At 52.7% G+C, this 57671-nt stretch carries 44 protein-coding genes (2 of these 44 cut by a window edge); 29 read left to right on the forward strand and 15 right to left on the reverse strand.

From position 1 onward, the window contains the following. Positions 1 to 1365: the 3' portion of an aminotransferase-like domain-containing protein gene (locus J7I43_RS17970; protein WP_209147236.1), read on the forward strand. Its footprint begins 111 nt before the window's first position; 1365 of the gene's 1476 nt are visible here — the last part of the coding sequence; the start codon falls outside the window, past its left edge; it ends in the stop codon at positions 1363 to 1365. Positions 1366 to 1439: 74 nt separating this feature from the next. Here J7I43_RS17970 and J7I43_RS17975 read toward each other — a convergent pair whose 3' ends face one another. Further along, positions 1440 to 2183 (reverse strand): SDR family oxidoreductase, encoded by a 744-nt coding sequence (locus J7I43_RS17975; RefSeq protein ID WP_209147237.1) that lies wholly within the window; start codon positions 2181 to 2183, stop codon positions 1440 to 1442. 227 nt (positions 2184 to 2410) lie between these two features. Here J7I43_RS17975 and J7I43_RS25050 point away from each other — a divergent pair, with 227 nt between their 5' ends. Both J7I43_RS25050 and J7I43_RS17985 read left to right on the forward strand, forming a co-directional pair. Continuing rightward, positions 2411 to 2596 carry a Rossmann-fold NAD(P)-binding domain-containing protein gene (locus tag J7I43_RS25050; RefSeq protein ID WP_378108793.1) on the forward strand — a complete coding sequence of 62 codons (186 nt, stop codon included), beginning with the start codon at positions 2411 to 2413 and terminating at the stop codon, positions 2594 to 2596. Positions 2597 to 3018: 422 nt separating this feature from the next. After that, entirely contained in the window at positions 3019 to 3600 is a 582-nt protein-coding gene (locus J7I43_RS17985) for a hypothetical protein (RefSeq protein WP_209147239.1), read from the forward strand. Between the two features lie 126 nt (positions 3601 to 3726). Here the strand turns inward: J7I43_RS17985 and J7I43_RS17990 are convergent, their stop codons facing one another. Further along, the gene (locus J7I43_RS17990) at positions 3727 to 4854 is read right to left on the reverse strand and encodes a 3-oxoacyl-ACP synthase III family protein (RefSeq protein ID WP_209147240.1); all 1128 of its coding nucleotides are present in this window, start codon (positions 4852 to 4854) and stop codon (positions 3727 to 3729) included. Between the two features lie 239 nt (positions 4855 to 5093). Here J7I43_RS17990 and J7I43_RS17995 point away from each other — a divergent pair, with 239 nt between their 5' ends. The 10 genes from J7I43_RS17995 to J7I43_RS18040 all read left to right on the forward strand — a co-directional run bounded on the left by J7I43_RS17995 (position 5094) and on the right by J7I43_RS18040 (position 11709). Next, a complete protein-coding gene (locus J7I43_RS17995; protein ID WP_209147241.1) occupies positions 5094 to 5459 on the forward strand; it encodes a DUF2200 domain-containing protein in 366 nt (121 codons plus the stop codon). Between the two features lie 151 nt (positions 5460 to 5610). Further along, on the forward strand, positions 5611 to 6042 hold the full coding sequence (locus J7I43_RS18000; RefSeq protein WP_209147242.1) for an RrF2 family transcriptional regulator: 432 nt from the start codon (positions 5611 to 5613) through the stop codon (positions 6040 to 6042). A 48-nt stretch (positions 6043 to 6090) separates the two neighbouring features. After that, positions 6091 to 8247: a cbb3-type cytochrome c oxidase subunit I gene (locus tag J7I43_RS18005; RefSeq protein WP_209147243.1), complete on the forward strand. Its 2157-nt coding sequence runs from the start codon at positions 6091 to 6093 to the stop codon at positions 8245 to 8247. A gap of 18 nt (positions 8248 to 8265) precedes the next feature. After that, positions 8266 to 9267, forward strand: coding sequence for a cbb3-type cytochrome c oxidase subunit II (locus tag J7I43_RS25090; protein ID WP_209147244.1), 1002 nt, complete (start codon positions 8266 to 8268; stop codon positions 9265 to 9267). Beyond that, positions 9267 to 9527, forward strand: coding sequence for a hypothetical protein (locus J7I43_RS18015; RefSeq protein ID WP_209147245.1), 261 nt, complete (start codon positions 9267 to 9269; stop codon positions 9525 to 9527). The genes J7I43_RS25090 and J7I43_RS18015 overlap by 1 nt, the downstream gene beginning before the upstream one ends. A gap of 1 nt (position 9528) precedes the next feature. After that, complete coding sequence (locus J7I43_RS18020) at positions 9529 to 9936, forward strand: hypothetical protein (protein WP_209147246.1); 408 nt, start codon at positions 9529 to 9531, stop codon at positions 9934 to 9936. 7 nt (positions 9937 to 9943) lie between these two features. Beyond that, entirely contained in the window at positions 9944 to 10339 is a 396-nt protein-coding gene (locus J7I43_RS18025) for a group III truncated hemoglobin (RefSeq protein ID WP_209147247.1), read from the forward strand. 126 nt (positions 10340 to 10465) lie between these two features. Continuing rightward, positions 10466 to 11188: an iron-sulfur cluster repair di-iron protein gene (gene ric / locus J7I43_RS18030; protein ID WP_209147248.1), complete on the forward strand. Its 723-nt coding sequence runs from the start codon at positions 10466 to 10468 to the stop codon at positions 11186 to 11188. An 11-nt stretch (positions 11189 to 11199) separates the two neighbouring features. Beyond that, a complete protein-coding gene (locus tag J7I43_RS18035; protein WP_209147249.1) occupies positions 11200 to 11376 on the forward strand; it encodes a hypothetical protein in 177 nt (58 codons plus the stop codon). 9 nt (positions 11377 to 11385) lie between these two features. After that, complete coding sequence (locus J7I43_RS18040) at positions 11386 to 11709, forward strand: 2Fe-2S iron-sulfur cluster-binding protein (RefSeq protein WP_209147250.1); 324 nt, start codon at positions 11386 to 11388, stop codon at positions 11707 to 11709. Here J7I43_RS18040 and J7I43_RS18045 read toward each other — a convergent pair. Next, positions 11696 to 12481: an AraC family transcriptional regulator gene (locus tag J7I43_RS18045; RefSeq protein ID WP_209147251.1), complete on the reverse strand. Its 786-nt coding sequence runs from the start codon at positions 12479 to 12481 to the stop codon at positions 11696 to 11698. The genes J7I43_RS18040 and J7I43_RS18045 overlap by 14 nt on opposite strands. A 148-nt stretch (positions 12482 to 12629) precedes the next feature. On the opposite strand from J7I43_RS18045, the gene J7I43_RS18050 reads away from it, so the two are divergent. The 5 genes from J7I43_RS18050 to J7I43_RS18070 are packed head-to-tail and all read left to right on the forward strand — an operon-like array spanning position 12630 to position 17336. Then, positions 12630 to 13943, forward strand: coding sequence for a TolC family protein (locus J7I43_RS18050; RefSeq protein ID WP_209147252.1), 1314 nt, complete (start codon positions 12630 to 12632; stop codon positions 13941 to 13943). A 4-nt stretch (positions 13944 to 13947) separates the two neighbouring features. Then, on the forward strand, positions 13948 to 15012 hold the full coding sequence (locus J7I43_RS18055) for an HlyD family secretion protein (RefSeq protein ID WP_209147253.1): 1065 nt from the start codon (positions 13948 to 13950) through the stop codon (positions 15010 to 15012). Continuing rightward, a complete protein-coding gene (locus J7I43_RS18060) occupies positions 15005 to 16594 on the forward strand; it encodes an MFS transporter (RefSeq protein WP_209147254.1) in 1590 nt (529 codons plus the stop codon). Before J7I43_RS18055 ends, J7I43_RS18060 begins: the two co-directional genes overlap by 8 nt. Positions 16595 to 16603: 9 nt before the next feature. Further along, positions 16604 to 16918 (forward strand): hypothetical protein, encoded by a 315-nt coding sequence (locus J7I43_RS18065; RefSeq protein ID WP_209147255.1) that lies wholly within the window; start codon positions 16604 to 16606, stop codon positions 16916 to 16918. A 16-nt stretch (positions 16919 to 16934) separates the two neighbouring features. Beyond that, positions 16935 to 17336, forward strand: a complete 402-nt coding sequence (locus tag J7I43_RS18070; RefSeq protein ID WP_209147256.1) for a hypothetical protein — start codon at positions 16935 to 16937, stop codon at positions 17334 to 17336. 35 nt (positions 17337 to 17371) lie between these two features. Here J7I43_RS18070 and J7I43_RS18075 read toward each other — a convergent pair whose 3' ends face one another. The 4 genes from J7I43_RS18075 to J7I43_RS18090 form a co-directional block, all read right to left on the reverse strand. Then, on the reverse strand, positions 17372 to 18100 hold the full coding sequence (locus tag J7I43_RS18075) for a DUF4197 domain-containing protein (RefSeq protein ID WP_209147257.1): 729 nt from the start codon (positions 18098 to 18100) through the stop codon (positions 17372 to 17374). A 136-nt stretch (positions 18101 to 18236) separates the two neighbouring features. Then, positions 18237 to 23819 (reverse strand): hypothetical protein, encoded by a 5583-nt coding sequence (locus tag J7I43_RS18080; RefSeq protein ID WP_209147258.1) that lies wholly within the window; start codon positions 23817 to 23819, stop codon positions 18237 to 18239. Positions 23820 to 23839: 20 nt separating this feature from the next. After that, positions 23840 to 29548: a phage tail tape measure protein gene (locus J7I43_RS18085; protein WP_209147259.1), complete on the reverse strand. Its 5709-nt coding sequence runs from the start codon at positions 29546 to 29548 to the stop codon at positions 23840 to 23842. 208 nt (positions 29549 to 29756) lie between these two features. Beyond that, positions 29757 to 30677 (reverse strand): hypothetical protein, encoded by a 921-nt coding sequence (locus J7I43_RS18090; protein WP_209147260.1) that lies wholly within the window; start codon positions 30675 to 30677, stop codon positions 29757 to 29759. A 366-nt stretch (positions 30678 to 31043) separates the two neighbouring features. On the opposite strand from J7I43_RS18090, the gene J7I43_RS18095 reads away from it, so the two are divergent. Continuing rightward, positions 31044 to 31949: a hypothetical protein gene (locus J7I43_RS18095; protein ID WP_209147261.1), complete on the forward strand. Its 906-nt coding sequence runs from the start codon at positions 31044 to 31046 to the stop codon at positions 31947 to 31949. 187 nt (positions 31950 to 32136) lie between these two features. Beyond that, complete coding sequence (locus J7I43_RS18100) at positions 32137 to 33678, forward strand: sulfatase family protein (RefSeq protein WP_378108777.1); 1542 nt, start codon at positions 32137 to 32139, stop codon at positions 33676 to 33678. Positions 33679 to 33683: 5 nt separating this feature from the next. Here the strand turns inward: J7I43_RS18100 and J7I43_RS18105 are convergent, their stop codons facing one another. The 3 genes from J7I43_RS18105 to J7I43_RS18115 form a co-directional block, all read right to left on the reverse strand. Beyond that, positions 33684 to 35753, reverse strand: coding sequence for a CehA/McbA family metallohydrolase domain-containing protein (locus J7I43_RS18105; protein WP_209147263.1), 2070 nt, complete (start codon positions 35751 to 35753; stop codon positions 33684 to 33686). A gap of 110 nt (positions 35754 to 35863) precedes the next feature. After that, positions 35864 to 36259 carry a RidA family protein gene (locus J7I43_RS18110; protein WP_209147264.1) on the reverse strand — a complete coding sequence of 132 codons (396 nt, stop codon included), beginning with the start codon at positions 36257 to 36259 and terminating at the stop codon, positions 35864 to 35866. A 38-nt stretch (positions 36260 to 36297) separates the two neighbouring features. Next, positions 36298 to 36510 (reverse strand): FeoB-associated Cys-rich membrane protein, encoded by a 213-nt coding sequence (locus J7I43_RS18115; protein ID WP_209147265.1) that lies wholly within the window; start codon positions 36508 to 36510, stop codon positions 36298 to 36300. A gap of 93 nt (positions 36511 to 36603) precedes the next feature. Here J7I43_RS18115 and J7I43_RS18120 point away from each other — a divergent pair, with 93 nt between their 5' ends. Beyond that, complete coding sequence (locus J7I43_RS18120; protein WP_209147266.1) at positions 36604 to 37830, forward strand: PepSY-associated TM helix domain-containing protein; 1227 nt, start codon at positions 36604 to 36606, stop codon at positions 37828 to 37830. Here the strand turns inward: J7I43_RS18120 and J7I43_RS18125 are convergent. Then, positions 37725 to 40070 (reverse strand): GAF domain-containing protein, encoded by a 2346-nt coding sequence (locus J7I43_RS18125; protein ID WP_209147267.1) that lies wholly within the window; start codon positions 40068 to 40070, stop codon positions 37725 to 37727. The two genes, J7I43_RS18120 and J7I43_RS18125, sit on opposite strands and share 106 nt — an antisense overlap. A 189-nt stretch (positions 40071 to 40259) precedes the next feature. Between J7I43_RS18125 and J7I43_RS18130 the strand changes: the two genes are divergently transcribed. Together J7I43_RS18130 and J7I43_RS18135 are read left to right on the forward strand one after the other, a co-directional pair. Continuing rightward, entirely contained in the window at positions 40260 to 41357 is a 1098-nt protein-coding gene (locus J7I43_RS18130) for a prolyl oligopeptidase family serine peptidase (protein ID WP_209147268.1), read from the forward strand. A 4-nt stretch (positions 41358 to 41361) separates the two neighbouring features. Next, the gene (locus J7I43_RS18135; protein ID WP_209147269.1) at positions 41362 to 42645 is read left to right on the forward strand and encodes an acetylxylan esterase; all 1284 of its coding nucleotides are present in this window, start codon (positions 41362 to 41364) and stop codon (positions 42643 to 42645) included. 88 nt (positions 42646 to 42733) lie between these two features. Here J7I43_RS18135 and J7I43_RS18140 read toward each other — a convergent pair whose 3' ends face one another. Genes J7I43_RS18140 through J7I43_RS18155 form a run of 4 tightly spaced genes read right to left on the reverse strand, consistent with a single transcriptional unit; the run spans position 42734 to position 47280 of the window. Then, on the reverse strand, positions 42734 to 43915 hold the full coding sequence (locus tag J7I43_RS18140) for a M20 metallopeptidase family protein (protein ID WP_209147270.1): 1182 nt from the start codon (positions 43913 to 43915) through the stop codon (positions 42734 to 42736). Positions 43916 to 43922: 7 nt separating this feature from the next. Then, positions 43923 to 44957: a dihydrodipicolinate synthase family protein gene (locus tag J7I43_RS18145; RefSeq protein ID WP_209147271.1), complete on the reverse strand. Its 1035-nt coding sequence runs from the start codon at positions 44955 to 44957 to the stop codon at positions 43923 to 43925. 43 nt (positions 44958 to 45000) lie between these two features. Beyond that, a complete protein-coding gene (locus J7I43_RS18150) occupies positions 45001 to 46017 on the reverse strand; it encodes an NAD-dependent epimerase/dehydratase family protein (RefSeq protein WP_209147272.1) in 1017 nt (338 codons plus the stop codon). Between the two features lie 12 nt (positions 46018 to 46029). Next, positions 46030 to 47280 (reverse strand): Nramp family divalent metal transporter, encoded by a 1251-nt coding sequence (locus tag J7I43_RS18155; protein WP_209147273.1) that lies wholly within the window; start codon positions 47278 to 47280, stop codon positions 46030 to 46032. Between the two features lie 488 nt (positions 47281 to 47768). Here J7I43_RS18155 and J7I43_RS18160 point away from each other — a divergent pair, with 488 nt between their 5' ends. From J7I43_RS18160 to J7I43_RS18185, 6 genes are all read left to right on the forward strand, one after another. Beyond that, complete coding sequence (locus J7I43_RS18160) at positions 47769 to 48797, forward strand: Gfo/Idh/MocA family protein (RefSeq protein WP_209147274.1); 1029 nt, start codon at positions 47769 to 47771, stop codon at positions 48795 to 48797. A 44-nt stretch (positions 48798 to 48841) separates the two neighbouring features. Then, positions 48842 to 51994, forward strand: a complete 3153-nt coding sequence (locus tag J7I43_RS18165; RefSeq protein ID WP_209147275.1) for a SusC/RagA family TonB-linked outer membrane protein — start codon at positions 48842 to 48844, stop codon at positions 51992 to 51994. A gap of 18 nt (positions 51995 to 52012) precedes the next feature. Beyond that, a complete protein-coding gene (locus tag J7I43_RS18170) occupies positions 52013 to 53539 on the forward strand; it encodes a RagB/SusD family nutrient uptake outer membrane protein (protein WP_209147276.1) in 1527 nt (508 codons plus the stop codon). Between the two features lie 25 nt (positions 53540 to 53564). Continuing rightward, the gene (locus J7I43_RS18175) at positions 53565 to 54482 is read left to right on the forward strand and encodes a DUF5017 domain-containing protein (RefSeq protein ID WP_209147277.1); all 918 of its coding nucleotides are present in this window, start codon (positions 53565 to 53567) and stop codon (positions 54480 to 54482) included. A gap of 105 nt (positions 54483 to 54587) precedes the next feature. Next, entirely contained in the window at positions 54588 to 56837 is a 2250-nt protein-coding gene (locus J7I43_RS18180; protein WP_209147278.1) for a hypothetical protein, read from the forward strand. A 142-nt stretch (positions 56838 to 56979) separates the two neighbouring features. Further along, positions 56980 to 57671 carry the 5' portion of a Gfo/Idh/MocA family protein gene (locus tag J7I43_RS18185; RefSeq protein ID WP_209147279.1) on the forward strand. The gene runs 649 nt beyond the window's last position, so the window shows 692 of its 1341 coding nt (coding positions 1–692); its start codon is at positions 56980 to 56982; the stop codon falls past the right edge of the window.

Consider the following 57671-nt stretch of genomic DNA (forward strand, 5'->3'; position numbering starts at 1 on the left):
CAACTTAAGTCAGGCTATCAGTTGCCGGCGAGTAGAGATATGGCGTCCATGCTGAATTTAAATCGAACAACGGTTGTCGCTGCATACGAAGAATTACAGGCTCAAGGTTGGGCTGAAGCTATAAAACGAAAAGGGAATTTTGTTTCCATGCATTTACCCATTACCAGTCCAAAACCATTCCAAGACAATACGTTGGCCATGTCAACAGCCAAAGATCCTAACAGGTTTTACAGGACGATCGCTTCTCCACAATCCGGAACAAGGAAACTAAAGCCTCAACAACTGATGATCAACGATGGCTATCCTGATGCCAGAATTGCTCCGCTGGATTTGATCATTGACCGATACCGGTTTCTATCAAAAAGAGTGAATACCCATAACAAATTGCTCTCTGAAGGCTCACTTGGAAGCAATTCGTTGAGAACCGAGCTTGCCTTGTTTTTGTCAAAGACAAGAGCGTTGGATATAAACGCAGAGCAGGTTCTGGTGACTCATGGTGCACAATTAGCTATCTCCGTAGCAGCAAGTATGATCCTTCGGCCAGGCAGCCCGGTTATTGTTGGTGACATGAACTATGTTTTAGCAGACAGGCTTTTTGAGCAGTTGGGTGCCAAGCTTATTAAGGTCAAGGTAGATCAGGATGGGATCGATGTCGAGGCAATAGAGAACATCTGTAAACAATCAAGGCCGAGCCTTCTATATATCATTCCCCACCACCATCACCCCACAACGGTAACCCTAAGCGCAGAAAGACGGTTTAAGCTCTTAGATATCATTCGACGCTACCAGCTTCCTGTGATTGAAGATGATTACGATTATGATTTCCATTACGAGAACGCTCCGATATTGCCATTAGCCAGCGCAGAACACAGTGGTTATGTTCTCTACATAGGATCTATTTCCAAAACACTGGCGCCTACGATCAGGCTGGGATATCTAGTTGGAGGCGAAGATTTCGTGTGGCAGGCTTCTAAGCTTAAACAAGCGGTGGATATCCGTGGCGACGTGTTATTCGAAGAATCTGTTGCTCATCTGTTCACAACAGGCGAAATGCAGAGACATCTTAGAAGATCTGTGAAAGTCTATAAAAAGAGGCGAGATCAGTTCTGTGAGCTTCTTCAATCTTCTGTGGGAGACGTCGCCAAGTTCATCTCGCCGAAAGGTGGTATGGCTGTTTGGACCTTATTTGATCCCGGATATTCAATACCCGATCTCGCCGAAAGATTGGCGACCAAAGGTATTTATCTGAATGATGGAAGCCTTCACAAGTATAAAGATGACGTCAACGGGATCAGGTTAGGTTTTGCCTCCTTAAATACAAATGAAATGCAAACTTTTGCCCAGGCCCTTAAAAAATCCCGTTGAACAGACCTTTCGTATTTACAAACTATGTGATCGGTGTCATCTTTTGGGCGAGATGTGATTTGGGAAAACGTATGTTATTGGCTTTTTCTCCAGTCACTAAACTTGATCTTACCTGGGAAAAATTCACCTGAAGGCACCAACAAAGATCTCGGAATATCTTCGAACATGTACTTGTCATTGTCGTTAGCTTTTACTACCATATTTGATCGCTTCTCCCTCAGGTAACCTTCCACGAAATCACTCATCGTTCCGCGGTCTGGTCCAGCAATTTCTACTATCTTGTTTTTGGGCTCTTCCAGGCAAAACCTTACTATATAATCTACGACGTCTTCCAATGCAATAGGTTGGTAGTCAACTGTTGAAACCTGGACATTCTTCCCGTCCCCCTGAACGTCGATAATCGTGACTATATGTTCATGAAATTGAGTTGAACGGATAATGGTGTATGGTATGCCAGATTCGATTACGGCATCCTCTTGGTGTTTTTTAGCTCTAAGATACCCGATATGCTGTGCCCGATCTGTACCAACAATTGAAAGGACTAAATGATGCCTGATACCGGCGGCTTTTACCGCCTTAATCAGATTATTGGCTGCCGTCCTGAAAAAGTCCAAAGCTGTTTGTGCTTCAGGTGATTGAGAATTGGAAAGATCAATTACAACGTCAGTTCCGTCTAAAGCATTTGTAAGCCCTTCTCCCGTTAGAATATTGATACCGCTTGAAGGCGCTCCTACAACTATCTCATTGCCGGTATTTTTCAGTTTTTCACATACACCTTTACCTACCAGGCCCGTTCCTCCGATTACTAAGATCTTCATGATTAAAATATTTAAGTAGAAAATTTGTGATAAGAACAGACGCAATTAATAAGCAAAGCGGCTGCCATTTTCAAAATCAAAATAAGACATAAAAATGACGACCTTGGCCATCCACGAATCAGATTTTTGGCAGTCCAGACCTGGGTTCGGTTGGTAGCCCGCCATTTACTCAAGGCTGGGCACTCGGTGATCTTAGCCAATAGGACAGGGGGAGCATCTTTGAAGAGCTGGCCCAATTGCTGGGAGACGGCGCCAGCGCGGGAACAATTAACGAGGCGGCAAAGGCGGAGATTGTTCTACTGTCGCTTCCATGGTCGCAAGCGCCGGCGTTGAAGGATGTCACAGATTGGAACAGCAAGACTGTAATAGATGCAACGAAAGCAGAAAGACGTATCAAAGCCGTGATGAGTTAAAGTTACTAGCCAATTCATCTAAAGTAGCTCATCCATTACTATAATTTACTCAAATTCACCAAGAGCAAATCATTCACATCAACACTAAATGTCCGTGATAATTGTGTAATTCACACCGATAGGGAGAAAGAGTTAAAAAGCGAATAAAAATAGCTTCCCAGCCAAAAATCTGACAGAATTGATTTACAAATAATTGAAAACCAGAACGCTTTTGTTCCTGTTCTGGGCACAAGCTTTAAAAGGTCGGAGATTTTCTCCGGCTTTTTTTCTTTTATAAAAGGATGTGGCCACTGAATGATTTGTAATCCTGTTGGCAGCGAGTGAAGTATCACGCGATTTAAATTTGAAAAAAAATTGTATTTTGACGCCCCTGATCTGGTATGAAATCCCTAACCCCTCATGCCGTAAACACAGATTCCGATATGAAAAGAAGTGATTTTATTTCCCCGTTAGTCCTGCTGTCAGGGCTCTTTTTTGTTATGTGCCTGATATCATGCGGCAAAGATGGCGCCGTAGGGCCGCAAGGTCCTGCTGGTCCTCCAGGCCCGGCGGGCCCGGAAGGACCCAGAGGTGATAATACTTCCGGTACCGTGATCTATTCAGGATGGCTGGATGTGCCGTTTGAGCCGGATACCGTGCATTTAGCAGGCGGCGGTATTGATACGATCGGCTACTTTTCCGTTATCGACGCGCCTAAACTTACCCAAGAGCTGTTGAGTACCGCAGATGTAAAAGTGTACATTAACGCCAACGAAATAAGTGATCCTGTCATTTATCCGTTGCCTTACAATGCTCCATCCGGTCTGTATATACAGTTCTCGGCCTATGCGCAGGAAATTTCGTTATACTCCAATGGGGACCTGAGCACTGTAGTTTCCAACGGCAAGAAATATCAACAATTCCGATACATGATCGTGCCAGGCAATACCCTGGGAAGATCGGCCGCCGCAGTAAACTGGTCCGATTATGCCGCGGTAAAAGTGTATCTGGGGTTAAAAGACTAAAATGAAATGGCCGGACAAAGGCGCGCTAAAAGCCTTGTAAGTTAAACTTGCAAGGCTTTTTTATTATTGCCAAAATACTGTGGGACTGATCTTACAGAACATTGAATATTTGCAGTATTTTTTACGTTATACCCGGTAACAAACTGCGTTAATGTTCATCCCCGCACCAACGGAAGCAAAAAGCACAATATCCCCGGTTGAAAGCTGGTGTTCGGGGATCATATTTTTACTGACAAGATGGTACAGCGTAGGTACCGTGGCAACGGAGCTGTTGCCAAGCCAGTGAATGCTCATGGGCATTATATTTTCGGGAGGCGCCGTATTGTATAAAGCGTATAACCGCTTTACGATTTCTTCATCCATTTTCTCATTCGCCTGATGAATCAGGATTTTGTTGATGTCTTTTATTTGCAGACCGCTTTTTTCAACACAGTCTTTCATAGCCTGCGGTACATGTTTTAATGCGTATTCATAAACTTTTCTGCCCTTCATTTTAATAAACATAGCGTTACTGTCGCTGTATTTGTTGCTGATGCCCATATCAATATAATCCAGTTCATCGACACTATGCGTCAGCGCGCAACAGCCTAATATACCGGAACCATCAGCGCTGGTTTCCCGGTGTTCCATAACGACCGCTCCGGCGCCGTCGGCAAAAATCATGCTGTCCCGGTCGGAAAGGTCGATAACGCGGGATAACGTTTCTGCGCCAATTAACAATACCCTTTTCGACATTCCCGCCTGAAAATATGCATGGGCCTGGATAACAGAATGCACCCAGCCCGGGCAACCCACCAATACATCATAAGCAATACACGCAGGGTTCTGTATGTTCAAAAGGTGCTTTACCCGGCAGGCGACCGAGGGTACGTTTTGTGATTGTATGCTGCCGTGGCTTACGTCCCCAAAATTATGGGAGACAACGATCTGGTCAAGTGTCTCGGGATCAATTTTACTATCCTCCAGCGCTTTCCTTCCGGCCTCCGCCGCCATATCAGAAGTGTTTATGGCTTTAGGGGCGTAGCGCCTTTCACTTATCCCCGTAATTTTTCTGAATTTGTCGATCGTTACGCCTACGCTTTCCGGATGAGGCTTTCCCGTCGTTTCGTAAAAAGTATATTCTGAAAAATGCTCGTTTTTTAGAATATCTTCCGGTATATAAGCCCCTGTGCCGATGATAACTGATGACATATGCTTTTGCTGCTTTTTATATGGTTTACCTTTCGCAAAGCTGATTAAAAGTGCTAGTTGCAAATTTTGAAACGACAGCCGGGAGCAGGTGAAAACACCTTGCCCGCCTGTCGTCCAAACAGCTTGTATCAGCTCGTTAAAGGTAACACATATCCGGTAATGTATGAATGATTAAATGAGTCACAGTAAAACGTTATCGAACTGCCGTACTGTTTAACGCCGGATGTTGTTAAGAATTTGCGCAATCCGTATCTTGCTTACTATAAAATAAAATATACCAGGACGCTAAAATATCATAAGGTATGGACACCTCCGATAAACATAATCAGCGTATCGCAAAAATGACCTTCGCCTCGGTTTATCCCATGTATGTCGAAAAGGTCGAGAAAAAAGGCAGAACCAAAGAAGAATTACACCAGGTGATTGAATGGCTGACCGGCTTCAACAATAAAAAACTGCAGGAACTGATCGACGAAAAGGTAACTTTTGAAACGTTCTTCCAGCGGGCTACATTAAACCCCAATGCGGAACTGATTACCGGCATGATCTGCGGGTATCGCATCGAAGAGATCGATAATCCCCTGACGAAGCGGGCCCGTTACCTGGATAAGCTCGTGGATGAGCTGGCGAAAGGCAGGAAAATGGAGAAAATCCTGCGCGGATCGTAGCTAACGCCCCGATTATGATTTTTGCTTAGTTTCCGGCGAGAGCCGTCTGATATGTCCTCTATATGACTTTCATCAGTTTATCCAAAATAAAGGATAAAAAACTCTTTTTTTAAAAGATAGCCCTTAACTTTGTTGCTGTAAAAAGGAACGAATGTTTTCAAAAACCTGTGAGTACGCCATCCGCGCGATGATTTACATCGCGCAAAAATCGAAGGACGGCAGCAAGGTGGGCATTAAAGAAATTGCGAAGGGGATCGATTCGCCGGAACATTTTATTGCCAAGATCCTGCAGGACCTGGGCAGGAAAAAACTGCTGCAATCCATGAAAGGGCCGAACGGGGGATTTTACCTGGATGCCGCGGGACTGAAACATTCCATCGCCGATATCGTAAAAGTGGTGGATGGCGACCAGCTTTTTACCGGCTGCGGGCTCGGGCTGAAACAATGCTCCGAATCGCATCCCTGCCCCATACACCACGAATTTAAATCAGTAAGAAAAGATATCCAGGCCATGCTCGAAAAAACAAAACTGGGCGAATTCACCGATGCGCTGGAGAAAAGCCTCACTTTCCTGAAACGATAAATTTTTTAAAATCATAATAAAAGATAAAAAGGTATTAATATCTACATCATGGAACCGCACACGTTTCTAAAACGATTTCCCCCGCTTCTTTTCCTGGGCATCCTGCCCGCAATTCCCGCAGCAGCGCAGCAGGCCGCGCCTTCCAACTTTTCTTTCGCCTCCGGCGAAGCCCTTACCTGGATGCTTTTGATATTCATGCTCGCGATGCTTTTCGCGGTGCTGGTATTAAAACAAAAAGTAAGCAACGCACGGAACAGCTATAAAAAGAAAAACGCCGGAGAACAGGCCCGTCAACTGGAAGAACACACCCGTCACCTCAACAGCGAACAGATCGGCAAACTGATCGAGCTGAAAAAACATTGCGGCCGCGCTACCGCGATTTTGCTCCTGCTGTTCACCGCCGCTTTGTCTGTAATGCCCGCCGGGAGCCTGCTGGCGCAGAATGCCGGCGCGCCCGCGAAGTCTTCCCTGTTAAGCGAAACTGGCATCCTGATCACCATCGTACTGCTGGTATTGCCGATACTCGCCGCCATCATCATCCTGATCGCGAAAGTGATGAACACGCTCGACCAGGCGAGGAACCAGCGGAACCTCGAAGAGGCCGGAAAACTCGCCGCCCATCTCCGCGCGCTGCCGGAAGAAATGATCGATACGGAACTGAGAAAACGAAAAGCCGCGCTGGATTATAAGCTCAGTCACCGCGAGCTCTCCGGTACACAAACCGCCGCAGACGAAAAAGGACTGCTTCACCTGAACGGTGAAACCGGCCTGCCGATCGTCGCCCTCAAAAAGAAAGCGCTTCCCCGGCCCAATATCGACCCGGCGCTGTCACGGCTCATTTGCTGGTATCTCGGCTTCGCCGCCTTCTGGCTATTGTTCGGCACAACGGTGGGAGAATACGTCGGAATAAAATTCGTTGCCCCCGATGCGGACCATGTAAGCTGGCTGAGTTTCGGCCGGTTGCGCCCGGTGCACACCAATGCAGTGTTCTGGGGCTGGGCTTCGCTGGGCATGTTGGGCCTGGGGTATTACGTGGTGCCGCGCGTAAGTAATACGAAACTCGCCAATATCCGTTACGGATGGTACGCACTTGGGCTGATCAACGCCGCGGTGGTGCTGGGAACGGTGTGCCTCATGGCCGGCGTCAACAACGGCGGCGGCGAATACCGCGAATACATTTGGCCGGTGATGGTCCTGTTCGCCGCGGGCATCGTGTTTACGCTGGTGAGTTTTTTGCGCACCATCGCACGGCGCGCCACCAAGGAGATCTACATCTCCAACTGGTACATCGTGGCTTCTATCATTTTTGCGATCGTTATTACCGTCGTCGCTTACGTTCCTTACTGGCAGAACGGTTTGGGCGAAACCATCGTGCAGGGTTATTACATGCACCAGGGCGTGGGCATGTGGTTTATGCTTTTTACGCTGGGGATCGTGTATTATTTCCTGCCGCAGCAGCTCAACAAACCGATCTATTCCTACAGCCTCGGCATTCTCGCCTTCTGGACGCAGATCCTGTTCTACACGCTGATCGGCACGCACCACTTCGTGTTCAGTTCCATCCCGTGGTGGCTGCAAACGGTGGCTATCGTGGGCAGCGCGGGCATGGCGATACCCGTTATCGCCGGCACGACCAATTTTTTAATGACTTTCAAAGGCGCATGGTATAAGGTGAAAGACAGCTACACGCTCCCTTTTTTCCTGGTGGGCATCGTCTTTTATTTTACCGGTTCCATGCAGGGCACGGCGGAAGCTTTCCGCAATACCAACCTTATCTGGCACTTTACGGACTTCACGGTGGCGCACTCGCATCTTACGATGTACGGCATCATCTGTTTTTTCCTTTGGGCCGGGATCTATGCGATCGTTCCGCGGCTGACCGGCAAAGAAGCGCCGCAGATCACTATCGGTGCGCATTTCTGGCTCGCGCTGATCGGGCTGATGTTTTACACGGTGCCGCTGATGTATGGCAGCACGCTGAAAGGACTGATGTGGATCGAAGGCAAACCGTTTATCGAAAGCGTGGTGATGATGGCGCCTTACTGGCTGTGGCGTGCTATCGGCGGCAGTCTTATGTGGCTCTCTCATCTCTTCTTTGCCTACAACATGTATAAAATGATGACGAACACGTACGTAGTGGACGTTCGTGAAACCGCCATTCAGAAACTGCACGATTCTACCGTGCCTGCTCAACCGATCGTATAAAACATTAATCGCGAAAACATGGAATTTTTTGACAATCATAAAAAACTGTTCGGCGCCGCCACGGTATTTTTCGTGGGATTGACCATACTGGTGGCCATTATGCCCGCCGTCCGCAACCAGGAAAACAACCAGCCCCTGCCCGACGCAGTGCCGCTGAATGCGCAGGCCGTGAGAGGCAAGGCGGTATTCGTCGCCAATGGTTGCGTGGCCTGTCATACCCAGCAGGTAAGGAATGTAGACATGGATAAAACCTGGGGCAGCCGCCCGAGCCTTGCCGCGGATTATGCAGGCTTCACCCGCACCGACGCATGGCGCAACACCGCCACGCTGATGGGAACGGAACGCACCGGCCCGGACCTGACGGACGTTGGCAACCGCCAGCCCAGCCGCGACTGGAACCTCGTGCACCTGTACAATCCCCGCATCGTTGTGGGCGAATCCATTATGCCCGCCTATACCTGGCTGTTCGACATCAAAAAAGAGCCGGATACCTCTGATGTAGTGGTAAATGTACCGGCAAAATACCTGCACGGTGAAGAAGGAAAAGTGATCGCCACGCAGGATGCCCTCGACCTGATCGTTTACCTGCAATCGCTCAAACAGGCCAAACTGCCCGATGGCACGGAAGCGCCCGCTTTCCTGTATAAAAAAGAAGAAAAGAAAAAAACCGGCGACGGCAAGGCCGCGCCAGACGGCATGGCACTTTACACGGCCAGCTGCCAAAGCTGCCACCAGGCCAACGGGGAAGGGTTGCCCGGCGCGTTCCCCGCCCTGAAAGCAAGCCCGGTTGTAACCGGAGACAATCTCGAACTATACGTGGACATTATCCTGAACGGTTACGACGCACGCCCGGAATATGGCGTAATGCCGCCGGTAGGCGCCAATATGGAATGGACGGAGTACGAAGTGGCGGCGGTGATCAACCACGAGCGCAGCAGCTGGGGCAACAATGCGAAACAGGTAACGCCCGAAGAAATCAGGAAGATCATGGATTTTGTAAAACAAAAAACCGCCCGGTAATGAAAAGACTTTTTCTGACAATATCGCTGCTGCTGCTGGTCGTATGGGCATTCGCCTGCCCGGTCTGCGAGCGCAACCAGCCCAAAGTGCTGAGCGGCATCACGCACGGCGCCGGCCCCGAAAGCCGCTGGGATTACGTGATCGTATGGGCAACGGTGGCCATCGTGTTATGCACCCTCTTTTTTTCAGTGAAATGGCTGGTACGTCCTGGTGAACGGTCTGGCCGGCACATTAAACGATTCATTTTAAACAACGAATAAGATGAGCGACAAAAGCACCATATTCATTTTTATCGACGAAGATACGAGGCCCATCGTCGAAGTGCAATCTCCCGTGAGCTTTGAGCTGGATACCCGGAAACTTCCCGACGGCGAGCATGTATTGAAGATCGTCAGCAAAGATCCGTCCGGCAAGGAGGGCATCCGCAAGATCCCGTTCGTGGTGCGCAACGGCCCGGCCATCGCGATAGAAGGAATGAAGGAAAACGCGGTGGTAGACGGTGTGCTGCCGCTGATGATCAACGCGTACGGCAAAGGCGACCAGAAATCGTTCCTGATCGACGGCAGCGAAACGCCGCAAAGCATTCCCTGGTGGGTGTGGACGCTGATCATCGGTTTTGCCGGCTGGGCCTTGTTTTACCTGGTCCGTTATTTTTCAATCGTACAATAACATCACGATGAACGCAAAAAAGGAGATCGCGGCGATGGAGGATATCCGGTTGCTGGTAGATACATTTTACGGAAAGGTGCGTATAGACCCTTTGCTGGGCGGCATATTCAACGGCGTGATCAAAGACCGCTGGCCGCAGCACCTCGAAAAGATGTACAGTTTCTGGCAAACCGTGCTGCTGGGGGTACATACGTATTACGGCAGTCCCTTTCCGCCCCATGCGCAGCTGCCTGTGGAGCAAAAACATTTCGATGCCTGGCTGAAGCTGTGGCACGAGACCGTCGACGAACATTTCACCGGCAAAAAGGCTGCCGAGGCCAAATGGCGGGGAGACAAGATGGCGGTGATGTTCCTTTCCAAGATCGGATATTACCGCAATAACCCGGCGAAGCCGTTATTATGAAAAAAAACGTACAACAACCTGTTGCGGTCGCCTGCCTGTTTACCTGGCCCGGTTTTGTATGCGCGATCAGTTTTATGCTTTTTATCGCCGGGATATCATTTTTTGAACAATCTTAAACAGAACAAAATGAACATTTCCAAAGAAGATATTATCGGCGCCGTAGTGGCCGCAGATTACCGCGCGGCAAGCGTATTTGAACTGGCAGGCGTCGATTTTTGCTGCAATGGCAACCGCAGCATCGAAACGGCTTGCAACGAAAAAGGAATTGCCACGGAGGACCTCGTGCGCCGTTTGCAGCAAACCCTGGACGCTCCAGCCGCCGTGGGAAACATCGACTATGCCTCCTGGCCGCCGGACCTGCTGGCCGATTTTATCGAGAAAAAACACCACCGGTACGTAACCGCGCAGGTGCCCGTGATACAATCACTCCTCGAAAAGATCGTTCGCGTGCACGGAGACAGGCACCCCGAACTGGCGGAAATAAAAACCGAGTTCGACGCCTGCGCCGGCGAGCTTACCGCGCATATGAAAAAGGAAGAACTGATGCTTTTCCCTTTCATCCGCAAAATGACGGTGGCCAACCAGGCGGGGAACCATGGCATATCCGCCGCTTTCGGTTCCATCAGGAATCCCATAAACGTAATGATACACGAGCACGATACCGAAGGCGAACGTTTCCGCAGGATCAGGCAGCTCAGTAACGGGTACACGGTGCCGGAAGACGCCTGCGGCACTTACCGCGCGGCGTTCGCCACACTGCAGGCATTCGCGGAAGACCTGCACCTGCATATCCATCTTGAAAACAACATCCTGTTCCCGAAATCCGTCGAAATGGAACGGACGCGTTAAAATCACAGGAAATGAAAAGGCGGCTGGCCGATGCGGTAGACCATCATATCCGTTTCGAAGAAAGAATGTTATTCCCTCACATCGAAACGGTAATGCCGGCGGATAAACTCGCCGAAACAGGCGCGCGTTTGCAGCAATCGCACCAGGCCGTCACAAAAGACGATTACCCCGATGAGTTCTGGACATAAAAAAGATATATGCACGAAGTGATTTCCTTCAGGGTCGTACTGGAAGGGGAGGAGCACTTGGTGAAAACGCACCGGCACGAATACCGCTCGCTGATGGCGCTTGTGCGGGACCGGTTGTTTCCTGAAGATTTTGGGGAATGCGGCGGCATCGGCCGGTGCGGCACCTGCCAGGTACGGTTGAACGATGCGCCGGCGGTGGCTGGCATGGACAGGAACGAAGCGGCCACTTTATCGAAGAACGGCGTGGAAGACCCGCTGGTACGGCTGAGCTGCCAGGTTCCGGTAGATGCTGCGCTGCATGGCGCGACGGTTACCTTGCTCAGCTTTTCCTGAGGTCCGTTGGCCGGGAATGCGTAAAAGCGTAAAAAGTATTGCTGAAAGAACCGATGGAATCGTACCCCACGAGAAACGCCACATCGGAAATCGGTTTGTTCGTTTTCACGATCATTTCGATCGCCTTCACCATCCGCAATGTTTTAAAATACTGTAGAAAGGAAATATGCAGGTGCGACTGGAATAACCTGGACATAGAGCGTTCGCTCATATTGAACCGCGTGCTCAGCGCTTTAAGGCTTATCTGCTCCGCGATGTTCTTTTCGAGGTATTTGATGATAGGCTGCATGCGCTCGTCTTCCGTAATGGGCAGGATGATGGGCAGCGCGTTGTTGTTGAGCTGCGGCAACAATTTTTTAAGGGAAACGAGGAACTCGAAGTTGTAATTTTTATGATTGATATGTTTGCCGTCCCACTTTTCCGTGTAATTGATCATTTGTATAAGCAGCTCGCTGGCGGGGTAAATGCCGAGCTGGCTGTAAAATGGATGATCTGCGTCGCCCGTTGCGTAAAAATACAGCGAACGCAATACGGTGGCGGAATGACCGATGCGTAAGATATGCGGCATTCCCTGTGGTATCCAGAAATAATGCCGGGCGGGAACCACGTAGGTTTTGTAATGAATGGTGATGTATGCGATCCCGCCTTCCACATAACTCAGCTGCCCTTTCCGGTGCGTATGCAGGGGAATGAGTTTCTCGGACTTTTCATGCATGACGAAAACAGACCGCGGTTGTTTGTCGATATCCGGTAATGATGCGATTAATCCCATAAGTCCGTCACAAAAACACAAAGTTACCCCGAAAGCTCCCGGATTGCCAAAAAATGTTTTGGCCGGATCGGATAAAAAGATGGCTATTATTATATAACGCGAAATGCTCCCGCATCGTAGTTTTGCGCACCAAATCGAATCACTCAGTATGCGGACATTTTCAGTTCTGCTTTTCCTGTTGTGCGGGCAACAGGTTTCTTTTGCAAATAGAACGGGCGACACATTACATATCTCCTTACAGGAAGCATGGCGGAAGGCGGAAGAAAACAGCCGTCATATAGAGATCAGAAGAAAAACGGTGGAAATAGCCGTTGAAGAGATCAAAGACGCGCGGATGGAACGTTACCCCGAGATCGGCGTGAAAGGCACCGCCGAAAAAGCGTCCAACATTCCCATTTACGACAACGGTTTGTTTTCCAAACCCTCGCAGCACGAAGTGATCCATACGCTGTACCGCGCGGGCGCCGATCTTTACCTGAACATCTATGACGGCAATAAGCTCAATCTCAAAATAGAAGAAGACAAAACCCTGCACCGCATCAGCTTAATTGAAAAAGACCAGGCGGTATCGGACATACGTTATAAAACGGCCGCGCTCTACCTGGAACTGCAAAAATGTTTCATTTTTAAAAGTCTTATTACCGGGGATATCGCGGACCAGGAAAAACAGCTGGAAGAGATCAAATCGTACCACAAAAACGGAACGGTATTAAAAAGCGACGTGTTGCGCGTGGAGCTGGACCTCTCCAGGCGGAAGATGGCGCTGGTGACGATAGAAAACGACATCCTGATCGCCAGCCAGCAACTCAACATCATCATGGGCGAGCCGGACGAAACGGTGGTGGCGCCGGCGGAAATGGACGCGCACGGCGGAGAGAACGTACCGTATGAGCAATACCTCGCGGAAGCGATGCATCATTCCTTTCCTTACCATATATCTGAATGGCGGACAGAGTTGAGCAAACTCCGCGTACGGCAGGTAAAAGCTAATGTGCGGCCCAAATTTGGCGTGTACGGCGATTTTTATTACGCCAATCCGCAGATCTTTCTTTTTCCCTACAACCCGTACTGGTATTCGCTCGGCGTGGCGGGGCTGAAAGCTTCTTTTCCCGTTTCCGCCCTTTACCACAACGTGCATAAAGTAAGAGCGGCCCGGCTGGAACTGGAAAAGGAAGAGGAAATACATAAAGACACCGAAGACAGGGTGCGCCAGCAGGTGAAAGAAGCCTACCTCCGGTACAAAGAAGCGCTGGTGCAGATCGGCGTGGCGGAAGTGAATGTAACGCAGGCGGCGGAGAACGCGCGGATCATTAAAAACACTTATTTCAACCAGGCCTCGCTGATCACCGACCTGCTGGATGCGGACATACAGTTGCTGCGGTCCCGCTTTGAGCTGGCCGCGGCCCGCATCACGGCGCAGAACAAATATTATTTGCTTCAAAACATCACTGGCGTTCTATAATACAATGAAAAAGAAATATTCTGTTACAGACAGGCTGATCACCAAAATAACCGGCTGGATATCGGGCATTATCGTTGCCGGGCTTGCCATTTGGGGCGTTTATACGCTTTGGGGCTATTATACGTTCGAACAAACCAACGACGCGCAGGTGCAGGAATATGTGAACCCTGTTATATCCCGCGCGGGCGGTTTTATTGTCGCCGTAAAGTTCGAAGAGAACCAGCACGTCAAAAAAGGCGATACGCTGCTGCTGATCGATAACCGCGAATACGTGCTGCAGCAGGAACAGACGGAAGCGTCCGTGCGAAAGTCGCAGGCGCAGCTGCTCGTGCTCGAAAGCAATATCCATACGCTTGAAAGAACGGCCAGGGCGTCGAAAGCGCAGATCGACGCGGGTAAGGCGAAGGTCTGGAAACAACAGCTGGATTACGACCGTTACCGGCAGCTGTACAAGGAAGAATCGGCCACGAAACAACAATTGGAAGACATGCAGGCAACGCTGGACGTGAATACCAGCGATTACCAGGCTGCGGTGGACAATTACGCGGCGGCGGTTTCGCGTATTGAAGACATCAGGGCGGAAAAGGCCGTGGTGCTTGCGGAGATCGCGCGGTTAAAAGCTTTGCTGGACCGGCATAAGCTGGACGTGAGCTACACCGTGATCACAGCGTCGTACAACGGCAGGATGGGCCGGCGGACGGTGGAAGTAGGGCAGATGATCGATGCGGGCGAGCCGCTGGCCTTTATCGTGAACAACGAAACCGACAAATGGGTGGTGGCCAATTACAAGGAAACACAGGTGGAACATATGCGGATCGGCGATTCGGCCATAGTGGTGGCAGACGCATTCCCCGGCAGGAAGTTCCGCGGAACGGTCATTTCCCTGTCTCCCGCAACCGGCTCCAGTTTTTCCCTGCTGCCGCCGGACAACTCCACCGGCAACTACGTCAAGATCGTGCAGCGCGTGCCCGTCCGCATCCGCATCGACGGCGAAAGAAAAAACATCGATGTGCTGAAGGTAGGCATGAACGTGAATGTTTTCATTCCAAAACAACAGCATCGTGACTAGCGGCATCCCGATATTCAAACGGTGGGCGCCGGAATGGATGGTGAAAGTCATTCTTTTCCTGCTGATATTGCCCAGCATCGTGCTGTTTTTCCTGCCGCTGGCGAACGTGAACGCCGCGGCGGGATATTACGGGAGCGAGCCCGCCGATGTACAATTCGCCGTGGCGCTGTTTTACGCGGGTTATGTCGGGTTTTACAGCCTGGAACGGCGTTTTTTTACTTACCTGGCCGCCAAAGAATATTTTATCCTGTTCACTTTCCTGCAAATAGCGGCCACGCTGTTATGTTACAAGACCCGCGAAGTGTATATCCTTTTCCCGGTACGGTTCGTGCAGGGGATGTTGTTCTCCAGCACCGTGAACCTTTCGCTGGCGCTGATGTTCAACCGGCTGCGCAGTGAACGCGCAAGAGAGATCAGCTTTTCCGTTTTTTTTGGGCTGCTGCTTTGCGCGATGCCCTTCAATAATTTTGTAACGGCAGACCTCATCGATTCCTACAACTTCAACATCGTTTACAAAGGAGCGCTTTTTTCGTACCTGCCCTGCCTGGTGCTGTTGCTGCTGGCGATGAACAACGTTCGGCTGAACGTGCGTTTCCCGCTGTACAAGCTGGACTGGCAGAGCTTTGCCATTTACAGCATCGTGCTTTGCCTGGTGGGGTATGTGATGATATACGGGCAGGAATATTACTGGCTGGAAGACCCGCGCATCCGGTACAGCGTGCTGGCCGTTGTGGGGCTCACCGTTGTGGGCGTATTGCGGCAGAAAGCGATGAAACATCCTTACATCGACATGGGGATATTCCGGTTCCGGAATTTTAAGATCGGGCTGCTGGTATTGTTCGTCATGTATATCTGCCGCTTCGCTTCGGGCATCACCAACAATTTTTTCGCCGGGGTTTTGCGGTTCGACCCCATGCATGTTTCCTACATCAACCTGCTGAACCTTGCGGGGCTCGTTACCGGCGTGATCGTCGCCTGTTGTATGGTGCTGCAGAAAAAACGGATACGGTACACCTGGCTGCCGGGGTTCCTGCTGCTGCTGGTTTTTCACGTGGTCATGTTTTTTCTTTTTGACGTGCAGGCCGATGAATTTAATTACTTCATCCCGCTGTTTATCCAGGGGCTGGGCGTTGGAATGATCATGGTACCGACCATCATTTACGCCATTTCTTCGGTGCCCGTATCGTTGGGCCCTTCCGCTTCTGCGATCTGCCTGGCCGTGCGTTACCTGGGTTTTTGCGTCAGTATCGGCATCATCAATTATTTTGAGCTTTTCGGGAAAAGCAGTCATTACAATGCTTTCCAGGACCATCTGACGAAAATCGACCCGATGGTGCGGCTGAATCTTCAAAAGCAGTCGGAGCACCTGCTGGCAAGGGGCATCATGCCCGGGCAAACGGTAAAAGCTTCTCATAAACTATTGATAGGTGGTGTTAACGGGCAAGGGCAGCTTCGCTTCGCCATGGATTATTATGAACTGATGTCGTGGTTGATCCTGGCTACGCTGCTGCTTATTGCCCTTTTTCCGTACCTGAACAGGACGGTCGTTTATTTAAGGTCACGGAGGCTTTCGCCGGTTTAATGATTATCAATGGAAAGCGTAAAACTGCTGGACGATGTTATTGAAGACCTGCTGGAACGCGGGTACTCCCTGGGTTTCGGGGCGTTGGCGAAAGGCCATGTGTTGCTGGCGAAAGATTTTGCGATAGATGAAATAGTCCGGTGCTGGGAGTACGACCATGCCGCCGGGATGATCTATGTTTTCGCCATTTCTTCCGTGAAATACGGGGTGAAAGGAATTGTGGTCAATGCCATCCGCGAAGAAACGGCCTTCACGTACCGGCAGGTATTCAGTAGAATAAAATGCGCGCTGCTCCGGCTTTTTCGGGTTACGGTAAAACGATAAAAATCTGGTTTTGAACATGAAAAAATGGTGGATCATATGCCTGGCGCTCTTATGCGCCGGCTGCAAAAAAGAGGATATAGCCTTTACATTAAAATCGGTCCGGTTAAATGAATACCGGAAAACGAACCTTCCGGCCCAAAAACTTTACCTGAAGGTTTGTGAAGAAGACACGGCCGTTGTGCTGGCGCGTACAGAAAAGTATCCCAGCGATCTCACGCTGCCGGCGGTTTTTGCCATACGTCCTTTAATACCGCTGAACCTTTACAAAAAGGGATACCGTTTCCAGCTCTGGGGAGATGTTTCGGGTTATCTCGCCGGTTGCCGGGTGGATATGGATGAATTCAAGATTATTTTTCCGATCGACATGGAAGTGAGCAACGACAGCTTGAGCATATCCATTTCCGGCAGCTGGAAATAAAACGTCCGGCGGGGTTTGCCGCCGGACTAGTTTTTTTATTGCCTGTTCTGTGCAAGCGAGCTTCCGAAGACGGTCTTCAGCAATTCGGTCACCCGCGCGGCCGGGTCTTTCCGTATTTTCTGCTCTTCCAGCCCAACTTCATGAAATATCCCGCTGATGGCGCGTTCCGTCACATAGGCCGTGAGGTCGGTGTTTACGGGCGTTTTGGAGAACCGGTTGTATACCGTGAATACGTCCGCCCAGTATTTGGTGGCGTCCACCTTTTTCAGCGCGTTGTTGATTACCGGGCTGAAGGCGGTAGTGAGCGCCGAGGTGGTTTTGCCTTTGAAATAATTGGTAGCCGCGAAATCGCCTCCCCGTAAAATGCCAATGGCGTCGGTAATGCTCATTTGCCTGATGGCGTTGATAAAAATGGGCGCGGCCGATTTGGCGGCTTCTTCAGCGCCGCGGTTCATGGCGAGAATGGCCTTATCCACTACGCCGCCGAGGCCTACGCTGCGAAGCGTGGATTCCACTTTCTGCGCTTCAGGCGGCATCAGTATCTTGAGCATGGCATTGGCAAAAAAGCCGTTGGGCGCGGAGAGCCGGCTGGCGGTATTTTGTGTGCCGATGGTGAGCGCTTCCTTCAGTCCCGAAGCGATCTGGAAACTGCTGGGCTGGCCCGTGGCAGTGGTGTTGGGCAAACTGTTGATGATCTGCTGCGTGGTTTCACAGCCTGAAAAGAGCATCACAAAAAGAGCGCCGGCAAGGTAGGTGTGTTTCATTACAGGGTGCATTTGGGTACAAATATATCAACTTAGAACAATAGACGTGCCATGGGCGACCCTGCCGGCTTTGCAGGCTTGTTTCAGGCTGCACGGCCCGGAAAATCAAGGCGTTTCCGGCTGCGCCTGATTTTTATCAAATCTTTTCAAACTTCAGTTTCATCATAACCGAAAACACTTCTTTCTCCGGTGCATTTTTGCTGAACCAGGAAACGTGTATCAGCGGTTCGTGCGAATGGATCGTGTCCGGGATGATCTTAAAGTTCGCGACGAACTGGCCGTACGGCACTTTGCCTATACCGGCCCTGGCGAGTTTGTCTGTGGCGGTTTTAGTATATTCCAATATATCGTCCCGGTGCCTGTCCGGATGGTATATCTGCATGGAGCCGGGGCGTATCCTTTCTTCGATGTAGGCGCTGCAGAAACGCTGGTTATCCCGTATGTTGTCCGGGTGGAAAAGCGTTTTGTGACTTTCCAGGTGCCGGTTCACCATATCTCCGAACAGGATCTCCGTTTTTTCGCGCAGGTGTTGCCTGTAGGTGGTCAATGACATGTCGGGCACCAGGTATTTCAGGCCGGGCGCCCATGAAGGCGACTTTTTAAGATCGGTGAGGTAGTTGTACGATAATGTTTGCTGGCCATAATCAACCCAGTTGGAATACGCGGAATTCAGCTCGAAGGCGGGATTGATATCAAACCCGCCGTCGCCGCCAACATCGCGCATGTTCCTTCTTACGCGCAGCCTGCAGCGGTAACAGGTCCAGGGGTCTGCCAGCACCTTTACGCGCACCAGGTATTTCACGGGACCGTTGCCGCTGCTTTTTTCCCTGAATATTTCCGCGGTAAGCACCTTCTCGCGCATCGGCGCGCCAGGCGCGATCTTCAGTTTAAATGACAGCGGCTGGCCGTCGTTGGAATCCTGGTACAGGCTGATGTCTGCCACCGGCGTTGCTGTGATTGCACCGGGCACAAGAATGCCCTCCAGCAGTTCCGCGATCAATCCTTTCGACCCTCCGCCGGGCAATAAATGGGCGAGCGGTATGGGCACCGGTACCGCACCATTTTTTCTCACATAATAATCGTATTGGGCAAACAGCAGATTCTGGGTGACGTTCCGGGTGGTCGCCGAATGCTGCGCCGTTGATGCCGGCAGGTTTTCCTCAAGGTATATTTCCAGCAGATCGTTGTTGATCCCTCCTTCTTCATCCGATTCGAGGATGAAATCGTAGGTGTTCATGAAAATATCCCAGCGGGGCCAGTGTTTTATTTTGATCTGGTCCAGGTCTTTATTTTTTGCAAGAAATTTGCTTTCGAGGGTGATGGTGCCGTCCTGACCTGCGGCTCCGGCCGCATCGCCTTTTGTTGTGAACCGCAGCACGATCTCTTTGGAAGGATCTAGTACCAGTTCCTGCCATTCCAGGTCGGTATCCGCATTTTTTCTTAACATAACCGATTCGGGTATATATGGCACCGGCGTGGCGGGCGGCCGGCGCGAAGGAAGCAGGTAGAACTTTTGGTTACCGGCCGTTACCCAGTCGGGACAGTAGTGCGCCACGGCAATCCGTGCGGGTTTACCTGCAGGCTGCTGTTCATTGAAACGGTTGATGTTTTCCAGCAGGTCTTCCGCGGTACGCGCTTGTGCGGCGGGGAAGGGGGAAGATGCGGCGTTTCCCTTTTCGGCGATCTGGAACTCATTGTCGTACAAAGCATCTTCCAACGGTTCGATAAAAAAATAATCTTTGCCGGCAGCAGAAGTATTTTGGAGAATGGATTTAAAACTGATCCGCGCGGTATCGCCGCCTTTCAGATTGTCGGGGAGTGCGGATTGTCTTTCCGTCGGACGGATGTCGCGGGTGAGCTGCAGGCCGTAAAGGTCTTGCAGAACGCCGTCTTTCGGAAGAGGAGCGGGGGGCGCTTCCAGATGTTTTGTACTGACCCCGGAAAACAAACCGAGCCCAAACCCCTTGGCAGTGATGTATTTCATCGGGTCTTGCCTCATTGTGGAAATAAAGGCCTTCAATACTTCCGGCGCGATCCTTTCGCTGATCTCCTGGGCCAGCTGGTAATGGCCGCCGGTCGGGGCAGAGCGGCGGTTGTCCACATAGGTAAGCAGTTCCGCCAGTTTTTGGGCCACCGGCGGTAATATTTTGTCCCTGGCGGCCAACCGGGCATTGAACAATTCCTCTTTGGTGCTGCCCGGTTCAATGTTGACCAGGAAATTCGCGGGATCTTCCTTCTGCCGTTCCGGGTACGCCAGCCAGCTAAGCACACGCAACAGGTACTCCGCAAAACTGATCGTTGTTTTGAGGTCCAGGAGGTCCGGGTGTACCTGCAGCGGTCTGAACGAATAAGGTACATAATAAAGCAGCATATCCGTTTTGTTGGGCGCGTCCACTTCCGGTTTCCATACAAAAGGAGTGGTTTCGCCCAATATTTCCTTCATATTGGCGGGTTCCCCGGTAAGGGCCAGCTTCCGGCTCTTTTTCTGGTCGTACCACTCCGAACAGATATAAGAAAAGGAACGGTAAAGGTTATTTTGTCCGCTGGCATCGTCAAGGTACTGGCGAAGGGCTACCTTTGCGCGGGATGGACGGGAGAACGCCAGATCGGCCGCTAAGTCGTCTTCGTCTTTCAGCGGGAATGGCTTTAAGTCTGCGTCCGCAGGCTGCCCCGCGGTGAATTGCTGAAATACGGTGTGTTCTTTTTCCCGGGTAATGTCCAATCCCAGCCGCACGAGGTTGCAGTCGTTCACCATCTTTACCACCTCCGCCGGCAGGTCGAGGCTGGTGCTCCGGGTAGTTCCCGAATCGATATAATCCTTTACCGCCTGGCAGAATTCGCTGAAAGAAGGTTTGTCGAAGGGGGATAATAATTCGGTGAGATCTTTGGGGAAAGGAATGCTCTCCACAAGCTGCATATTGCCGACAATGGCGGGCCAGGCATCGGATTTCTCCGGGTGCGCCGCCTCTTCTGCGGCTACCTGGCGGATGGTATTGTTGAAGTTCCATATTTCCAGCACCAGCGACACCTTATTTTGCATCGCATCGAAAAACGATTCGTACAGGTCTTTATAGATCGTTATCAGCGCTTCTTTTTCGGTATCCTTGTCACGCAATAGTTTTACCAGGTATTTTTTATCTAAGTTCAGCTGTATTTTACTCCCGTTTTCCGTTAATGAATAGGTGAGCAGCGGCAGTACCTGCGTAACGTTGTCCGCGGTCACCTGGCTGGTTTTCAGGCTGGCCAGGTTCCGGATAGGGTTGCTGAAGGGAAACGCGATACCGTCCATTTCCAGCGCCATCCTGAATGCATACTGGTTTTCTATCTTAACGCGGGCAGTCATAGGCGCGCTATTGAGACGGTACAGCCTGTACCGGTTCTCCTGGTTTTCCATGGCATTTTCTGCATTGTTTATTTCTTCCGAAAAACGATGCGTGGTGCGATAATAGAAAAGTTGCGGCATGCCCGTGGAAGGCATTTCGTATACCGGCAACAGCGCGTCAGAAGTATTCATTTTCAGTTCGTGGCCGTTGGCAACCGATATGCGGAATTTACTGAAGTTGCTGTAATCGACCAGCGCCGGTTCAATATCACCCATACCGGAATCTGCAAAACCGTTTTTGTCCAGCGTCAGCAGCATGGAACGCGAAAAACCGTTCACCGAAGTATTGAACCTGAAATTGTAATGCTGGTCCAATGCAATGAATACGGACTTGCCGGCGTCTTTATGCAGCAATACGTTAAATCCTTTTTCCCAAACCTGCTGGATATTTTGAACGGGGAAGATCAGCAGGTCTGCGTCCACCGTGTCTTTCACGGTCTGCGCATTGCTGTCCGCAAAAAGTGCTTGCAGGCCTTCCGAATAGATCTCCAGCATTTCATCGTCATCCACTTTTTTGTCCGTCCACGCATTTGTAATAAGGATTGGTGATTCCGGTATTGTATTTTTGATGACCAGGAGCAGGAAATCGTTCTTTTTGAAAATATCTCCCGGTTCGTACAACAGCTCGCGAAGCAGCTTTAACTCGTCGACTATCGGTTTGTTGGAGGGATCGGTATTGTTTTTGGGCACGGGTGCTTTTCGCGAAAGTTTGAACGCCTGCTTCCCGTTTTCCGGTAGCGGCACTTTTTTTACCTGGATGCCGAACATCAGGGCCGGCGTGAATTGTTCAGGCGGAACGCTTCCTTCGAAATCGATATGTTTTACATCTGGTGTGCCTTCTTTTTTGAAAAGATCTTCTTTCCGCAGCAACTGCCGTTGGGGGTTCAGGGTGATGAAAAGAGGATCGGCGGAGCCGTCTTCGCGGTAACTTACACGTGCGGCCGGCAACAGGCTGTCCAGCAGGGCTTCAGGTATCTTGATCGCGGTGGCGTAGGCGTCTGCCGCGGGTTTTATGGGGTAGAGGTTATGTTTCAGCAGGACATTCACGGGAGAATAGCGTGTTTTTTCCTGCGCGACCGTTAAAGGCTGCGGATCTGAAGGTCGCGGGATCCTATATTGCTCGGGAAGCGACAGTATGCGTTTGAACTTTGTATGATCATTGTTGGCAATATTGTGCAGGTAGGCAGAGATTGCATTAAAATACTCCTGACGCTGATCCGGAGAAAGCTGTGCCAGCAGGTCCACGCTACCGGCCTTGATCTGCAGGCTGGGGAAAAAGCCGGGTTCTTTCATGGCGGCAAGCGGAATGGCGCATACCTGCCCGCATAACGAAACGGCGTTCGTTTCCAACCAGTCCGTTGGCAGAAAAGCCTTATCCAGCTGCATACCGGCAGGCGAATCGATGTCTTTGATCTGCATGATGGAAATTCCGGGAGGCCTGTTTATGCGTGATCTTTCGCCGGCGCCGTAAAAGAGCCCCAAACGCTCGCGGAGTTTTTCCGGCTGGCCTTTTTCCGTGGATATCCGCTGGCAAAGGATTTTGCGGTAATGATTCTCGTCGCCCAGTAAGACAGTGGCATCGGTAGCATTCTTTCCAAGCAGTGCCAGCGCACTGCTGGTGAATTTGGAAGATGGGGGCAAAAAAGGCGATTGTTCGTTTTCAAGACCGTTAGCCTTCAGCAGGGCGCAGAATCGCGCGATGTACGAATCGCTGATACCCAGCGGTACTGGTTTTTCAGGGGGGATGGCATTTTGCTGCGCAAGTATTTTCTCCCTGAACTTTTCTTTGAAATCTGCGGCGCCGCCCGCCCATGCGCAATCCCATATCTTTTTTTCCAGCGGGTCGGTAATGTCGCCCGTTTTTTTCTTCAACACCTCGCTTAGCAACGCGATCAGCCAGTCGTTTAATTCCCGGAACTGGCTGAACGAAACGTATTTAAAAAAGTCGACGGCGATTTTGTGGTTGGCTGGTTCCAGCAGCAGGAAACTATTGCTTCTTTCCAGCCAGCTGATCATTTCTGTTTTATCCTGGAACTCGAATCCCAGCTTGTTGTCGAACGAGGTACCGTTGTATGCGAAGCTGATAGCTGTATTCAGTGGCGGGGGCACGGGCACCAGCCGGCCGAAGGCTGCGGAGTTTGCCCCGAGATATTCCCAGACGTGACCGGTCCCCTGTGTGGCCGGATCGATGTAATTAGCCAGTGGAGGGCATTCCGGGAAATCGGTTATGAGATAGGTGTTGACGATGATAAAAAAATCCTTGTTGTCGATCGCCGTTTTGTCGTAATACGCGGCCGGACAAAAATTATCCAGTATATAAAAAAGTTTGTTGCCCATAAGGAACGTATGTGTTTATGTTAGTTAAGCGCTATTCTTCCGGAAACGTCATAAGAAAAGCTTCCGGAGACACTCACGGTTATCTTGATAAATCCCATTTTTACCCTGCAGGAAGCGGAATAGGAAACGCTGAGCGTTGCGGTGAACGTCAGCGAACTGTTACCCTGCGGCATGTATATCAGGTGACCGGCCAGTGCGGCTACCACTTCCGCCTTGATCTCGGCGGTAAGCACCCAGTAGTTGATGCCGCCCTTTGCATAGGCATAGATTCCGATCACGCCGATCACTTCTATTTTTTGCAGCGAGCCTTTGAACAGGGTGATTTCGCTGCCGCCTTTTTCAAACTGGAAGGTGACGGAGCCCATCAATATAACGGTGACGGATATACCGGCTTCTGCCCACGCGAAAGGGGAACGCGCTCCCACCTTATACCCGTAAGAGAGTGCCACGCCAGCCCCGATAGTGATGGTTTGTTCGCCACGCACCGCAACATCCGTACGTTTTTCGAAATAAAAACCGAAACGGGTTTCGTAGATGCCCGCGGCGTAACTGAAAGTACGGTGCCAGAGATAGGTGTTGCCAGACTTCCAGGGGAAACCGAAATCTATCAGCGCATCCCGGTTCAAATTGCCTTCCAGGGCTACGAGGCCGGATTGCATGGGGCCCATCAGGTCCAGCCTGGGCAGGCTGAATTCCGTTCTGAAACGGTCCATTTGTTTGACGGGCCCGGGTATATATGCCAGTGAAAGCGCGTCTACTCCAAACAGTTCTTTAAACCAGGCCTGTTTGGACGCGATCATGATGCCGTAATAATATTGATCGTGGAGGATAAGCGTACAGCGGTCCAGGATGCCGGCGATCGCGAAAGACACGCCAAACAGCCAGCCGGAATTGGGCGTGAAAAAAATGTCTTTGAACGACTGGCCGTGTTTGCTTTGCTGGATGCCTTTGAATATCCTCTCCATCATATCCTTCATGGGTTTATCGTCGCCTTTTGCGGGGGAAAGAAGGTGGTTGAGAATATCCGTGCTGAAGCCGATATTATTGGCCAGCAATACCCAGTGCAGCCGCAATACGCCGATCCTGGCGCCGCCTGGTTTGCTGTAGGCCGCTATCATGCCTGTTCTGGGAGAAGCGTTCTGGTCTGCGGTGTTGCCTTCCGGATCGTTGTGAAGAAATGCCAGGCCGAATTCCGCATTTTTACCCAGCGGCGACCAGTCCAGGATTTTGAGGTCGATCTGGCGGGCGCCCATAAAAGTGACCGGCATATTGCCGGGGCCGATAGTGCCTTTTTGAATCAGCAGGTCTTTGATGTACAGCGAAATAAAACGGAACAGGTCGATGGAAATCTCTTTCGCATTGAGCCCCGCGATGCCAAAAAAAGGTTTCGCAGGATCGGGCTTGCTGTTTTTTACGCCAACGGCGAGCACTCCTTCCAGTTTGAGGTCTTTTACGTTCACGCCGCCCAGCGCCGGCAGTTTGCTGAATTGTACGTCCACTTTCAGGTAGGTCAGCGAATTGCCCTGTGGAGGCTCTGCACCGCTCATCCATATGATGTTGCTGCTGAAATTCTGTGCAAGCGCTCCTTCGTATCTTTTGATATATCCCATTCCGCGCGGCCGGAGCTCCATTCCCCAGAAATTGACCGGCCGGGGTTTGTCCAGCAAAAAATCGATCGCGCCGATGTCGAAGTTCACCCCCCGGGGTTTGCCGGCCGGGTTCTCCGTACCGTTGGCGGAAGAGGGGAGGATGATGTAAAAGTTCCGCAGCGAAAGGTATTTCACATATTTCACCGGCCCGAATTCCCTGAACCGCAGTGTTGCATCGATCTCCAGTACCGACCTGCCGGCCTGCCGCGACGCTTTGATGCCGCGCAGCTGCAGGCTGTCGAGGAAGCCGGGCAGGTCTTTGAACTCGCGTTGTGGCTCAAAAGTCACCGCAAATTCGAAATCGCGCGGCGTATTGTCCCCGGGCGCCTGCGCAGGCACTGTGCCGCGTATCATGATCCGGTCGTTCTTTGCGCAGGGATATTTTTTGCTGAATACGTTCAGAAAGTCCAGCTGCAAGATGGCGTCGCCATATTCCAGGCGCGTGTTTTTGATAAGAGCATCGAACTTTACCAGCGTGAGGTGTGCATCCGGCTTTGTTTCTTCCCTGCCGCCCAGCTCCATCTCCATCTTCTGCGCTTCTTCCTTTACCCGCGCATAGATGTTGAAAGGGATCTCCGGCGGTTTGCCCGGCTCCGGGTAACTGGTACCGCCGATGGCTGCATATTGCATCTGCAGGCTGGATTTCCCCAGCAGGTCGCCCAGCAGCTTGTCGCGCCGGATATCGGCAAAAGGTTTGTAAATGAATATGCCGCGCCATTTGGATTCCTTCATATCGGGATGCAGGTCGTCGATCAGTTGCTGAAGGGGGCTTTTTTCTTCTTTGTCTGACAAACGCTCGTCGTTAAAAGGACCGTTGCGCAGGCCGGGTTTTTTGTTTGTATTGTTGATCTCCTGCAAAATCGTACGCATGTCCATATCATTGCCGAGTTTCAGGATATAGACGGACGACTCGCTGAAAGACTGGTCCCACTGTTTGTCGCCTCCCATTTTGCACAATACCAGTTTTTGAAGATGCAGCTTCTTCAGCAGCGTTTCCATCTTCTTTTTAAATTCCTGGCTGGTGTTAAAAGAAAGGTGTTTGCTGTAAACGATATATTGCGGGGGATCAACGCGCAGGTCCGCCAGGGACAGCTGCACCTGGTATTTTTCGAGCAGGTATCGCACCAGCACGCGCAGCATGGCTTTCCGTTTTGCATCGTCGTTCAGGTCTGTAATAAACCGGGTAATGCTGAAACGGATATCATCCACGGCCGTTTTCAGCCGGGCGATGATATCTTTCCAGTAATGGTATTCGTCTATCACGTATTGCAGCGTGAGCGCAACGAACAGTATCTTTTCCCAATGCCGGTCTACCAGCTTCTCGAACTCCTGCTGCGGGATGTTTTCGAGATTTCTCAGGTCATCGCCGTATTCTTTCTGGATAACGCGCGAAGCTTCATCGTAAATTTCCTTGAAACCCGGATCGGTCTTCAACGCCTTGAGATCTGCCGGTTTTGTAATGGCGGCGATCTTTTTGATGGTGACAAGATATTGTTCTACCCGGGCTTTGATCTGTTCCGCTTCGAGAATGAAGCTGTAAAATGCCCAAATGTCTTCCTGGTATTCCTCGAAATTTTCATTCAGCCAGGCTTCTATCGTGGCCCAAGGTCCTGCTGCAATATCTTCCCAGGCTTTCAGGAGGGCTTTCCTGATCTTTTGTTTCAGGCGCTGTTCCAGGCAGCGGATCACTTTTTCGGCAGTGGCTTTGGTGGTGGAATTGCCTCTTTTGAGGTCTTTGAGGATATTCGCGAACGTCTTGACGCCGAAGTGAGGCCCATACACTGCTTTCATTTCATCGAGCGCCATCTCCGCGCAACCGGTCTCGGCCGGGTCTACTTTCTCCCATAATTCCTTCAGATCGTCGAGGTAGGGGTCTGCGCCCTGCATTACTTCGCTGAGCAGTTCGTCGATTTCTTCTTCCACTGTCTCCCGGAAAGCATCCAGTTCCGTCTGCGTGATCTGCAGGTATGAAAAAACATTGGTCACTTCTTCCCTGATGCACGTATGAGCGGTGCCCGTAGCGTACGCGATCTCCAGCAGCTTGTTTAATATACTTCTGTCGAATTGTTTATATACAACGTCGAACAGCGCATAAAGTACCTTGTCGGCCTCCGTAGTAAGTGCGCTCCAGCCTTTGTTCCATTCGGTTTTCAGTGTGGCTGCCGTAAGATCTTCCACCTTTTGCTGCACCTGTTTCAGGCGTTTGCCCAAGCCCGGGATGGCGTTGAGATTCCCATTGACCAATGTTTTGATGCGATGGAGGCATGCTGCTATGGCGGCATTGGAAGGCGCGAGTATTTCCAGCTTCAATCTGTAGTAAATATCGTCGCGAAAATGTACCCGAAGCTCGCTCATCTCCTGTTCGTCCTGGAGATTCTCCAGGTATATCCTGATCCGTTGGATGGCGGTTGCCGCTTTTTTTAATGCGGGGTCTGCCGTTCCTTCCATCAGGAAAAGATAGTCGTTCCAAAGGTGATGCAGCCGGTCGAAGATATTTTGTGCCGTGATGGCGGCCATTTTTGTTTTTTTCGCGGGCGGTAGCAATGCCCTTTTTAATCCCCTGTATTCCCCGTGCGCGAAGGTCACGGTGTTGGGCCTGATCTGGACATCGCCGGGCAGCACGTCTGCCAGGTGTTCCGCTTTAGCCATGGGGGAGAGGAAGACGGTGTCGGCCGTCAGCGGCGCCGCGCCGTTGTAGGTGCGCGCAAACCCCTGGATATGTTCCTGGTTTTCCGGCACGGACGTGAACGTTTTAAACCGGTCGTTCAGGCGGGCGATTTTCTGCTGTACGTCAGACAGGATCTGGGTGACGTTTTTGCCGGAAGGGTCGCTGATATTGGACGCGCCGAGCAAAAGGTCTGTGGCCGGAAGCTCGAAGGGGTCTGTGGTCTGTGTCTTGAATTTCCGGCTGTCTATATTAAACACCTGGCTGCCTGCAACGGCGCCGGCCGGCGTGAAACTTTCCCTTTCTTCGTATTGGGTGTGAAAGGTCCATTCCTGGGGCTTGAGCGCTATAGTGAGGATGTGATAGATGGATTCATTGCCGAGTGTAACCGGTTGCGTTTTCAGGGAAATATTCGGGGGATTGGCGCCCGTTCTTTCAAACCAGGCGCCTTTAGCGCTGCTGTACACAACTGCGGGCGGATCGTCGTTCACCTTCACTTCTCCTGAAGACATAAGCCAGAAAGGAGATTCAAGGGCTTCTTTGTTTTCGCTGTTCCCGAATTTTACGCCGTACAATTGTCGTTCCTTTCTTTCCCAGTCGATGGTTTTAAATGAAAGCTCATGCAGCGTGCCGTTTGGAATTTCGTCTATTGAAAGCCCGCGTATGGTCTTTTCATAAGATTGCGGCGATGTATCGTTCTGTAAAACATCGTGACCTGAACGGAAACTAATGCCGAAATCGCCGCTGCCAGGTTTGAGAGCAAGCGGGTAGCTGTTCCCGTCGGAAAGATTCGGTATCAGCAACATTGGCTCCCAGGTGGAAAAGGGTTTTCCGACCCATTTCGCCCTACTGCCTGCATCCGGCAATTTTTCCAGGCAAAGCACGCCATTCACCAGCGCCATTTGATATTTAAGCTGTATTTCCTGTTTCCTTTGGATGATCTCTTCGCGAACGCTGATCATGTCGGGGAAAAATGGCAGGTATTTAAATTGCGGCTCCAACAGCAAACGTATTCCGCCGCCGGGTGTTAGTTTGATCCTGTTAAAAGCAAGATCCTGGGAAAAACCGATGCTTTCGTCATCCGGAGGCGGAAGGATCAGCATTCCGTCATTGATCAAGCAGGATTGGTCGGAACGCACGAACAGGTCAATGTTATTTTCCGAAAGGTCGATACAGAAGGCCTCCACCATCACCCGGCTGGCCGTTCCGCCCTGCAGCAACATGTTTTCGTATTGTGAAAAATTGCCTCGCCAAACGCTGTCATAAGCTTTTTTATTCAGCGGGTCGCTGAGCGGGATGAAAAATCGCAATTCGCTGCCTGTCCCTAATTTCACCGCGACAGACGTCGGAGTTACATCGAATATCTTTACCGAGAGGTTGCCTGATAACGTGCCCGCGCCGGTGGAAATATTCATTGAAATCTTTACACCGCTTTTTATACTAACAGCAATGCCATTATGAGTGGCCTCTGAAAACGAAATATCCTTCGTAAATTCAATATTTAGCTTCCCGCCCGACATCACCAGGGAACCGACATGCTGACCATTCCATTCAATTGGGACGCTAGCGGCTTCGGAAAGATCATACTTCCGGCCAAAAACGATGAATTCCATATGAAATTATTTACTCGTGAGGCTTTTTATAGACGAGGCGCTTAACCGCGTTAGGAAAAATACTCGTAAGATCTTCTTCTGAAATACTTTTATTGCGGCCGGAACCCGACAGCATATTTTGAGGGTATTGCTGATAACGTACGGTGCGGCCCGCCTCTTCGCCATTGTAATTAATGGAGTAGCGTCCGTGATGTTTTTTGAAGACGATAAACCTGAGTTGTTTTTCTTCCTCGTAAACGGGTATGCCGGAATTGACCCAGTCATAGACGGACCAGGTGGAAAGTTCCCGGGTGGCCTGGTGTTTGTCGTAAGAAACATCGTCTACAATAACGGTATAAGAAACATAGGAGAAATACCGGTCGCTTAGGTTGGTTTTGTAGAATGATTTCGTCGCTACATGTCCGCTTAAACTGCCCTGGAAAAAGTCTTTAATGCTTTCAGTTGTTTCTATCGAACGGGGTACTATTAAATCCTGCTGCTCACCTTCCTGGAACGCCAGGCATTCGCGAAATGCAGGGATAGAATCAAACAATTCCCGGAGGTCTTTATATTCGACCTTAACTTTAGCAGGCGAAGTTTTTTTTGCATCTTGTACCAGTACCAGGTGCCTCATAAGGTAATTCCAGAGATGCACCAGGGATTTGTCCTCCGGGATGCCCTCCGGGAATTTTTTTTTGATATTGGTAGCCAGGTAGGCAAGCAAAAAATCCCTCTCATAACTTTTCAAAGTGCCATAACGTAGTCCCACGTACCTGATGGGGATCTCGAAGGTATAGTGCAGCGGCATCAGGTAAGACACGCCTGTAGTGGTGGGGAGCGTGGCGGTATAACAATCCAGGCGGAGAATAGTGCCGGGGTTTATATTTTTTATATATTCAGAGGCTGCTCCATCCGAGGATCTTGCAAATTCGTACCATGCGGCCCAATTCATATCATCATTAATAACATACCCATCCCTGTGAATTGGCCGCGCGCAGGAACAGCAAAGTATAAGGACCAGGAAACAACCTGACAGTCGTAAAGGGATATACATAAAGAACAATTGAGAAAAGAAAACATTCGTCCGGCTGCAACGGGACACGATAGGTAACTCGGAGTATAGGAATTCATCACCGGGGACAATACGTCAAACGGGGTCACGGGGTCTCGACAGAGCGGTGATAAAGCGATGTATATTAAAGATATAAAGTAAAATCCAATTTTACAAATAAATTCGTTTATCGTTATCTTTAGATACCCATTAGCCGGAGCACACCTGATACCTGTACGTCTTATTCATTCCTAAAACCAAAATAATATGCTTCGCCCCACTGTAACGAACGATGACAATTATCTGTCCAAGATCATCAAGTACATTCCCGCAGAAGTAATCGCCGTCTACACCGCCGCCGCCGGCATATTAAAACCGGTAGGCGGAGAGGCCATAAATCTTTCGGCATATAAAGTAACGGTGATCATTATCCTGGTGCTGACGCCCATCTGGACCTATTTTGCGGTGATAGACAAACCAACGTCTTTGCCTGAAGAGCCCAAACCCGTCAAACGCGCGGTATTTCACGCTATTATCGCGACCATTTCTTTTATCGTATGGCTATTCGCTATCGGCGATATGCTTTTTATAGCGTGGTGGTGTGAGATAAAACAAATAAAATGCCTGTACGATGCAAAAGTGGCTTCCCTTGTGCTGATACTTTATACAGGTCTTATCGTTCCCTTGCTGGAGCGTATCGTGCTGGGCAAACCCGTTCCTCCCAAACCATACAAACGATCGCTGATAGACCCTACCGCGCAAAAGATCATCGATACGTGCGGAGATAAATTTGAGGATCACAAATCGGACTGCAGCGGCTTCGCCACAGCCGTCGCAAAAGAATTCGGGATCATCTTTGCCGGCAATGCGGATAGCATCGTGACGCAGATCCAGGGCGCAGGGTGGACGAAACTGGACAATGGCGTGGCCGCCAAAGGCAAGGCAGACGCCGGTTGGTTCGTTGTGGCGGGATTAAAATCTTCCGATCATACCCCGCCCCGCAACAACGGCCACGTAGCGATTGTGGTCAGCGGCGGGCTTGCCCACGGGAAATATCCCACCGGCAGCTGGGGCACATTGGGAGGCGAAGGGAGTTTGAACAAGACATTAAATTATGCCTGGAATACGAACGACAGGGATAATGTGCTCTATTATTGCAGACAGGTGCCGTAGTTTGGATATAATAGAAGGGCTGCCTCATCGACCGTGAGGCAGCCTTTTTTATTGCTCCTTTTTGTGCCAATGTTTCGGTCAAAAATCAGTTCTGCAGATTTATTCCGCCTCACCTCTTGCAGACGGCCTTCCGAAAGCGTATCTTCAACGGTCGGCACGAACGCCGCAAAAGCCCTTAAACAAACGAATGACCGTGAACATACCTCTCATCAGCAAGCCCGCGCTTGCGCTGCTCTTTTTGATAACTGCCGCCACGGCAACGGCGCAACAGCGCCCCAATATCGTCATTATCGTGTCAGACGATCATAGTTTTCAATCTATCGGCGCATATGGCGGCCCATACGGCGCTTCGCCGAACATCGACCGCATTGCCCGCGAAGGCGTGGTGTTCAACAAAGCGTACGTCACCAATTCGATCTGCGGCCCCAGCCGCGCCGTGATCCTGACGGGCAAATACAGCCATAAGAACGGCTTCAAAGACAACGAACATTCTTATTTCGACAGCAGCCAGTACACGTTTGTAAAAGATCTTCAGAAAGGAGGCTACCAAACCGCCTGGATCGGCAAATGGCACCTGGAAAGCACGCCCACCGGCTTTGATTTCTGGAAGATCTTGCCCGGCCAGGGCCAGTATTTCAACCCCGATTTCCTCGTCATGAACGGCCGCCGCGAAAAAATAGAAGGATATGCCACCAACATTATTGAAGACGAAGCGGAAAACTGGCTGGACCGCCGCGACACTACGCGCCCTTTTTGCCTCGTCATCGGGCATAAAGCCCCGCACCGCACCTGGCACCCCGATACAACCGATCTTGGGCGGTTCGATCATGTGAATTTCCCGGTGCCGGACAATTATTTCGATAACTACGAAGGCCGCAAAGCGGCGCAGGTGCAGGAAATGAGCGTGGCGAAAGACATGCTCCCCGGGTACGACCTGAAAATGCTTTCCTACAGCAAAAACGGCAAGGAACCGGCGGTAGAACGCATGAACCCCGCCCAGCGCGCGAAGTTCGACGCCTATTACAAGCCCATCGAAGCCGATCTCCGCGCGCGCAACCTGCAGGGAAAAGAACTGGCGGAATGGAAATACCAGCGGTACATGCGCGATTACATGAGCACCACCGCCTCGCTGGACCGGAACATCGGCAGAGCGCTCGATTACCTGGACCAGCATGGCCTTTCCCGAAATACCATTGTAGTGTACATCAGCGACCAAGGTTTTTACATGGGCGAACATGGCTGGTTCGACAAACGGTTTATGTACGAAGAATCTTTCCGCACGCCGATGGTGATGCGTTATCCGGGCGTGATCAAACCGGGCACGGTGAATAAAGATCTTGTGATGAACCTCGACGTTGCGCCCACCATGCTGGATGCGGCGGGACTTCCGGTGCCGGCCGAAGTGCAGGGCCGGTCTATTCTTCCGCTCTTCCGCAAGCCCGCCGCAAAGGGCCGCGACGCGCTTTATTATCACTATTATGAAAATGGCGAGCATGCCGTTTCCCCGCACTTCGGCATCAAAACCGACCGCTACAAGCTCATCAGGTTCTACAAACGCGTGGAAGGCTGGGAATTGTACGACCTGCAAAACGATCCGAAGGAAATGCGCAACCTCTACGGTAAAAAAGGATACGAAAAACTGGCCGCCGGCCTCAAAAAGCAACTGAACGCACTGATCGCTCAGTATGAAGATACCGACGCGGTGGAAGTGCTGAAAAAGGAATTATAACTGGACTACCGGAGATAAAAAGTTTGGCTGAACGCACCGTTCGCCGCTACGTCCCAGGCTTCTACACGCACCCATTTCCGGCCGGCCAGCTTGCTGTCGATGTTGAAAGTTTTTTCGCCGAACGCCTTCGTGTCGCGCAGGTCGATCTTTTCACGGTAAACTTTTTCGCCGTCGCCGGAAATGATCTCTATAAAATTCATCGGGAACGTCCAGCGAAGGCTAAGCACGATATTGGCGATACCTCCCGCCGGCAGTTGCAGGCTGTCACCGGAAATATGCCCGTTGATCTTCAGCGACGGCATCAGCACTTCGCCCGTGGTGCCGAAAAAACGGCCGTGCTGCATGGCGTCGAGAATGGGAAGCCAGCTGTCTTTGTATGCGGGCAGTCTGTCGAGCATGAGATAATTCACGTTCATGTGCGCATACATCTCGTTCTGCGGCGTGATGGTGAACAGGTCGGCCTCGCAGATCACCGTTTTTTTAACGCCCCAGTTGTTCATATCGTCCATCAGGTCCAGCACCCGTAAGCCCAGGCGCGGCTGTGAAAGGTCCGCCGGCATGGCTTTCCAGGCGGCGCCCATAAATCGGTCCGATAAAAAGAATTGTTCGTGGTTGTAAATGTCCGGCGTATTCACGGAGCCTTTTGTGCGGGGATGCGCCGTCCATGCAAGGCCTTTTTCATCTTCCAGCAGGCGCAGCATTTCTTCTTTGTTGCCGATGTGATATACTTTTCCATAACCCGGCTTTTCTTCCACGTAAGGCGTTCCCTGTTTGCGGGACATCACCCAGTACACCGGCTTCGGAAAAATATCCAGCCAGTGCCCGCCGAAAAATTCATTCGGTTCTTCCCCCGGCAGCAATAAAAATTCCCCGTCCGATTGTTTTTCACACAGATCAAAAAGCGCTTTCAGCTGCGGCAGCCGCTTCTCGTCCGGCCCGCGCGGATCGGCGGTATAATGGAATTCCGCAAGGTGAACGATGTCCACGCCCATATCCTTAAACACTTTCACGAATTCGGGATGCTCGGGCACCGGTTTCCCCGCCATCATCACTTTCATCACGAATTCGTTGTGGAAGTGGCTGGACATGGTTTTGAAGCCCGGAAGCTCCGCGTATTGGTCGTTGTTGGTGAATTTTTTAACGGCAGACAATGCGGCCGCGTCGTTCTCCGCGCTCAGCAGGCAAAAGAAATTCAACCGCTGTTTTGTACCGGGAGGGGCATTGAACCAGGGCACAAAACGCCGGTCGCCCTGCAGCTCCTGCCTGATACCAACGCCGTAGCCGTCTACCATATGCCGGTAACCGCTGCCATGCCAGGTAAATTCCAGGTTAAACGCTTCGTCGAGCGGGTAAAAATATTGATGCGGCGGCGGAAACACCGCCATTGCGCCCTGTTCGCCAGAAACCACGATGCTGCGGTATTTCACGGCTTCGGGGCGCGCAGGCGAACTCGCGTTTATTTTCGTTTGTACGAGGCTGTCGCCCGTATTGATCCAGGAAACCTGTTTCCAGTCGGGATTTTTGCTGGTCATGCCCGCGTCGAACACGATCGCTTTGGCATCTTTTTCGGTGGTAAGCACCGCCGCGATATTGAATAAAGGACTGCCGTTATAAAAAGTGATTTCAAGCGAGCCGGTGAAAGTTTCGGCAGACATCGGCCCGACGCTTACGATCGTGCGGCTGCCTTCCGTTCTTACGGACGCGGATGTTTTTTTAAGCGATACGGGGTAAGATTGATAAGGCCTGTTCGGTACCTTGTCAAAAAAAATGTTCCACCTGTTTTGGGAAAGCAGGTCTCTTTTGCCGACGGTCAGCACAAAAGCGGGGTCTGTCTGCGAAGTGATCTGCTGATTTCCAAGCGAAACCGTTTTAAAGAGCGGTCGGCTGGATGCCAGGTCTAAAACGATTTTGCCTTGGGAGGAAGGACCTGCCGGCCAGGCGATTTCGAGCAACTGGCCGCGCTGAATGGCGGTCGCACCATTGGAAGGTTTGAATTTTTTCAGGTCAACTTTTACCTGGGCCATGGCAAAAGTGGCCACCAATAAGGAAATCACGGATAATACGGAGAACTTCATGACGCGGTTTTGTGGATTTGCTCCCCAAGATAATTTTTTGAATTGAGGAATCAAAGTTATTCACACGATCCGCAGTCTCCGTCAAAACGTTGAGTTATTTTTAAGATTGTTTACATATACGCGATGGCATCGATCTCCACCAGGTAGTCTGGATGACCGAGGGCCGCCACTACCAGGACCGTAACGACCGGGGGCGGCGCCGTTTTGCTCATGAAAGGCTGTGCCGCTTCGAAACCGGCACGCAGGTCGTTGCCCTGCACCGCGCAGATCGTGAGTTTTATCACGTTGTCGAACGTAGTGCCGGCAGCGGCCAGCACGGTGGCGATGTTTTTCATCACCTGTTCCGTTTGCGCCTTAAAGTCGTTCCCGCCAACGGTTTCGCCTTTTTCATTCACGGCGTTCTGACCGCCGATGTAAATCGTTTTTCCGGGGCCTTCGGTAACGATCGCCTGGGAGAAAGCGGGCGACCTGAGCATCCCTTCGGGATTGAGAGGTTTGACTGTCATGATACAGCAGTTTTCAGGTTTGTTTTTTCGTGCAAACTTTACAGTTCGTCGTCCCTTTCCTTTGTAATGGTTTTGTTCACTTCCACAGGATCGTCAGGCCCCGGCGGGAACAATTCCTTCCGGTCGCGGCGGTTTCGCCGGATAAAAAATACGACCAGCGCGATGGCGGCCAGTACGATCAGCATTAATAACATGATATCGGGGATGCCCATGGTGAACGGTTTAGGAATACCTCCCAAAACCGGTGCCATTTCACGGCCGTTTTTCCCTTTTATGCAAAAGATTTTCCCGAATTGATAAACCCGGGGAGAAATTGATCCCTAGTTTCGCGTCAGTTTTCAACTATGAACTGGAAAAAGATATTCGGATGGCTTCATCTCTGGCTCGGCCTCATCGCCGGGCTGATCGTTTTTATCGTGGCGGTTACCGGGGCAATTTACGCCGTTCAGCCCGAGATATCCAATATTACAGAGCCTTACCGCTTCGTAACGGTTGAAAACAAACCCTTTCAGCCCGTGACGGTCCTCCAGGCCGCCGCGGAAAAACGTATGGGCGGAATGAAAGCGTTCCGTATTCTTTACGGCGAAAGGGAAAAAGGCGAGGTGCCCATTGTACAGTTCTTCCGCCGCGAGCCTTACTTCTATCACAACGTTTACGTCAATCCCTACACCGGCGAGGTAATCAAAGTGCTCGACCGGCAGAAGGAGTTCTTCAAATTTATCCTCGACGGGCACATGAACCTCTGGTTGCCCCAGAAGATCGGTCACCACGTCGTCGGTTACGGTACGCTGGTGTTCCTGGTGATCATTATTTCAGGCATCGTGTTGTGGTGGCCCCGCAACGTCGCCCGCCTGAAAAGCAGCTTCAAGGTGAAATGGGGCGCCTCGCCCAAACGGCTTAATTACGACCTGCATAACGTGTTCGGTTTTTACGCCAGCTGGGTGATCATTTTCGCAGTGCTCACGGGATTGGTATGGAGCTTCAAATGGGTGAGCGATGCGGAGTTCTGGCTGTTCAGCGGCGGAAAGGCGCGGCCTGTTGCCGTGTTAAAATCGGACCGGGCCGCCGTGAAAGACAGCAGCGTGATCAACCGTTCCTTTGAAAAGGTAATGGCCATGTACCCCGGCGCGGAAGGCTACAGCGTTACGATCCCGGCGAACGATTCTGCCGTGGTCGCCTGTCGCGCATACCCCAGCGGCAGCCAGTATTACAACGGCAACTATCATTATTTCGACCAGCATACGGGCGCCGAAATAGCCGTGAATTACATGGGCAAATATGAAAACGCGTCGATCGCTGAAAAGGCCTCGCGCATGACCTACGACATTCATGTGGGCAGCATTTTCGGCATTCCCGGCAGGCTGCTCATGCTCCTGGCCGCGTTGATCACCGCTTCGTTGCCGGTAACCGGTTTCCTCATCTGGTGGGGTAAAAAGAAGAAAAAGAAGAAAGGCGCGAGCCCCGGTTATTCATACCGCACACTCACTCTCAAAGCCCGCAGCCCGCTCAGTCCCTGCAGGTCTTCCAGCTCCAGCTCTTCCATTCCCGGGTCGATGGCGCCGCTTTCCTGAAGGTACTGGATGTACGGCAGATAATCTTCCACATCTCTTTTATTGAAATAGATCAGCGCGATTTTCCCGGGCTGGGTAAGCCTTTCGCCGGTATTGCGCACATGTACCTTGTCGATGCGTTTTTTGATCATCTGGTAACGGATGTTGTACGCGCCTTCCACGTCGAATTTTCTTTCATCCGTCCGGAAACTGATATCGATGGGATGGTTGTGCACGAAGATGAGCTGCGTGGTTTCCAGTTCCACGGGCAGCTCCGGCAGCAGCGAACGCGTAAGCCGGGCGATAGCGGCCATGGACGACAATTGCCAGAGGCGCAGGTGTTCCAGGTGGAAATGGTCGAAGGGCTGCGCCGGAGAAATGGACTGCCCGATGTAAATGTCGTATTCGATGCCGTCTGTTCTGAATTTTTCGAAATAGCAGGGGTACGACTGCTGCAATTTTTCTTTTTCCTGTTCGAAATACGCGTTGATGGCCGTGTTGAGCTTTTGCATGGAAACCTCCAGCGCGTAACGGTTCTGTTGTGCCGGCCCGTCAGGCTGCCGCACGACGTGCAGGAAAGCGGCGATGCTGTCTCGCGCGGCAGGCGTTTGCACCGAAATATGCTGCAGGTAGGAAATGATCTCTTCGTTCAGGAAATAATTGAGATTGGCTTCCTCCGTGGCGGGAAGCAGCCCTTCTTCGATCGTTTTTTGCCACTTGCGGTTGTGGAAGATCATTTCATCGAGTATCACGGACTGGTGATGCTGCCCTAAAGCTGCCAGCGTGCCGGAAAGCAGCAGCAGGTGCGCGCGCAGGTCGGCCAGCGCGGCCTTGTTCCTTTCCATCGTGGAATTACGGATGTCGATGGCGCCGTACAGTGGGTACACCTGCTCGAAACGGATGGGCTCGGTTTCCACGGACAGGTTTTTCTTTTTGTAATGCAGGATATGCCATGCGGCTTCGTTGAACTTCCATTGCACTGCCGGTTGTATGAAAGTGAATTTTTCTTTGATGATGTTTTCCAGCTCAAGATTAAACTCGTCGATATAGATCTGCATCAGCTGCGCGATCGGCGCGATGGCAGGCTCCAGCAGGGCCAGCGTTTTTTCATCGAAGCGGTCGTTGCCCCAGGTATGCATGCCCAGCACGCCCACGGCCTTTCCCTGGTAAAATACCGGCGTTAGTGCCAGCGAACGCACGCCCAGCTTGCGGAACATTTGTACGAACGATATTTTTTCCAGCGCTGTGTCCTCCAGGTCCGTGGAAAAAAATGCATCCGGCCGCGCGGAATAGGCCGCCACGTTTTTGGCGAACTCGTCCGGCGTAAAGTTGTTTTCACCCCAAACGGAAAACAGGATGCCGGTGCCGCTTTTTTCATAACCGAATACGCCGCGGTTGTTCACCCGTACAAAAGGGAAAAGGTCGAACTCGATCTTTTCGTTCTGCACCAGCGTTTTCAGCGACAATACCACATCGTCGTACCCTTTCCTGCTTTCGCCGGGAAGGGCCGTCAGTCTTATGTTCCGGATGTTCTCCACCGCCTGCGTGGCCGTAACGTCCGTGGCCGTCACCACCGAAATGCCCCTGAACCGGAAACGTTGCAGCGGCAGGATGTGCTCCAGCGCGGCAAAACCATCAGGCCCTGAAAGCAGCGCGTGCAGCTGGTTGGTGTCCAGCTCGGGAAGTTCGCCTTTTACGCTCACTTCCAGGAAATCGGCGTTCAACGCGGTATGATAATAACGGTACAACCCGGAGGATTCCTGCTGCCAGGCGTGTGTTTGACCCACTTTCACCGGCGCATGGAAATTGTACAGCCTTTGCAGGATAAGAGCGTACACGAGCTTCAGCCGCTCCACCTGGTATTCCTGCGGCGTTTTGGAGATGGTGAACTCTTCCGGCCCCCTGAAATTGCTGGTCAGCATATGGTAAATGGGCGCGGTGCCGTAAAAAAGGATCGGTTGAAGCGGGAACGCGAGGCCCCATGCCACTTCGTTTTCAGACGAAAGGGTAGGGGAAAGCACGGCGTAGAGATATTCCAGCAGGTCTTCGTAACGGTGAATGTCTTCCAGCGCGATATCGTCCTCCACGCCCGGTTTTTCCCGGAAACGTTCCAGCACGGTGTTGTAAAAATTCTTTTTCAGGCCTTGTTCTTCGGCCGCCCGTTTTTCGATGTGCGCCATAAACGGCCGGAACGAAATAGCAGCGTCTACCGCCAGTGTAAACGCCCTGTTGCCGGAAATATCGAGAATGGTTTTTTCCATGGAAAGGAAGCCAGGTTAAATGTTGCATGAAAATAAGCAATTCCTGTTAATGAGGGGCGGGATTGACCGCGTACGCGACATTCCGGGGCATACCGCCGCATTTACGGCCGTAATTTTTTGCACGGAAGCTTTGACGGCCGGGTTTGTTTTATTATTTTTTACGCCGGAAACTCACAACCGCATCCCTGCATGAAATTATTCCACGCATTATTGCTGCTTGCCATTCCCGTTAAAAGCCAGGTGCTGCAGGCAGACAGCTTCTTTACCGTTCCGGCCGCTTACAAAGGGCAATACGGCAATTACCGCAACCCGCTGAAGTTTTACGATGGAAGGCCGGTGAAAACGGCCGCGGACTGGCAGCGCCGCCGCAAAGAAATACTGCAGACCTGGCACGATAAAATGGGCCGCTGGCCGGCTGTGGACACGACGCAAAAATTACAATACATCGATTCCGCCAGACGCGAAAATTTTACGCAATATCGGGTACGTTACCGTTGGACGCCGTCCGAATGGACGGAAGGATACCTGCTGGTGCCGGACGTTCCGGGTAAAAAGCCTGCCGTGATCGCCGTGTATTACAATCCCGAAACGGCCGCAGGCCTCGACGATAAAAAAGACCGCGATTTCGCGCTGCAACTGGCCCGCAGGGGTTTCGTAACGCTGTCGATCGGTACTACGCAGGCCACCAAAGACCAGACCTTTTCGTTGTATTACCCCGGTATTCAGCACGCCTCCGTGCAGCCGCTGTCTATGCTCGCATACGCCGCGGCCAACAGTATTGAGGCCCTGGCGAAAGAACCCTTTGTGGACGCATCGCGCATCGGCATCATAGGGCATTCCTTCGGCGGCAAATGGGCTATGTTCGCATCGTGCCTGTACGAAAAATTCGCCTGCGCCGTGTGGTCCGATCCCGGTATCGTGTTCAACGAATCGCGGGCCGGCGTGAATTACTGGGAGCCCTGGTACCTTGGCTACACCCCGAAACCTTGGCGGAAAAGAAGTTTGATCTCTGCTGAAAACCCCGCCCGCGGCCTGTACCCGCAGCTGGTAAAAGAAGGGTTCGACCTGCACGAGCTGCATGCATTGATGGCGCCGCGCCCATTCCTCGTTTCCGGCGGAGCGGAAGACACGCCCGCGCAATGGGTAGCGCTGAACCATACCATTGCCGTGAACAGGCTGCTGGGTTACACAAACCGCGTAGCCATGACGAACCGCGCGGAACATTCGCCGAATGCGCATTCCAACGAACAAGCCTTTCAATTCCTTATTTATTGTCTGAAAAAATAACAGCATGCACAAATTTTCAAAGATCATTCTTGGTTTATTGTTCCTGGCAGCCGCCGCTGTGGCGCAGCCGGTGGAAACGGCGGTGAAGGTGGTAGTGGCGCCCGATCATGCGGACTGGCTGTACCATACCGGCGAAAAAGCAAAGTTCACCATCACCGTTTTGCGGAACGGCAACCCGGTAAAAAATGTAAAGGTGGATTATGAAGTGGGCGCGGAGAAGATGAAGCCCGTCATCAAACAAACCGCCACGCTTGCTAATGGCAGCCTTACGTTAGAAGGCGGAACGCTGCGCGAACCGGGTTTCCTGCGCTGCACGGTAATTGCCGAAGTGGACGGGAAAACTTACAAACGCCTCGCCACCGCGGGTTACGACCCGGAAAAGATCAAGCCGACGGTAGACAATCCCGCGGATTTCGACAGCTTCTGGGAAAAAGGCAAAACGGAGCTTTCCAAAATTCCTCTCGACGCAAAAATGACGCTGCTGCCCGAGCGCTGCACCGAAAACGTGAACGTGTACCACGTAAACCTCCAGGGTTACGGTCAGTCGCGGCTGTACGGCATCCTGTGCCTGCCGAAAAAAGAAGGTAAATATCCAGCCGTGCTGCGTGTGCCCGGCGCCGGTATCAGGCCTTACATGGGAGATATGGCAAAAGCCGAAGCCGGTGTGATCACTTTCGAGATCGGTATCCACGGCATCCCGGTGAACCTCGATCCCGCTGTGTACACCAGTCTTTCCAGCGGCGCGCTCAGCGGCTACCAGATGTTCAACATGGACGATAAAGACCGTTTCTATTATAAACGCGTTTATCTCAATTGCGTGCGCGCGAACGATTTCATCGCCAGCCTTCCCGCGTACGACGGTCAAAACCTCGGCGTGCAGGGCGGCAGCCAGGGCGGCGCGCTTTCTATCGTTACCGCCGCGCTGGACCCCCGTGTAAAATATCTCGCCGCTATGTACCCCGCGCTCAGCGACGTGACCGGCTACCTGCACAACCGCGCCGGGGGATGGCCGCATGTGTTTTACCGCCGCAACGAAGACCGCAAGGACTTTATCGCTACGGCAGGTTATTACGATGTGGTGAATTTCGCGCGCCGCGTTAAAGCAGCCGGCCGCTACACCTGGGGCTTCAACGACGAAACCTGCCCGCCTACGTCCATGTACGCCTCGTATAACGTGATCACAGCGCCGAAGGACCTGTCGCTGTACCTCGAAACCGGCCACTGGGCTTATCCTGACCAGCACGAAGAACAAAATGGCTGGTTGATTGGTAAGTTGAAAGGGAAGTAATCTTTAATTGTTTTGGTCAATAGAAAAGGGGCAATAATCCGTTTATTGCCCCTTTTCAGGCTTATACAGCCGTTTATTTGGAAAGAAGTCAGAGGTTGTTGAGCGCCAGCCAGGCCATTAAACCGGAGCCGATCTCAAGGCTTTTTTCGTCGAGGTCGAACGTGGCGGTGTGCAGGCCGGAGGTGATGCCGCGTTTTTCATTGCGCACGCCGAGCCGGTAAAAACACGCATCCGCGATCTGCGAATAAGACGCAAAGTCTTCCGCGGCCATCCAGATGGGCAGATCCACCACGTTTTCCTTCCCCACAAATTCTTCCGCGAGCGCCCGCGTGCGCGCCGTCAGTTTTTCTTCATTGATCAGCACCGGGTACCCCACGGTGATGTTCACTTCGCATTTCCCGCCCATGCTTTCCACGATGCTGCCCGCCATGTCTTTGATCCTGCGGTGCGCTTCAAAACGCCAGGTTTCGTCCATGGTGCGGAAAGTGCCGTCTATCGTCACTTTATCGGGTATCACGTTGTGCGCGCCATTGGCGATCACGCGGCCGAAAGACAATACGGAAGGCACGGTGGGATTGGCGTTGCGGCTTACGATCTGCTGCAGCGCAACGATCATGTGGCTGGTGATCAGCACCGGGTCGATGGTGGTGTGCGGCATGGCGCCGTGGCCGCCTTTGCCTTCCACGGTGATGTAGATCTCGTCTGCGCTGGCCATGTACCTGCCCGGGCGAAGCCCGATCTTGCCGGTTTCCAGCTCGGGCATTACATGCTGGCCGAAAACGCTTTGCGGCGTGGGGTTTTGCAGCACGCCTTCACGGATCATCATGCTGGCGCCGCCCGGCGTGCATTCTTCTCCCGGCTGGAAAATAAACTTGACGGTGCCGGAAAATTCCTGCTCCAGCGATTTAAGAATCGCTGCCGTGCCCAGCAACGAAGCGGTATGGCCGTCGTGCCCGCAGGCGTGCATCACACCGGGCGCGGCGGACCTGTATGGCACGTCGTTCAGTTCCTGGATGGGTAGCGCGTCCATATCGGCGCGCAAGGCCACCACTTTGTCCGACGGGCTTTTTTTACCCTGCAGCAGGGCCACCAGGCCGGTGTTGGCCATTGTTTCGTATGAAATGCCGATCGCGTCCAGTCTTGATGCAACGTAGGCCGCCGTCTTGTTTTCCTTAAACGAAAGCTCGGGGTGAGCGTGCAGGTGCCGCCTGGTTTGCACGGTGTTTTCGTACAAGCGGCGGGCTTCTTCCCTGATCCTTTCTTTTAACATATCCGAATCAAATTTTATCCTTCTCGAGGAACGCCTTTACGAACGCATCGTCCGTCAGTTGCGGATATGCGGCCGTTACGCGGTCGATCTCTTCCAGCTGGCCCGGGGAAAGGGTTTCTTCCGGGTCCAGGCACCAGGTGCCTTCCAGGAGGCCCTGCCTGCGGAGCACTTCGTGTATCCCGGCAATGGAGCCGGCGAAGGCATGGGAAGGATCAAAGAGCGCGGCGTTCATGTCTGTAACGGCAATGCCCGTACGCAGCGCGTCCTGCGGGCTCATATGGCGCAGGTCTTCGAACAGCGCGGCTACGCTGCTGGTCCAGACGGACCAGTGGCCGAGCAGCCCGCCGGCGAACCTTTTTTCTACCGTTTCGCCGTTGATGCTGAAACGGTAGGTGGTCAGCAGGTCGGGCACGATGTTGTCGTCGTTGCCCGTGTAAAGCGCTATTTGCTCCCTTCGGGGAGAACTGCATACGGCACGCACCACGTCGAGGGTCTGGTAGCGGTTGAACGGGGCCGTTTTGATAGCTTTTACGTTCGGGATGTTCGCCAGCCTTTCCCAGAAATGGTAACTCAATATACGGCCTCCTACGGAAGGTTGAAGATAAAATCCGAAAACGGGTATTTCCTGTGCAACGGCGGTAAGGTGATCGATCAGCTGGTCTTCGCTCAAATGCTGCAAACCGCCGAGGCTTACCAACCCGAGATGGTAACCAAGACCAACGGCCAGGCGGGCTTCTTTCAGCGCCTGTTCCGTTGGCCCGCAAACGCCGGCCACTTTGATGAACGGGCGGTTCAGCTTTGATTTATCGATTTCTTCGGCGGCCAGCCGCAGTACGGTTTCGTAAAGGTTGACGGAAGGATGGCGGATGGCGAATTGCGTGGTATGCACGCCCACGGCCACGCCGCCCGCGCCCGCCGCGATGTAGTAACGGGTAAGCCTGCGCTGCCGCGCTTCGTCGAGCCGGCGCCCGGCGGTGAGCGCGAGGGGATGGGCCGGGATCACCGTGCCGGCGTAAAGCAGTTGTTCTATGGAAGAATGCATGGTTTGGGAGTGATTTTTTGAACGTCAGGTTAAAATGGTGCGGCTAGAATTTTCCCGCCCTTTCCTGGAAGTGCGTGGGTTTCTGAATGGTGGCGCCGCCTTGTTGGTACCATTCGGCGGTAAGACCGATCATTTGCAGCAGGCCTACTTTCGGGTAGCCGAACAAACGGAAACTTTCCGCCGCATTGCTCAGCAGTGCGGTGGGCTGTTCTTCGTTGATGAACTGCGGCGTTTTGTTCATGATTTTGCCGAACTGCTCCGCGATCCATCGTACGGGAGCGGTTTCCGGCCCGGTGATGTTCAGGAATTTCGCGGGCGCGCTGCAATGATGAAAGCTACGCAAAGCCATTTCGTTCGCATCGCCCTGCCAGATCACGTTTACGTGGCCCATGCGCAGGTCGATCGGTTTTTCCCCCGCAACGTTCTTCGCGATCTCCAACAATACGCCGTAACGCAGGTCGTTCGCGTAATTGAGCCGGTAAACAAGAATGGGCGTGCCGTATTTGTTGGAAAAATGTTCGAATACGCGTTCGCGGCCGAGGCATGACTGTCCGTACTCGCCGACAGGCGCGGGCGGCGTGTTTTCGTCTGCCCCGCCCGAAAACACCGGGGTGAAAGGATAGACGTTGCCGGTGCTGTACACCACGATCTTCGAGTTTTTATATTTCTCCGCCACACGGCCCGGCAGGTAAGCGTTCATGGCCCAGGTAAAAGCTTCTTTGCCCGTGGTGCCGAATTTGGTGCCTGCGAGATACAGCACGTTCGGCGCATCGGGCAGCGCGGCGAGGTCGTTTTCGTTCATCAGGTCGGCGGCAATGGTTTCCACGCCGTAAGAGGCGAGCTCTTCCTTCAATCCCGGTTCTGTAAGCCGCGATACCCCAATTACTTTGCGCGGGACGCCGGAAAGGTCAACCGCCTGCCGCGCCAGCCTGGCCAGGCTCGGACCGATCTTGCCGCCGACGCCCAGAATCAGGATGTCTCCCTCCAGTTTCGCAATATCGGCCACAAGGGCAGGAGAGGGCTGTAATAATCTGTCTACGGTGGTCTGAACATTTTTCATGGAACGAATTTGTCAGGAGAAGAATAAAGTTTTTACGTTGCTGGCCGCCAGCAGGAGCATAACGATCAGGCCGGCGGCGCCGGCGATACGGAAGAAAAGGGAATTTTTATAATGGCCCATGATCTCGCCGTTGTTGGCGATGAGGTAGAGCGCGATGCCGATGAACGGCACTACGAAGATCGTGACGGCCTGTGCCAGCACGATCACCTGCAGCGGGAGTTTACCGAAGATGATGGCGACAACGGCGCCCACTGCCATAATGATGCCGATAAAAAAACGCACCATGGAAGATTGCAGCCGCCCGCCGTAACCGAGTGCGTCGCCCAGCAACGTGCCGCCCAGCGAAGCATTGCCGATCAGCGAGGAAAACGATGCGCCGAAAAGACCGGAAAGGAAAAGGGCGGAGGCGAGGTTGCCGAAGATGGGCTCCAGTGCGCGGGCCATGTCCGTAGCGGTGTTCACGGCAATGCCTTTAGGGTGCAGTACGGCGGCGGAGCACACCATCACGATCGCGCTCAGCAGGCCGAGGATGATCATGCCGGGATAGGTTTCGCGGCCGGTCTGTTTCGCATCGGGGCTGACGCGTTTTCTTTCCTGTACGAGGTAGGTTTGATAAATAGCGCCCACGATGGAAAAACAGGAAGCCATAAAGGCGATAATAAGCTGTTCCGAACCCGCGGGCACTGTTGGCGCAAGGCCTTCCGCCATGCCGGAAACGGAAGGTTTTGACAGCAGGAACGTTGTTATAAAAGCGATCAGCATCAGCACGATCAAACCGATCATCACCTTTTGCAGCATATTATAGAACGCCCTGAAAAAAAGCATGCCAATGGCAAGCACGTTAAATACCACGATCCAGATCGCCGGGCTGGTGTGTGTGGCTTCCCCAACGGCGATACCGGTGCCAATGGAATTGCCCGCCTGGAAAGACGCGCAAACAAAAAACACGCCCACACCGATGGCGATGCGCACAGCGCTGCCCCATTTGCGGCCGATGGTGGTAAGCAGCGATTCGCTGGTGGCGATGCCCACCCTGGCGGCCATGGTGGCAAATACGATCATAAAAAAAATGGCGACCGCCACAACCCAGAGCAGGTCATAACCATAACGGGCGCCCATCATGGAGGTAATCGTGATCTTGCTGGGGCCGAATACCAGCGCGGCGGTGATCATTCCCGGCCCGATGGCCTGCAGCCAGTTCCTGTACCGCGAAGGCGCGGTAACAGCGGGCTGCGGTTCCTGCATAACGGTGGTGTGGTTCATGTACGCGATAAATTTTGGTTTCCTGAAGAACGAAAAAACGGGTGAGTGCCGGGAAGAAAGGTTTACCGGCAAAGCGGAAAAAACTACGCGGAAATCATGATTTTCCGGGTACGTACACGAAAGTACATGGCGGCAGCCATAAATGCAAATATTTTATGCAGAAAATAGGAGGGGTTTTTACATACCAGGATGACCGCCCGTTCCTTGATTGTAAATTCTGCCTCTTATGCCCGGTTTCCCCGTATTTAGTGAGAATTATGCACCAGTCCGAAGAAAATGCTTTGCATTTTCAGGAAATATTTTCTAATTTCCGGGTGCGTACCCGAAAACCGGGTAAATACATCAAGCAGGCTGCCGGGCAGCCTTAAATTTGACAAGAGAACGGGTACGTACACGGAAACGCTTTTTTAATGCCCGGGTTTCAGCCATTTGACCTATATTATATTAGTCAACCGAATCATTCAGCTTAATCAATCAGACTGTTCCTCATGACGCAATTGTATGACCGCCGCAGGTTCCTCCAGACTTTTTCCACCGCCGCAGCCGGCGCCGGGCTTGCCGCCGCATTGCCTTTTAATGCTTTCGCATCTTCCGCCGAACCGGTCCGCATCGGTATTATCGGCTGCGACACTTCGCACGCCGTGGCCTTTGCCAAAAGCTTTAACAGTCCCACGCCCGTAGCCGGCCTGGAAGGTTTTAAAGTAACGGCGGCTTTCGCGGAAGCCAGCCCCGACATCGAGAACAACCTCAAACGTTTGCCCGGTTTCGTGGAAGAGCTGAAAAAGCTGGGCGTTGAAATGACCGATTCCATCGACGCCCTTGTAGCCAGGGTAGACGTGGTGATGGTAGAATCCAACGACGGCCGCCCGCACCTCCGGCAGGCGCTGCCCGCGCTGAAAGCCGGTAAAAAGGTGTTCATCGACAAACCCCTGGCGGCCTCACTGGCCGAAGGCATGGAGATCTTCGACGCCGCTCGCAAATACAACGCGCCGGTTTTCTCCGCTTCTTCGCTCCGTTACATGGAATCCGCCCAGGCTGTCGTGAACGGTTCCGTTGGAAAAGTGCTCGGCGCAGACACCTTCAGTCCCTGCCATCTCGAAAAAACGCACCCGGACATTTTCTGGTACGGCATCCACGGCGTGGAAACGCTGTTCACCGTTATGGGCGCTGGCTGCAGATCCGTTACCCGTACGCATACGGATAATACCGATGTGATCGTGGGTACATGGGCAGACGGGCGCGTGGGCACGTTCCGTGGTACGCGTTACGGGAAGTCCGATTACGGCGGCAGCGTGTTCGGCGAAAAAGGCGTGGCAACGCTCGGGCCTTTTAAAGGTTATGTGCCGCTGGTAATGCAGATCGCGGAATTTTTCAGAACGGGCAAGCCGCCCGTACAGGAAGCGGAAACCCTGGAAATACTGGCTTTTATGGAAGCCGCGGATGAGAGCAAAAAGAAGAACGGCGCGCCGGTAACGCTGGAAGCGATGATGAGCAGGGCCAGGAAACGCCGCAGATAATCTACTCTTAACACACTACTCTTCTTACCATAAAATTTCTGATCATGAAATCGGAACGATATACCTATGCATGGCGGGGTGCAGGATACCTCATGCTAATGCTGTTCCTGTTGCCGGTATTTTCTTTCGCGCAAAACCCTTCGCCGGTTAAAGGCCGGGTAACGGCGGCAGGCTCCGGGCTTGCATTGCCGGGCGTGAGCGTAAAGATAGACGGCTCCGGCCGCGGCGCCACCACCGATACCAGCGGGCGTTTCAGCATCGCCGCAAAACCCGGCGAAACGCTGGTGTTCAGCTACATCGGTTTTGAAAGACTAAGCTTTGTATTAAAAGACCAGTCCAACCTCAACATCCTACTCAAAGAATCGTCGCGCGGGATAGATGAAGTGGTGGTGATCGGCTACGGCGCCGTGGCGAAAAAGGACCTTACCGGTTCGGTAGGCAGCGTGAACATGGAAGACCTTTCCAAAGCGCCGGTGCTTAGTTTCGATGAGGCGCTGGCCGGCAGGCTGGCGGGCGTGCAGGTGTCTTCCGGCGAAGGCCAGCCCGGTTCGCAGATGAACATCGTGATACGCGGCGCCAACTCGCTCACGCAAAGCAACGCGCCGCTCTACGTGATCGACGGCTTCCCGATGGAAGACCCCGAAAGCGCATCGATCAATCCCGACGATATCGCGTCTATCGACGTATTAAAAGATGCTTCCGCCACCGCCATCTACGGCGCGCGTGGCGCCAACGGCGTGATCGTGATCACCACCAAAAAAGGAAAGCCCGGCAAACCGGTGGTGACCTACAGCGGCAGCTACGGTATCCAGAAAGTGCTGAAAACGATCCCCATGATGAACCCCTACGAGTTCGTGAAATACCAGTACGACCGTAACCCGGATGTGGCCACCGAATCGTATTTGCAGAATGGCAAAACGCTGGAATCGTATAAAAACGAACCGGGCTACAACTGGCAGGATTATATTTTCCGCACCGCGCCCATCACCAACCACAACCTTTCGCTGAGAGGCGGCAACGCACAGACGCAGTATTCGCTCTCCGGCTCCGTTTCCAACCAGGAAGGCATCATTATCCAGTCCGGTTTCAAACGTTACCAGGGCAGGATCAGCATAGACCAGGTGGTGACCCCCAAAGTGAAAACCGGTGTTACCATCAACTACAGCAACACCACGCAAACCGGCGCGTCTCCCTCAGCCAATAATAACCAGAGCACGAACTACCTGCTGTTCAGCGTGTGGGGCTACCGCCCGGTAAGCGGCGCGGGCATCGATCTTAGCGAAGACCTCTTCGACCCCGACATCAACGATGCGGCAGACCACCGCATCAACCCCGTAATCAGCACGCAGAACGAACTGCGGCTGCGCGGTATCAAAAACTTCACCGCCAACGCGTACGTCGATTATAATATCACCAAAGACCTGCTGCTGAAAATTACAGGCGGCGTAAACAGTCAGACCGGCCGCAGCGACGCCTTCTTCAACAGCATGACGCACAAGGGCACCCCGCTGTTCCCCACCAACGTGCAGGGCATTAACGGCTCGGTGAGCTACGACGAGCTGAGCACCTGGGTAAACGAAAATACACTGAGCTACCGCAAGACCTTTAATAAAGTCCATAAGCTGGACGTAGTGGCGGGCATGACCATGCAGGCCGGCAAACGTTCCCGCTACGGGTTCGCCGCGCAGCAGGTACCCAACGAAGAACTGGAACTGAGCGGCCTCGATGAAGGCATTCCTTACCAGGCTTACGCTTCCGACGGAAATTATACGCTCGCGTCGTTCCTCGGCCGCGTGAATTATGGTTTCCGTTCGAAATACCTGTTCACGGCCAGTTTGCGGGCAGACGGCTCGTCCAAGTTCGCACCGGAGAACCAATGGAGCTATTTCCCGTCCGCGGCTTTCGCGTGGCGCATGAGCGGGGAGAATTTTATGAAAGGCCTCCGCACCGTGTCCGACGCGAAACTGCGCATCAGTTACGGCGTAACCGGCAACAACCGCGTGGGGGATTTCGATTATATGCCATCGCTGCAATTGCCCATCGGGGCCTCTTATTCGTTCAACAACGCCACGCCTTCCAAAGGCGTGATACCCGGCACCATCGGCAACCGCGACCTGAAATGGGAAAGCACCGAACAGATCGATATCGGTTACGACCTCGGGCTGTTTAACAACCGCATCGAATTTAGCGCGGACGTTTATCGCAAAACCACCCGCGACCTGTTGCTGCAGGCCAACGTGCCTTATACCACCGGTTTCGAGACCGTTTTCAAGAACATTGGCAGCGTGCGCAACCAGGGCCTGGAACTTACGCTGAGCACGGTGAACATCGACCGGAAAAATTTCACCTGGAGCAGCAATTTCAACATCAGCTTCAACCAGACCAAAGTGCTGGCCCTCGCCGAAGGCGAAGAGGCCCTGCTGACGCCCATGACCTGGGATTCCGGTTACAAAGGCGCGCTGTACATTGCAAGACTGCGGCAGTCTACCTCGCTGTTTTACGGGTATATCTGGGACGGGCTGTACAAATATGAAGACTTTATCGAAACGGCGCCTGGTCAATATGTGCTGCGCAAAGACGTGCCGGCCAATACCGACACGAGGGATATGATCAAGCCGGGGCATAACAAATTCAGGGACATCAACGGCGACGGCGTGGCCAACACCAGCGACATGACGGTGATCGGCCGCGGCCTGCCCATCCACACCGGCGGTTTCTCCAACAACTTCTCCTACAAAGGGCTTAGCCTGAACGTGTTTTTCCAGTGGTCTTATGGCAACGACATCATGAACGCCAACCGCCTGATGTTCGAAGAAAACGTGGGCAACCGCAACAACCTGAACCAGTACAAATCGTACGTGAACAGGTGGAGCCCCGAAAACCCGGACAGCGACATCCCCGTGAGCCGCGGCCAGACCATGTACGGGCTGTATTCTTCCCGCGTGATAGAAGACGGCAGTTACCTGCGCCTGAAAACGCTCAGCCTGCAATATTCACTTCCGAAACGCTGGTTGAAACCCGCGAAGATCAGCAGCATCGGCCTGTCTGTAGCCGCGCAGAACCTCTGGACCTGGACCAGCTACTCCGGCATGGACCCCGAAGTATCCGTGCGCCACAGCGCGCTTTCTTCCGGGTTCGATTATTCGGCTTACCCGCGTGCGCGCACGCTCACCTTCGGTGTAAAAGCATCCTTCTAACCTGAAAACACAATGGTTATGCAACGCATTTGTTTCTTCATAACGATAATAACGGCAACGGCGCTGACGGGCTGCAAAAAGTTCCTGGACACCAAGCCCAAGGATTTCCTCACGCCGACCGCATATTACAACACAGAAGAACAGCTCAACAACGGCCTCACCGCCGTGTACGACATCCTCGCCGCTTCAGAGCTGTATTCCAACAACTTCACAAGCAGGATGGGCACCGAAGCCGATCTTGGTTTTTACGCCCGCAGCACCTTCAACGGGCCGCAGGTGTACACGCATACTTCGTCAGACAACCTGGTGAACGGCACCTGGCAGAAATTGTATACCGGCATCAGCCGCGCCAACATGGTGCTGGCGAATATCGACAAACCGAAGATGAGCGATTCCGCCCGCAACCGCATCCGCGGCGAAGCGCTGTTCCTTCGCGCCTATTATTATTTTATGCTGGTGAGCAACTGGGGCGATGTGCCCGTGGTGCTGGAGCCTGTTGCCGCCGCCACCGGCAACGATGTAGCCCGCACGCCCGCCAAAGAAGTATATGAAATGATCGTGCGCGATATGAAAGAAGCCGAAGGACTGGTTAACACCATCACCGCCGCGGGCTTCTCCGGCCGCGTAACACAATCCGCCATCAGGGGCGTACTGGCGAGAGTGTATCTTTACTGGGCCGGCAACCCTCTCAAAGACGAAAGCAAATACGCCGATGCGCGCGAATGGGCGCTGAAGGTGATGGAATCCGGTCTGCACGAACTGGACACTTCGTATTCGCAGATATTCATCAATTACGCGCAGGATAAGTACAATATTAAAGAAAGCATCTGGGAAGTGGAGTTCTGGGGCAACCGCCTCGGCAACGCCTATACGGAAACCGGCTGGATCGGCTACACCGTGGGCATTGCCACTACAGACACGGAGATTGGTTTCAGCTACGGCTTCATCAACGCCACGGCCAGGCTCTACCGCCTCTACGAGGAAGGCGATGTGCGGAGAGACTGGTGTATCGCGCCGTTTAAATATTCCGGCAAAAACAAGGTGGCGCATGCCGCTAACCAGCTGTACCACCGCAATGCGGGCAAATGGCGCAGGGAATACGAAACGCTCAATCCCAAAGCGCCGAGCACCACGCCGCAGAATTTCCCCATCCTCCGTTATTCCGATGTGCTGCTGATGTTCGCCGAAGCGGAAAACCAACTGCATGGGCCTACGCCCGAAGCCTACGCCGCGATCAACCAAGTACGCAAAAGAGCCAAGGCCGCGGAGTTTGAGAACCTCGGCAAAGCGGAATTTTTTGCCGCGCTGGAAGAAGAACGCTCCCGCGAGCTGTGTTTTGAAGCGCTCCGCAAGCCCGACCTGATCCGTTGGGGCAAATTCCTGGAAACGATGGAGAACGAAGGCAACGAGATCGCTTCGGAAGCGGGCACTTATGCCTACGCGACCATCGCGTTTTTGAATGTTTCAGCCAAACACCTGCTGTTCCCCGTTCCCGCGCGTGAAATGATGCTGAACAGGAAACTGACGCAAAACCCTGGCTGGTGATTTTAATCCCTTCAAACTACACCGCATGAAAAATATTATCCGCATACTGCTTCCGGCCCTGCTGTTGCAGGCTTGCAGCAAAGAGATCGATACCGAAACGCCCGCGCTCGACGTACGGATGGAGCACAGTACCATCAAGGCCGGCGAAGCGGTCAATTTCCTCATCAACAGCGACGCCAACGTGCTCAGCTTTTATTCCGGCGAAGTGCTGAAAGATTATGAATACCGCGCTGGCCGCGTCGTGAAGCTCGACAGCATCCGTCTTTCATTTTCCACTTCGCTGAATTACGGCACGCAAAAAGATCAGTTCGCCGTTTTTATTTCGAACGATTTCAACGGCGATTACACGGCAGACGGCATCAATGCCGCTACCTGGCAGAACATTACTTCCCTGTACAAGCTCGCGCCGGGCAACAGCAACACGGCTATTCCCGCGGGTGTTAGAAACATCACGGAATATGCGGTAGACGGAAAACCGTTGTACATCGGCTACCGGTTTATCGTAAAACCGCAAACGGCCAACGGCGGCTCCAAACTCTGGACGATGAGCGCTTTTTCCGTGACCGGTCACAGCATTCTCGGCTCGCAGCCGCTGGCCGATCACAAATCCGCCGGCTGGCGCGTGATCCTGCAAGGCCTGCACGACCCGGGCAGGGGCGCGATCATACAGGCCGCGCAGCTGGCGTTTTACGGCAACAACCTGAATTACAAAGACGAGCTGCAGGAAGACTGGGTGATCTCCAAAGCATTGGAAACGGGCGCTACGGACATGGGGCCGGACTGGGGCACGGGCATCAAAACACTGCCTGATCCTCCGTTGACGAGCTACCAGTATGCATACGAAAAACCCGGGAAATATATCGCCACTTTCATCGGCAAAAACGTGAACAGTCATTCCGAGAAACAGGTGATCAAACAGGTGGAAGTAACCGTCACACCCTGATAACAGATATTCTGACAGTAAAGCCAATGGCGGCCTCCGGGCTGCCGTTGGCTCAGTTCATAGGGGCATTGCCCATTAACCGGAACACCGCAGACAAATACGATTATGCAGAGAAGACAAATGTTGAATGCCCTGGGATTGACGCTGGCAGCGGGCTTTCCTGCCGCGGCCGCCGTTCCCGTGGCCAAAGAAAGCGCAAGCGCCCTGCTGTACCCCGACGTACAAAGCATGAAGGCCGCTAAAAGACCGGTGGAAGGCGCGTTGGTACAGACAGCGGGTTATTTCATGCCGGGCGACGGCGGAGCCGCGGTTTATCGTTATAATAACGCTGACGGTTATACGCTTATCCCGCAAACTTTCGTCAATTATAAAATGTTCGGCGCCGTATGTGACGGAAAAAACGACGACGGCGTACAGATCAAAGCCGCGCACGAATTCGCCAACCTGCACAACATCCCCGTGATCAACCATGGCGGCGAGTTCTGGATCAAACAAACGACCGGCGTGCCTGTGCTTACGAACGTACACTGGGGGCAAACGATCTTTCACATCGATGAACGATACAATGCCCGCAATGCCGCACGCTTCGAGATCAAAAGCCGCTTGCAGTCAAGGAAAATAACGCTGGACCAAGCCGCCAAAGCGCAGTTGCTGAAAGACCTGAAACCCGGCGTGAAGTTGTTGCCGGCGATGGCGCCGTACAGCAATTGCCTCGTGTTTATCGCGGACGACAAAGACCGTATCGGGCTGAGGGCAGGCGAGCGGTTCACGGGGCAGTCCTGGGCGCGGGAAGATTTTTTTTACGTGGAAGAGCACGGCCGTTTGATCGGCGACCTGGCCTGGTCGTTTAAGGATTATACCAGTCTTTATGCCGTGCCTTGTGAAGACCATTATCTTATCATGGAAGGCGGTTCGTTTTATTTATCGGGCAATAGCCCGGGTAAAAAGAACGGTACAAAATACGAGGGATACTGGCGTTGCGGCATCCAGGTCTCGCGGAGCCGCACGATCATCAGGCAGCAGTGGGTGGGGCTGGAACCGGGCGCGAACGACGTTGCGATGAACCCGCGTGGCGGGTTTTATTCCATGTCGAAAGTGTACGACGTTACTTTGCAGGACATCCGGCTGATACCCTGGGAGCAGGACCGAGAAGGCACTGAGCGCGACGTGCCGGCGGGCACTTACGGCCTTTCCTGCAACCGTACGCTCAAGGCCCGCTTCATTCGCGTAACGGCGGAAGGAGGGCCGGTGCACTGGGGCGTGTTCGGCACCAATCTCAACAAACATTTTTTTATAGACCAGTGCGCGCTGAACCGCGTGGACGTTCACTTTCACTGCTGGCACCTGCACATCAAGGATTCTTCCATCGGTTACCGCGGCATTACGGTTACCGGCGGCGGAGATTTGTTCATCGAGAACACGACGGTGTGGAGCCGGAATTTCGTGTCTTTCCGCCGCGATTTCGGCGCGAAATGGGACGGGGCGATATACGTGCGCAATTGCCGCTACATTCCGTCTGCAACCGGGGAAACCGCCGTGCTGGAGTTCAACCCGGCAGACTTCACCTACAATTACCCGATCGGTTTCGGCCGAACGGTGCGGGTGGAGGGGCTGGTGATCGATTACAGCAACCAGCCCGCTTCCAAAGGCGTATGCTGGCTGATGCGTACGCCCGCTTTTTCGAAGATGAAAAGCGGCGACCATATGTTTTTTCCGCACGCCGTTTCGTTCAGGGACGTGGTGGTGGAAGGCCGTGCGCAGGGCGTACGTTTGCTGAACATCCCCACGCCGCAGGATTACAGGCAGCCGTCGCCGGGCGGGTTTGCGGGCGGGCAGCTGACGCCCAACGCCAGCCTGGTGTTTGAGCAGGTGATGCTGGAAAAGGCGGACAACCTGCTGATCGGCTCCGGCGGAAGTTACAGTGATGAGCACGCCTTGTGCCCCGAAGTGCATATTGTGAACTGTCATCACGTTTCCGCGAAGATCGATGCGATGGCAGACCTGCGGGTGGAGCGGAGCGAAGTGAACGGATTACGGCTGGCGCTGAAAGGGAGCGTTGCGCTGGCGGACTGCAAGCTGAGGGCAGGGGAGCAGGGCATGGACATCAAAGCCGGGGGCGGCGCCGGGCTTACCAACTGCACGCTGTACGCGCCGGTGGTGAATGGCGAAGCCCGTCCTGAAAAGACCGACAGGTATGGTTTTGTGCAGCTTAATAAAATGGTGCGTTTTAATCACCTGAATACCAGGCTGGGAGCGGATATCGTCGCATATTGCAAAACGAAAGGCATCAGCCTGCTGCCGAAATTCATCGGCATGCTGCAGGGGCATCACGAGCTGGAAAAGGAGACCGTGTGATTACGGTAGCGTTACCGCCCGCCATGGATAAATGCCGCCGGGCCAAAAAATAATCGCTCCGCCTTTTGTTTTCTGATTATAAATAGTATTTTCGGGTACGTACCCGAAACCTTGAAGTTAATAACAACCAAACACGCAGAATATGGAAAAGTCCCGCAGAACATTTTTAAAAAATACCATTAAAGGATCGGCCGCCATCGCCATCGGGGGCATATTGCCCGGTTTTAGCGCGAAGAGCTACGCCAATATTATCGGCGCCAACGAGCGCATCAAAGTAGGCATGATGGGCGTGAACGCCCGCGGCCTTGCGCTGGCCGGTAATTACGCAAAACAGCCCAACTGCGAAGTGGTGTCGGTTTCGGATGTGGACACCCGGGCCGCGGCAAAATGCATCACCAAAGTAACGGAGATACAGAAAACACAACCTAAGAACATTCCTGACTTCAGGAAAGCGCTTGAAAATAAAGATATGGACGCGCTGGTGATCGCCGCGCCGGACCATTGGCACGCCCCGGCCGCCATCCTGGCTGCCAAAGCGGGCAAACACGTTTACCTGGAAAAACCCGCCAGTCATAATCCCGCCGAGGGCGAGCTGCTGGTGGCCGCCCAGAAAAAATACGGCGTTACCATCCAGATGGGAAACCAGCGCCGCTCCTGGCCGAACGTGGCAGCCGCCATCGACGAACTGAAAAGCGGCGCTATCGGCCGTGCTTATTTCGGGAAAGGCTGGTATACCAACAACCGCGAATCCATCGGCATAGGCAAGGAAACCGCCGTGCCTGAATGGCTCAACTACGATCTCTGGCAGGGCCCGGCGCCGCGTATGCCTTACAA

Origin of the sequence: Chitinophaga chungangae (genome assembly GCF_017742215.1) — a bacterium.
GTDB classification, from domain to species: domain Bacteria; phylum Bacteroidota; class Bacteroidia; order Chitinophagales; family Chitinophagaceae; genus Chitinophaga; species Chitinophaga chungangae.

Excerpts from the sequence above, each read along its gene's own strand:
- J7I43_RS17975 (WP_209147237.1), bottom strand. The coding sequence starts at position 2,183 with ATGAAGATCTTAGTAATCGGAGGAACGGGCCTGGTAGGTAAAGGTGTA.
- J7I43_RS17985 (WP_209147239.1), top strand. The coding sequence starts at position 3,019 with ATGAAAAGAAGTGATTTTATTTCCCCGTTAGTCCTGCTGTCAGGGCTC.
- J7I43_RS17995 (WP_209147241.1), top strand. The coding sequence starts at position 5,094 with ATGGACACCTCCGATAAACATAATCAGCGTATCGCAAAAATGACCTTC.
- J7I43_RS18000 (WP_209147242.1), top strand. The coding sequence starts at position 5,611 with ATGTTTTCAAAAACCTGTGAGTACGCCATCCGCGCGATGATTTACATC.
- J7I43_RS18005 (WP_209147243.1), top strand. The coding sequence starts at position 6,091 with ATGGAACCGCACACGTTTCTAAAACGATTTCCCCCGCTTCTTTTCCTG.
- J7I43_RS25090 (WP_209147244.1), top strand. The coding sequence starts at position 8,266 with ATGGAATTTTTTGACAATCATAAAAAACTGTTCGGCGCCGCCACGGTA.
- J7I43_RS18015 (WP_209147245.1), top strand. The coding sequence starts at position 9,267 with ATGAAAAGACTTTTTCTGACAATATCGCTGCTGCTGCTGGTCGTATGG.
- J7I43_RS18020 (WP_209147246.1), top strand. The coding sequence starts at position 9,529 with ATGAGCGACAAAAGCACCATATTCATTTTTATCGACGAAGATACGAGG.
- J7I43_RS18025 (WP_209147247.1), top strand. The coding sequence starts at position 9,944 with ATGAACGCAAAAAAGGAGATCGCGGCGATGGAGGATATCCGGTTGCTG.
- ric (WP_209147248.1), top strand. The coding sequence starts at position 10,466 with ATGAACATTTCCAAAGAAGATATTATCGGCGCCGTAGTGGCCGCAGAT.
- J7I43_RS18035 (WP_209147249.1), top strand. The coding sequence starts at position 11,200 with ATGAAAAGGCGGCTGGCCGATGCGGTAGACCATCATATCCGTTTCGAA.
- J7I43_RS18040 (WP_209147250.1), top strand. The coding sequence starts at position 11,386 with ATGCACGAAGTGATTTCCTTCAGGGTCGTACTGGAAGGGGAGGAGCAC.
- J7I43_RS18045 (WP_209147251.1), bottom strand. The coding sequence starts at position 12,481 with ATGGGATTAATCGCATCATTACCGGATATCGACAAACAACCGCGGTCT.
- J7I43_RS18050 (WP_209147252.1), top strand. The coding sequence starts at position 12,630 with ATGCGGACATTTTCAGTTCTGCTTTTCCTGTTGTGCGGGCAACAGGTT.
- J7I43_RS18055 (WP_209147253.1), top strand. The coding sequence starts at position 13,948 with ATGAAAAAGAAATATTCTGTTACAGACAGGCTGATCACCAAAATAACC.
- J7I43_RS18065 (WP_209147255.1), top strand. The coding sequence starts at position 16,604 with ATGGAAAGCGTAAAACTGCTGGACGATGTTATTGAAGACCTGCTGGAA.
- J7I43_RS18070 (WP_209147256.1), top strand. The coding sequence starts at position 16,935 with ATGAAAAAATGGTGGATCATATGCCTGGCGCTCTTATGCGCCGGCTGC.
- J7I43_RS18075 (WP_209147257.1), bottom strand. The coding sequence starts at position 18,100 with ATGAAACACACCTACCTTGCCGGCGCTCTTTTTGTGATGCTCTTTTCA.
- J7I43_RS18080 (WP_209147258.1), bottom strand. The coding sequence starts at position 23,819 with ATGGGCAACAAACTTTTTTATATACTGGATAATTTTTGTCCGGCCGCG.
- J7I43_RS18085 (WP_209147259.1), bottom strand. The coding sequence starts at position 29,548 with ATGAATATTTCCACCGGCGCGGGCACGTTATCAGGCAACCTCTCGGTA.
- J7I43_RS18090 (WP_209147260.1), bottom strand. The coding sequence starts at position 30,677 with ATGAATTGGGCCGCATGGTACGAATTTGCAAGATCCTCGGATGGAGCA.
- J7I43_RS18095 (WP_209147261.1), top strand. The coding sequence starts at position 31,044 with ATGCTTCGCCCCACTGTAACGAACGATGACAATTATCTGTCCAAGATC.
- J7I43_RS18100 (WP_378108777.1), top strand. The coding sequence starts at position 32,137 with ATGACCGTGAACATACCTCTCATCAGCAAGCCCGCGCTTGCGCTGCTC.
- J7I43_RS18105 (WP_209147263.1), bottom strand. The coding sequence starts at position 35,753 with ATGAAGTTCTCCGTATTATCCGTGATTTCCTTATTGGTGGCCACTTTT.
- J7I43_RS18110 (WP_209147264.1), bottom strand. The coding sequence starts at position 36,259 with ATGACAGTCAAACCTCTCAATCCCGAAGGGATGCTCAGGTCGCCCGCT.
- J7I43_RS18115 (WP_209147265.1), bottom strand. The coding sequence starts at position 36,510 with ATGGCACCGGTTTTGGGAGGTATTCCTAAACCGTTCACCATGGGCATC.
- J7I43_RS18120 (WP_209147266.1), top strand. The coding sequence starts at position 36,604 with ATGAACTGGAAAAAGATATTCGGATGGCTTCATCTCTGGCTCGGCCTC.
- J7I43_RS18125 (WP_209147267.1), bottom strand. The coding sequence starts at position 40,070 with ATGGAAAAAACCATTCTCGATATTTCCGGCAACAGGGCGTTTACACTG.
- J7I43_RS18130 (WP_209147268.1), top strand. The coding sequence starts at position 40,260 with ATGAAATTATTCCACGCATTATTGCTGCTTGCCATTCCCGTTAAAAGC.
- J7I43_RS18135 (WP_209147269.1), top strand. The coding sequence starts at position 41,362 with ATGCACAAATTTTCAAAGATCATTCTTGGTTTATTGTTCCTGGCAGCC.
- J7I43_RS18140 (WP_209147270.1), bottom strand. The coding sequence starts at position 43,915 with ATGTTAAAAGAAAGGATCAGGGAAGAAGCCCGCCGCTTGTACGAAAAC.
- J7I43_RS18145 (WP_209147271.1), bottom strand. The coding sequence starts at position 44,957 with ATGCATTCTTCCATAGAACAACTGCTTTACGCCGGCACGGTGATCCCG.
- J7I43_RS18150 (WP_209147272.1), bottom strand. The coding sequence starts at position 46,017 with ATGAAAAATGTTCAGACCACCGTAGACAGATTATTACAGCCCTCTCCT.
- J7I43_RS18155 (WP_209147273.1), bottom strand. The coding sequence starts at position 47,280 with ATGAACCACACCACCGTTATGCAGGAACCGCAGCCCGCTGTTACCGCG.
- J7I43_RS18160 (WP_209147274.1), top strand. The coding sequence starts at position 47,769 with ATGACGCAATTGTATGACCGCCGCAGGTTCCTCCAGACTTTTTCCACC.
- J7I43_RS18165 (WP_209147275.1), top strand. The coding sequence starts at position 48,842 with ATGAAATCGGAACGATATACCTATGCATGGCGGGGTGCAGGATACCTC.
- J7I43_RS18170 (WP_209147276.1), top strand. The coding sequence starts at position 52,013 with ATGCAACGCATTTGTTTCTTCATAACGATAATAACGGCAACGGCGCTG.
- J7I43_RS18175 (WP_209147277.1), top strand. The coding sequence starts at position 53,565 with ATGAAAAATATTATCCGCATACTGCTTCCGGCCCTGCTGTTGCAGGCT.
- J7I43_RS18180 (WP_209147278.1), top strand. The coding sequence starts at position 54,588 with ATGCAGAGAAGACAAATGTTGAATGCCCTGGGATTGACGCTGGCAGCG.